57 protein-coding genes, 1 tRNA gene and 1 pseudogene (1 of these 59 cut by a window edge) are annotated in these 57,097 nt (G+C 45.7%); 39 read left to right on the forward strand and 20 right to left on the reverse strand.

The window, feature by feature from the left end; translation table 11 throughout:
* Together ACRN9H_RS15740 and ACRN9H_RS15745 are read left to right on the forward strand one after the other, a co-directional pair.
* The coding region (locus tag ACRN9H_RS15740) for a leucine-rich repeat domain-containing protein (protein ID WP_432314977.1) at positions 1-410 on the forward strand (410 nt) is incomplete at its 5' end.
* Between the two features lie 212 nt (positions 411-622).
* Positions 623-811, forward strand: a complete 189-nt coding sequence (locus ACRN9H_RS15745; protein ID WP_432314979.1) for a hypothetical protein — start codon at positions 623-625, stop codon at positions 809-811.
* 79 nt (positions 812-890) lie between these two features.
* On the opposite strand, the gene ACRN9H_RS15750 is transcribed toward ACRN9H_RS15745, so the two are convergent.
* The 4 genes from ACRN9H_RS15750 to ACRN9H_RS15765 are packed head-to-tail and all read right to left on the reverse strand — an operon-like array spanning position 891 to position 4,735.
* Positions 891-2,252, reverse strand: a complete 1,362-nt coding sequence (locus ACRN9H_RS15750) for a TrkH family potassium uptake protein (RefSeq protein ID WP_432314981.1) — start codon at positions 2,250-2,252, stop codon at positions 891-893.
* 1 nt (position 2,253) lies between these two features.
* Positions 2,254-2,952 carry a potassium channel family protein gene (locus ACRN9H_RS15755; protein WP_432314983.1) on the reverse strand — a complete coding sequence of 233 codons (699 nt, stop codon included), beginning with the start codon at positions 2,950-2,952 and terminating at the stop codon, positions 2,254-2,256.
* 46 nt (positions 2,953-2,998) lie between these two features.
* Complete coding sequence (locus ACRN9H_RS15760; RefSeq protein WP_432314985.1) at positions 2,999-3,688, reverse strand: response regulator transcription factor; 690 nt, start codon at positions 3,686-3,688, stop codon at positions 2,999-3,001.
* On the reverse strand, positions 3,689-4,735 hold the full coding sequence (locus ACRN9H_RS15765) for a sensor histidine kinase (RefSeq protein ID WP_432306274.1): 1,047 nt from the start codon (positions 4,733-4,735) through the stop codon (positions 3,689-3,691).
* A 360-nt stretch (positions 4,736-5,095) separates the two neighbouring features.
* Here ACRN9H_RS15765 and ACRN9H_RS15770 point away from each other — a divergent pair, with 360 nt between their 5' ends.
* The 6 genes from ACRN9H_RS15770 (at position 5,096) to mog (ending at position 11,520) form a co-directional block, all read left to right on the forward strand.
* Positions 5,096-6,307 carry an NnrS family protein gene (locus ACRN9H_RS15770; RefSeq protein WP_432315081.1) on the forward strand — a complete coding sequence of 404 codons (1,212 nt, stop codon included), beginning with the start codon at positions 5,096-5,098 and terminating at the stop codon, positions 6,305-6,307.
* Between the two features lie 93 nt (positions 6,308-6,400).
* A complete protein-coding gene (locus ACRN9H_RS15775) occupies positions 6,401-7,711 on the forward strand; it encodes an ammonia-forming cytochrome c nitrite reductase subunit c552 (protein ID WP_220773791.1) in 1,311 nt (436 codons plus the stop codon).
* 251 nt (positions 7,712-7,962) lie between these two features.
* Positions 7,963-8,700, forward strand: coding sequence for a sulfite exporter TauE/SafE family protein (locus ACRN9H_RS15780; protein WP_432314986.1), 738 nt, complete (start codon positions 7,963-7,965; stop codon positions 8,698-8,700).
* Positions 8,701-8,863: 163 nt separating this feature from the next.
* Positions 8,864-9,328: an NlpC/P60 family protein gene (locus ACRN9H_RS15785; protein WP_220774029.1), complete on the forward strand. Its 465-nt coding sequence runs from the start codon at positions 8,864-8,866 to the stop codon at positions 9,326-9,328.
* A gap of 32 nt (positions 9,329-9,360) precedes the next feature.
* Entirely contained in the window at positions 9,361-10,824 is a 1,464-nt protein-coding gene (locus ACRN9H_RS15790; RefSeq protein ID WP_432314988.1) for an MFS transporter, read from the forward strand.
* Between the two features lie 162 nt (positions 10,825-10,986).
* Complete coding sequence (gene mog / locus ACRN9H_RS15795; RefSeq protein WP_432314990.1) at positions 10,987-11,520, forward strand: molybdopterin adenylyltransferase; 534 nt, start codon at positions 10,987-10,989, stop codon at positions 11,518-11,520.
* An 88-nt stretch (positions 11,521-11,608) separates the two neighbouring features.
* On the opposite strand, the gene ACRN9H_RS15800 is transcribed toward mog, so the two are convergent.
* Genes ACRN9H_RS15800 through ACRN9H_RS15810 form a run of 3 tightly spaced genes read right to left on the reverse strand, consistent with a single transcriptional unit; the run spans position 11,609 to position 15,123 of the window.
* Positions 11,609-12,802, reverse strand: coding sequence for an ABC transporter permease (locus ACRN9H_RS15800; RefSeq protein WP_432314992.1), 1,194 nt, complete (start codon positions 12,800-12,802; stop codon positions 11,609-11,611).
* On the reverse strand, positions 12,799-13,533 hold the full coding sequence (locus ACRN9H_RS15805; RefSeq protein ID WP_263190336.1) for an ABC transporter ATP-binding protein: 735 nt from the start codon (positions 13,531-13,533) through the stop codon (positions 12,799-12,801). The genes ACRN9H_RS15800 and ACRN9H_RS15805 overlap by 4 nt, the downstream gene beginning before the upstream one ends.
* Positions 13,534-13,536: 3 nt before the next feature.
* Positions 13,537-15,123, reverse strand: coding sequence for an alpha/beta hydrolase (locus ACRN9H_RS15810; RefSeq protein ID WP_432314994.1), 1,587 nt, complete (start codon positions 15,121-15,123; stop codon positions 13,537-13,539).
* Positions 15,124-15,560: 437 nt separating this feature from the next.
* Between ACRN9H_RS15810 and ACRN9H_RS15815 the strand changes: the two genes are divergently transcribed.
* The 3 genes from ACRN9H_RS15815 (at position 15,561) to ACRN9H_RS15825 (ending at position 18,720) form a co-directional block, all read left to right on the forward strand.
* Positions 15,561-17,369: an AMP-dependent synthetase/ligase gene (locus ACRN9H_RS15815; protein WP_432314996.1), complete on the forward strand. Its 1,809-nt coding sequence runs from the start codon at positions 15,561-15,563 to the stop codon at positions 17,367-17,369.
* A gap of 265 nt (positions 17,370-17,634) precedes the next feature.
* Complete coding sequence (locus ACRN9H_RS15820) at positions 17,635-18,045, forward strand: acyl-CoA thioesterase (RefSeq protein WP_432314997.1); 411 nt, start codon at positions 17,635-17,637, stop codon at positions 18,043-18,045.
* 126 nt (positions 18,046-18,171) lie between these two features.
* Positions 18,172-18,720, forward strand: a complete 549-nt coding sequence (locus ACRN9H_RS15825) for an HPP family protein (protein WP_432314999.1) — start codon at positions 18,172-18,174, stop codon at positions 18,718-18,720.
* Positions 18,721-18,741: 21 nt separating this feature from the next.
* Here ACRN9H_RS15825 and ACRN9H_RS15830 read toward each other — a convergent pair whose 3' ends face one another.
* Both ACRN9H_RS15830 and ACRN9H_RS15835 read right to left on the reverse strand, forming a co-directional pair.
* Positions 18,742-19,005 carry a GNAT family N-acetyltransferase gene (locus ACRN9H_RS15830; protein ID WP_432315000.1) on the reverse strand — a complete coding sequence of 88 codons (264 nt, stop codon included), beginning with the start codon at positions 19,003-19,005 and terminating at the stop codon, positions 18,742-18,744.
* A gap of 61 nt (positions 19,006-19,066) precedes the next feature.
* Positions 19,067-19,495 (reverse strand): acyl-CoA thioesterase, encoded by a 429-nt coding sequence (locus tag ACRN9H_RS15835; RefSeq protein ID WP_432315083.1) that lies wholly within the window; start codon positions 19,493-19,495, stop codon positions 19,067-19,069.
* Between the two features lie 209 nt (positions 19,496-19,704).
* On the opposite strand from ACRN9H_RS15835, the gene ACRN9H_RS15840 reads away from it, so the two are divergent.
* The 6 genes from ACRN9H_RS15840 to ACRN9H_RS15865 all read left to right on the forward strand — a co-directional run bounded on the left by ACRN9H_RS15840 (position 19,705) and on the right by ACRN9H_RS15865 (position 23,443).
* Positions 19,705-20,064 (forward strand): MerR family transcriptional regulator, encoded by a 360-nt coding sequence (locus ACRN9H_RS15840; RefSeq protein WP_432315002.1) that lies wholly within the window; start codon positions 19,705-19,707, stop codon positions 20,062-20,064.
* A gap of 67 nt (positions 20,065-20,131) precedes the next feature.
* Positions 20,132-20,710, forward strand: a complete 579-nt coding sequence (locus ACRN9H_RS15845; protein ID WP_432315004.1) for an NAD(P)H-dependent oxidoreductase — start codon at positions 20,132-20,134, stop codon at positions 20,708-20,710.
* Positions 20,711-20,735: 25 nt separating this feature from the next.
* The gene (locus ACRN9H_RS15850) at positions 20,736-21,131 is read left to right on the forward strand and encodes a GFA family protein (protein ID WP_432315006.1); all 396 of its coding nucleotides are present in this window, start codon (positions 20,736-20,738) and stop codon (positions 21,129-21,131) included.
* A 3-nt stretch (positions 21,132-21,134) separates the two neighbouring features.
* Positions 21,135-21,491, forward strand: coding sequence for a MerR family transcriptional regulator (locus ACRN9H_RS15855; RefSeq protein WP_432315008.1), 357 nt, complete (start codon positions 21,135-21,137; stop codon positions 21,489-21,491).
* 205 nt (positions 21,492-21,696) lie between these two features.
* Positions 21,697-22,083, forward strand: a complete 387-nt coding sequence (locus tag ACRN9H_RS15860; RefSeq protein ID WP_432315010.1) for a carboxymuconolactone decarboxylase family protein — start codon at positions 21,697-21,699, stop codon at positions 22,081-22,083.
* Between the two features lie 268 nt (positions 22,084-22,351).
* Positions 22,352-23,443 (forward strand): hypothetical protein, encoded by a 1,092-nt coding sequence (locus ACRN9H_RS15865; protein WP_432315011.1) that lies wholly within the window; start codon positions 22,352-22,354, stop codon positions 23,441-23,443.
* 114 nt (positions 23,444-23,557) lie between these two features.
* Here the strand turns inward: ACRN9H_RS15865 and mtnC are convergent, their stop codons facing one another.
* Complete coding sequence (gene mtnC / locus ACRN9H_RS15870; protein ID WP_105253037.1) at positions 23,558-24,238, reverse strand: acireductone synthase; 681 nt, start codon at positions 24,236-24,238, stop codon at positions 23,558-23,560.
* 380 nt (positions 24,239-24,618) lie between these two features.
* Between mtnC and ACRN9H_RS15875 the strand changes: the two genes are divergently transcribed.
* The gene (locus ACRN9H_RS15875) at positions 24,619-25,047 is read left to right on the forward strand and encodes a hypothetical protein (RefSeq protein WP_432315013.1); all 429 of its coding nucleotides are present in this window, start codon (positions 24,619-24,621) and stop codon (positions 25,045-25,047) included.
* Positions 25,048-25,059: 12 nt separating this feature from the next.
* Here ACRN9H_RS15875 and ACRN9H_RS15880 read toward each other — a convergent pair whose 3' ends face one another.
* A complete protein-coding gene (locus ACRN9H_RS15880) occupies positions 25,060-25,212 on the reverse strand; it encodes a hypothetical protein (RefSeq protein WP_432315015.1) in 153 nt (50 codons plus the stop codon).
* A gap of 203 nt (positions 25,213-25,415) precedes the next feature.
* On the opposite strand from ACRN9H_RS15880, the gene ACRN9H_RS15885 reads away from it, so the two are divergent.
* On the forward strand, positions 25,416-25,940 hold the full coding sequence (locus ACRN9H_RS15885) for a protein tyrosine phosphatase family protein (RefSeq protein ID WP_432315017.1): 525 nt from the start codon (positions 25,416-25,418) through the stop codon (positions 25,938-25,940).
* 159 nt (positions 25,941-26,099) lie between these two features.
* Here the strand turns inward: ACRN9H_RS15885 and ACRN9H_RS15890 are convergent, their stop codons facing one another.
* The 3 genes from ACRN9H_RS15890 to ACRN9H_RS15900 form a co-directional block, all read right to left on the reverse strand.
* The gene (locus tag ACRN9H_RS15890) at positions 26,100-26,696 is read right to left on the reverse strand and encodes a Crp/Fnr family transcriptional regulator (RefSeq protein ID WP_432315019.1); all 597 of its coding nucleotides are present in this window, start codon (positions 26,694-26,696) and stop codon (positions 26,100-26,102) included.
* 205 nt (positions 26,697-26,901) lie between these two features.
* Complete coding sequence (deoD, locus tag ACRN9H_RS15895; protein ID WP_432315021.1) at positions 26,902-27,612, reverse strand: purine-nucleoside phosphorylase; 711 nt, start codon at positions 27,610-27,612, stop codon at positions 26,902-26,904.
* Between the two features lie 15 nt (positions 27,613-27,627).
* Positions 27,628-28,848: a NupC/NupG family nucleoside CNT transporter gene (locus ACRN9H_RS15900; RefSeq protein WP_432315023.1), complete on the reverse strand. Its 1,221-nt coding sequence runs from the start codon at positions 28,846-28,848 to the stop codon at positions 27,628-27,630.
* Positions 28,849-29,097: 249 nt separating this feature from the next.
* Here ACRN9H_RS15900 and ACRN9H_RS15905 point away from each other — a divergent pair, with 249 nt between their 5' ends.
* The gene (locus ACRN9H_RS15905) at positions 29,098-29,661 is read left to right on the forward strand and encodes a MarR family winged helix-turn-helix transcriptional regulator (protein WP_432315025.1); all 564 of its coding nucleotides are present in this window, start codon (positions 29,098-29,100) and stop codon (positions 29,659-29,661) included.
* On the forward strand, positions 29,654-30,406 hold the full coding sequence (locus ACRN9H_RS15910; RefSeq protein WP_432315027.1) for a siderophore-interacting protein: 753 nt from the start codon (positions 29,654-29,656) through the stop codon (positions 30,404-30,406). The genes ACRN9H_RS15905 and ACRN9H_RS15910 overlap by 8 nt, the downstream gene beginning before the upstream one ends.
* Positions 30,407-30,523: 117 nt before the next feature.
* On the opposite strand, the gene hutI is transcribed toward ACRN9H_RS15910, so the two are convergent.
* Positions 30,524-31,750 carry an imidazolonepropionase gene (gene hutI / locus ACRN9H_RS15915; RefSeq protein ID WP_432315029.1) on the reverse strand — a complete coding sequence of 409 codons (1,227 nt, stop codon included), beginning with the start codon at positions 31,748-31,750 and terminating at the stop codon, positions 30,524-30,526.
* A gap of 193 nt (positions 31,751-31,943) precedes the next feature.
* On the opposite strand from hutI, the gene hutC reads away from it, so the two are divergent.
* From hutC to selB, 9 genes and pseudogenes are all read left to right on the forward strand, one after another.
* Positions 31,944-32,651 carry a histidine utilization repressor gene (hutC, locus tag ACRN9H_RS15920; protein ID WP_432315030.1) on the forward strand — a complete coding sequence of 236 codons (708 nt, stop codon included), beginning with the start codon at positions 31,944-31,946 and terminating at the stop codon, positions 32,649-32,651.
* A 154-nt stretch (positions 32,652-32,805) separates the two neighbouring features.
* Entirely contained in the window at positions 32,806-34,494 is a 1,689-nt protein-coding gene (gene hutU, locus ACRN9H_RS15925) for a urocanate hydratase (RefSeq protein WP_432315032.1), read from the forward strand.
* Between the two features lie 31 nt (positions 34,495-34,525).
* Positions 34,526-36,067, forward strand: coding sequence for a histidine ammonia-lyase (hutH, locus tag ACRN9H_RS15930; RefSeq protein WP_432315033.1), 1,542 nt, complete (start codon positions 34,526-34,528; stop codon positions 36,065-36,067).
* Between the two features lie 589 nt (positions 36,068-36,656).
* The gene (gene fdnG, locus ACRN9H_RS15935; protein WP_432315035.1) at positions 36,657-39,671 is read left to right on the forward strand and encodes a formate dehydrogenase-N subunit alpha; all 3,015 of its coding nucleotides are present in this window, start codon (positions 36,657-36,659) and stop codon (positions 39,669-39,671) included.
* 2 nt (positions 39,672-39,673) lie between these two features.
* Entirely contained in the window at positions 39,674-40,585 is a 912-nt protein-coding gene (gene fdxH, locus ACRN9H_RS15940) for a formate dehydrogenase subunit beta (RefSeq protein ID WP_076497410.1), read from the forward strand.
* The gene (locus tag ACRN9H_RS15945; protein WP_220772804.1) at positions 40,582-41,226 is read left to right on the forward strand and encodes a formate dehydrogenase subunit gamma; all 645 of its coding nucleotides are present in this window, start codon (positions 40,582-40,584) and stop codon (positions 41,224-41,226) included. Before fdxH ends, ACRN9H_RS15945 begins: the two co-directional genes overlap by 4 nt.
* Positions 41,226-42,131: a formate dehydrogenase accessory protein FdhE gene (gene fdhE, locus ACRN9H_RS15950; RefSeq protein WP_432315037.1), complete on the forward strand. Its 906-nt coding sequence runs from the start codon at positions 41,226-41,228 to the stop codon at positions 42,129-42,131. Before ACRN9H_RS15945 ends, fdhE begins: the two co-directional genes overlap by 1 nt.
* A gap of 71 nt (positions 42,132-42,202) precedes the next feature.
* Positions 42,203-43,624: an L-seryl-tRNA(Sec) selenium transferase gene (gene selA, locus ACRN9H_RS15955; RefSeq protein ID WP_432315039.1), complete on the forward strand. Its 1,422-nt coding sequence runs from the start codon at positions 42,203-42,205 to the stop codon at positions 43,622-43,624.
* A pseudogene (gene selB / locus ACRN9H_RS15960) lies at positions 43,621-45,444 on the forward strand (selenocysteine-specific translation elongation factor); the annotation flags it as partial. The gene selA and the pseudogene selB, both read left to right, overlap by 4 nt.
* Before the next feature lie 93 nt (positions 45,445-45,537).
* Here selB and ACRN9H_RS15965 read toward each other — a convergent pair.
* Positions 45,538-45,632: transfer RNA gene (locus tag ACRN9H_RS15965), tRNA-Sec, on the reverse strand.
* A gap of 141 nt (positions 45,633-45,773) precedes the next feature.
* Between ACRN9H_RS15965 and fdhD the strand changes: the two genes are divergently transcribed.
* The 4 genes from fdhD (at position 45,774) to ACRN9H_RS15985 (ending at position 48,891) form a co-directional block, all read left to right on the forward strand.
* A complete protein-coding gene (gene fdhD / locus ACRN9H_RS15970; RefSeq protein ID WP_432315041.1) occupies positions 45,774-46,610 on the forward strand; it encodes a formate dehydrogenase accessory sulfurtransferase FdhD in 837 nt (278 codons plus the stop codon).
* A 121-nt stretch (positions 46,611-46,731) separates the two neighbouring features.
* Entirely contained in the window at positions 46,732-47,946 is a 1,215-nt protein-coding gene (yedE, locus tag ACRN9H_RS15975; RefSeq protein WP_432315042.1) for a selenium metabolism membrane protein YedE/FdhT, read from the forward strand.
* Positions 47,946-48,179 carry a sulfurtransferase-like selenium metabolism protein YedF gene (gene yedF / locus ACRN9H_RS15980; RefSeq protein ID WP_076497398.1) on the forward strand — a complete coding sequence of 78 codons (234 nt, stop codon included), beginning with the start codon at positions 47,946-47,948 and terminating at the stop codon, positions 48,177-48,179. Before yedE ends, yedF begins: the two co-directional genes overlap by 1 nt.
* Before the next feature lie 280 nt (positions 48,180-48,459).
* The gene (locus ACRN9H_RS15985) at positions 48,460-48,891 is read left to right on the forward strand and encodes a VOC family protein (RefSeq protein WP_432315044.1); all 432 of its coding nucleotides are present in this window, start codon (positions 48,460-48,462) and stop codon (positions 48,889-48,891) included.
* 181 nt (positions 48,892-49,072) lie between these two features.
* Here the strand turns inward: ACRN9H_RS15985 and ACRN9H_RS15990 are convergent, their stop codons facing one another.
* Positions 49,073-49,705, reverse strand: coding sequence for a DUF3157 family protein (locus ACRN9H_RS15990; RefSeq protein WP_432315046.1), 633 nt, complete (start codon positions 49,703-49,705; stop codon positions 49,073-49,075).
* 232 nt (positions 49,706-49,937) lie between these two features.
* Here ACRN9H_RS15990 and ACRN9H_RS15995 point away from each other — a divergent pair, with 232 nt between their 5' ends.
* Together ACRN9H_RS15995 and ACRN9H_RS16000 are read left to right on the forward strand one after the other, a co-directional pair.
* On the forward strand, positions 49,938-50,330 hold the full coding sequence (locus ACRN9H_RS15995) for a DUF1090 domain-containing protein (protein ID WP_432315048.1): 393 nt from the start codon (positions 49,938-49,940) through the stop codon (positions 50,328-50,330).
* 409 nt (positions 50,331-50,739) lie between these two features.
* Positions 50,740-52,005 (forward strand): mechanosensitive ion channel family protein, encoded by a 1,266-nt coding sequence (locus ACRN9H_RS16000; protein ID WP_432315050.1) that lies wholly within the window; start codon positions 50,740-50,742, stop codon positions 52,003-52,005.
* Here the strand turns inward: ACRN9H_RS16000 and ACRN9H_RS16005 are convergent.
* Entirely contained in the window at positions 52,002-52,625 is a 624-nt protein-coding gene (locus ACRN9H_RS16005) for a LysE family translocator (RefSeq protein ID WP_432315052.1), read from the reverse strand. The two genes, ACRN9H_RS16000 and ACRN9H_RS16005, sit on opposite strands and share 4 nt — an antisense overlap.
* A gap of 137 nt (positions 52,626-52,762) precedes the next feature.
* Here ACRN9H_RS16005 and ACRN9H_RS16010 point away from each other — a divergent pair, with 137 nt between their 5' ends.
* A complete protein-coding gene (locus tag ACRN9H_RS16010) occupies positions 52,763-53,233 on the forward strand; it encodes a YybH family protein (RefSeq protein WP_432315053.1) in 471 nt (156 codons plus the stop codon).
* On the opposite strand, the gene ACRN9H_RS16015 is transcribed toward ACRN9H_RS16010, so the two are convergent.
* Together ACRN9H_RS16015 and ACRN9H_RS16020 are read right to left on the reverse strand one after the other, a co-directional pair.
* Positions 53,230-54,030, reverse strand: a complete 801-nt coding sequence (locus ACRN9H_RS16015; RefSeq protein ID WP_432315055.1) for an NRDE family protein — start codon at positions 54,028-54,030, stop codon at positions 53,230-53,232. The genes ACRN9H_RS16010 and ACRN9H_RS16015 overlap by 4 nt on opposite strands.
* Before the next feature lie 61 nt (positions 54,031-54,091).
* Positions 54,092-55,699: a metal transporter gene (locus tag ACRN9H_RS16020; protein ID WP_432315057.1), complete on the reverse strand. Its 1,608-nt coding sequence runs from the start codon at positions 55,697-55,699 to the stop codon at positions 54,092-54,094.
* A gap of 221 nt (positions 55,700-55,920) precedes the next feature.
* Between ACRN9H_RS16020 and ACRN9H_RS16025 the strand changes: the two genes are divergently transcribed.
* Together ACRN9H_RS16025 and ACRN9H_RS16030 are read left to right on the forward strand one after the other, a co-directional pair.
* Complete coding sequence (locus ACRN9H_RS16025) at positions 55,921-56,514, forward strand: YhgN family NAAT transporter (RefSeq protein ID WP_220772811.1); 594 nt, start codon at positions 55,921-55,923, stop codon at positions 56,512-56,514.
* 319 nt (positions 56,515-56,833) lie between these two features.
* Positions 56,834-57,097 carry the beginning of an immune inhibitor A domain-containing protein gene (locus tag ACRN9H_RS16030; RefSeq protein ID WP_432315059.1) on the forward strand. It continues 2,289 nt past the right edge of the window, so only the first 264 of its 2,553 coding nucleotides appear in the window; it begins with the start codon at positions 56,834-56,836; its stop codon lies beyond the right edge, outside the window.

The raw sequence follows: 57,097 nt of genomic DNA on the forward strand, positions 1-57,097 counted from the left end.
CGCAGCTTGATCTATCCCACAATCAGCTCACTAAACTCCCCGCGGAAATTGGACAGCTTACGCAATTGACGCAGCTTGATCTATCCCACAATCAGCTCACTGAACTCCCCGCGGAAATTGGACAGCTAACCCAATTGACTGAACTTAATCTTTCCTGCAATAAGCTCACAGATCTACCTGTAGAAATCGGACAACTAGCACAATTAACAGAGCTTAATGTTAGCGGAAACAAAACCGCCAAGCTACCAGTGGAAATTGCAGAGCTCACGCAATTGAGTAAGTTTATACTTCCAAGTAACACGCTAGAACCACCAGTCGAATCTTTCGACTTAATTGATAACTCATTATTTATGGGAAAAATCTCAATAAGAAAAATCTATAGGCACAAAAATCAACAGAAAACTCGATAATGTCGTGTGTTTTACTTACCTCAATGAGTTCTGTTTAGTCTTGAGTAAGTAATTCATACCTAATGATCCGGCACCGCTAGTTTTGTACATTGAGTTAAGGGAGTTTCCCATACTTGACGTTATTCGTGTTTTACTAATTTAAGTAAGAACTCTAAGTAACTTCTGTCCAAAAACGAGTCACATATCTTCTTTAAAACAAACAGGCTACACCGATGTTAAACAGGAGAGCTATGGCGATTAGTGAGACGACCATCCGCCCCATGGCCGCTTTTTGGCATCCATGCCATCGCTGCATTCGTGAATCCATTCACATCAGACGGGCGGTCGAGCATCCACGGATGGACTTGCTGCGCGTCGTCGAGCAAGTGCCATGGTTCGTCTATAAGTCAGCGCATCCATAGCCAACTAAATTACCTCGCGAGCTCAGCATTACAAATCTCTGATTATCAGTAAATTTATTGTGTCACCATCAATTAATCCTTACCCAATTGCCAACTTGGTTTCTGCGTAGCGCAGTTTTTTTACCCTTGGATTCGCGAGGAAATAGGCGAGCATCAGTGGGCCGAGGCGACCCATGAACATCATAAAGATGATGATGGCTTGGCCTAAAGTGGTTAAGTTACCTGTCAAACCTCGGGATAAACCGACTGTGCCCAGTGCGGATATGGCCTCGAAAACGATATCGATTAACGGTGCTTTCTCGCTTAATACCAGTATGAAGATGGCCAGCCAAGATACGACCAGAGAGATGATGGTCAGCGCTAAGGCTTTGCTGACGGTATCTTTGGGGATTTCCCGTTTAAACACATAGATGGCTTCGTCGCGGCGTAAATAACCATAAGTGGCCAAAATCAGTACCATAAAGGTGACGACTTTAATGCCGCTGGCGGTGCTTAATGAGCCGCCGCCGATAAACATCAGCACGAGTATGAGCAAGGTGCTGGCGTCTTCGAGTTGGTTAATCGCTAGGGTATTAAAGCCTGCGGTGCGCGGTGTAACGGCTTGAAACCATGAGGCTAGCCATTTACCGAGTTCGCTTAAGGGCGCCAAGGTGTTGGGGTTGTTGTACTCAATAAAGTAAAGCGCAATCACAGCGACCGCGTTGATGATAATAGTGCCGGTGATCATCATGCGGCTGTAAACGCTGAGTTTTGACCAACGTTTGTTCCTACGCAGATCTATCCACACCGAAAATCCTAAACCACCGATAATAAGCAAAGCTGTGATCGTTAGATTGATAACGGGATCGGCTACGTAAGGCATCAGGCTGTCGGCACTGAGGGCAAAACCTGCGTTATTAAAGGCACTAATTGTATAGAAAAAACCGTGGAATAAGCTGGTTTTCCAGCCAAGTTCATGGCTCCAATGCGCGGATAAAATCAGCATGCCTATGGCTTCAACCAGCAGCGAAAACACTAATACTGCTTTTGCGGTTGAGACTAATGTTGATGTATCGGTTTGATTAAAAGCCTCTTTTGCGACTGTTTGTTGTAGAAAGCCAATCTTACCGCCAAGGGCGATAAGGGTGACAATGGCAAAGGTCATCAGCCCCAGCCCGCCGCATTGGATTAACAGCGCGATTATCACTTGGCCAAAGGGCGTGAACACACTTCCAGTATCGACGACCACAAGCCCTGTTACTGTCACCGCCGAGGTGACGGTAAACAGGCTTTGCAGCCAAGTAATGGGCGACACAGTGGCGATGGGCAGTTTAAGTAAACATGTGCCGACGAGGATTAACAGAGCAAAGCTTGCACTTAAGATAAAGGGCGGCGCGCCAAAGAGTTTTTTGCCGGTTTTAGGAGTGTGCTCTAGGGTGAGCGAAGGATGCCATTGAACCACCTTACACCAACCTTGGCGCGAGCTGTTTTAACTCGGCACGGCTACCGCAAAGGAATAAGGCATCCTCTGTGTGCAAGGTAAAATCGCTATCAATCTTGCTAAATACACTCTGCTCACGTTTGACCATTAACGGCGCGACTTTGCCCTTAGGGCTGCGTTGAACGTTAATTTGCGCATCAGTGTTTTTCTCTTGCAAGCTCCCCAGCAGTTGGCCAACAGTGGCTTGATGCAAATGGGCTTTAATATGGATTTCAACAATATAGAGCCCATCGCCGATGGCGAGAAAGTTATTCACCATAGGGTAGTTTAGCGACTGGGCGACGCGGACCCCCATATCTTCTTCAGGGTGGATAATCCGAGTAACATCGAGTTTAGACAATATGGTGTGGTGCGCCTTATTGCTGGCTTTAACCCAAATATTTTGCACGCCGAGATTTTTCAGTGCCAGTGTGCACAGCAGGCTCGATTGCATATCAAAACCGATAGCGACAATCACAACTTCACTACTGGCAAGATCGAGTTCCCTTAGTGACGCCTCATCGGCGCAATCGCAAATTACGGCTTCTGTAAGAACTTCTACATATTTTTCAACAGCTTTATGGTCATTATCGACACCTGTAACCGTATGACCTAAGTGGATCAGTTCTCGGCTCACTGCGACGCCAAATCGCCCTAATCCAATAACGGTAAAATGCGCCATACAAACATCCTTTTATGATTTTTTGAAAGTGTTGATGATAAAAACGTTATTTGTGACTCATGTCAGTCAAGCGATATCCGAGTCCCGCCTCTGTCTTGATCAGCTGTTGCTCTGTGCTGTCGTTGAGCTTTTTGCGTAACTGACTGACCAAGATCCGCAGATAATGACTGTCATCGGTATGGGTTTCGCCCCAAATATGCCGCAGTAATTCAGTTTGTTTCACTAACTGACCAGGGTGAGACATTAAGGTCTCCATCAGGGCAAACTCCTTTTTAGTTAAGGCGATTTCTTGCTGGTCGAACCAAAGCTGGTGGGTACTTTTTTGCAGCTTAAGTGCGCCAAACTGCAGTACATCACTCAGGGTGGATTCATCCACTAAGTCGCGAACTAATACCTTGATACGTGCGATTAACTCTCTGACCCCATATGGCTTACTGAGATAATCATTTGCGCCTGCTTCCAATAGGCGGATTTTCTCTTCCTCTTGATCTCGCGCAGTTAAGATAAGTACCGGCACTTTGTTACTCTGACGTAGGGTTTGCAGTAAGGTGATGCCGTCGCCGTCGGGTAAACCAAGGTCTAGCACCAATACGTGTGGCTGCTGCGCTTGATATTGCGTTAAGGCAGAGGCAATCGACGCCGCGCCGAAATATTCAAAGCCTTCCGCTTCTAAAGATATGCGCATAAAAGTGTGGATTTGCGCTTCGTCATCAACAACTAGCACCTTATAAGCCATTTATTGCTCTCTTTTTTTAATCGGTAAAGCGATGCGAATAAGGCTGCCCTTGGAGGCGGGCTCGGCGCTGATCTGGCCGCCATGGGCAGTAATAATGCCTTTAGCGACAGCCAACCCAAGACCCGCGCCGCCATCAGTTGAGGGATGCTGGCGATAAAACAGTTCAAAAATAGCTTGCGCCTCTGCGGGGGCGATGCCTACGCCCTCATCTTGAATATCTAACTGCAACACATCGCCCTGTTGATAAGCTGTTACTGTGACGGGTTTATCTAAGGGCGAATAGCGCAGTGCGTTATCCAGTACATTAAAAATGGCCTGTTCAATCAATGAGCTGCTGATCATCAGTGGCGGCAGTTCAGCCGTGCTGTCGATAATGATTCGCGGCTGGGCGGCGGGAAAGCGGCCAATTGCTTGGTGTAATACATTGATAATCGTGTTTTCACTGAGGCTAAATTTAAGCGCACCGTGTTGTAACTTAGTGGCTTGTAACAGGTTTTCGATATATTGATGCAGACGATGGCTTTCACTGGCGGCACTATCAATTAATTCATCCTTTTGCGACGCACTGAGCTTAGGCATGTATTCCTTCAGTGTTGTCAGCGTGCCGATTATGGTTGCCAGTGGTGTACGTAAATCATGTGAAACTGACAATAAAATGCTGTTGCGTAACTGAGCCTGTTCGAGTGCTGCTTGCTGGCGGCGGTAATGTTCAGCCAATTTGCTGGTAGTGAGGGCGACCAGTAAAAACACCGTTAGATTGAGAATGTCCTCAAGATTGAACATCTGTAGCGAATAGCGCGGCGTGGTAAACAGAAAATTAAAACTAGTTGCCTCAAACACTGCCGCAAAATAGGCAAAGTTGGCATTACACTGCAAGGCTATGGCGACCACAGCCAATTGTAAAACGAGCAACACGGCGATGGTAGAAGCCGAAAAATAGTCGATAAACACACTGCTAAAAATCGCAATCACTAACACAATGAAGGTAAATAAAGTGGGGCGGGCACGCCAGTACTGGGTCAAAGCTGCCTTTGTTAACAATGTCATGGAGTTGATAATAGTGTAATAGAAGTTAGTTTTACTCTAACAAAGCTATTTTAAGATAGCGCGTAAAAAAGTCGTAAAATTTTAGGGTGCTGACTTTATAGGTTTGTATTGCGTATCCGTAAACTCAGCCGTTAATAATACAAAAACTCTACCGTCCATTGTTGCGCGGTAAAAGTGCTTAACGAGAGTTATATCCTTGCACAATGTAGCTATCTTCAAATTGAAAACGTTGAACTTTGGGACATGGGTTCCAAAATCAAAGACCTAGTTTGAATTAAATAAGATTTCAGTACAGTATAAGAATCATATAAAAAACATCTTAAGTGTGCTCGCGATAATTAAGCCACTGAGTTAATTATGATGCTAAATATTGATGACCCTCAAAAAATTGAACGTATTCCCGCGCTGTGGCGATTAGCCTTTAGGCCCTTTTTTTTGGGAGGAGCCATATTAGCCGCACTCTATATTCCGCTGTGGTTATTAACTTGGTTTACTCCGCAATATAGTTTTTTCCCGCCCAATTTCTGGGCCATTATCTTGCCGTTATGGTGGCATCCCCATGAGCTGCTGTTTGGTTTTGCGATGGCGATTGTGTGTGGCTTTTTACTGACGGCCGTTCAAAGCTGGACCAATCAACCGGCATTAAAAGGCTGGCCACTTGCGCTGACGTTTAGTTGCTGGTTATTGGCACGATTGTTACTGTTACTTCCAATGCAAGTGCCACTGATTTTACCGGCATTGTTTGATTCATTATTTCTCGGTATGGCAAGTCTTGCCTTGTGGCGCAGTATTTATAAAGTAAAGCAATGGCGTAATATTGGCTTTCCTATCATGTTGTTAGTCGCGTTAGTGATTAACAATGTTAGTTACTACGCTCTATTTGAGCGAGATTTTATTTTTGCCCATCAGATCTGGCAGGCAATGTTGTGGTGGTTTGCGTTACTGATCACCATAGTGGGTGGACGCGTGATCCCCTTTTTTACCGCAATGCGCATTAAGGCGACAAAAGCTGAACCATTACCTTGGGTTGAATATCCGCTGCTTGCGGTGATGATTTTACTGGTGATCCAAGCACTTTTTGAACCACTTTCGTTGGAAATAGAGCGAAGTTTATTGCTGATCGCAGGGCTATTACAGTTAATCCGATTTGCCCGTTGGTTACCTCATAAAACACTAAAGGAACCTATGTTGTGGTCCTTACATGTTGCCTATTTTATGCTTCCCGTCAGTTTATTAGCTATGAGTTGGTATCTCGATAATGAATATGCTTATCGCAGTTTACTGCACCTATTTGCGATAGGTTGTATGGCTACCTTGTGTCTTTCAATGATTTCTAGGGTGTCACTTGGGCATACGAGCCGAAATATCTATGAGGGCCCCAAAATGATATTGGCCTTTATTTGTTTGCCTTTAGCGGCAGTATTCAGAGCATTAATGCCTATCTGGTTTCCGGCTGACACCCAAGTCTGGTTATGGTTAGCCGCTAGTTGCTGGTTTATCGCATTTGCTATGTTTGTATGGCATTACATACCCATACTCACTCGCCCCCGTATTGATGGGCGACCAGGTTAAAATTGAGATTAGGATAAAGGAGATATAGTGGAAATTCATTTTAAAACAGTCATATCGTCAAAAATAAAGGTTTATTTGATTGGCTCGCTGGCCATGGCGACATTTACCGCTTTGGCCGCTTCTGATGCGAGCAATCAACAACAATTTCCTAATCAATATCAATCTTGGCAGGCAACATCCGAGCAGGTTGAGCGCGAGGATATGCTCGCCAATTATCCTGCCAGCATCATACTGTGGGCGGGTTCTTCTTTTGCAAAAGAGTATCATAGCCCACGTGGACATCAATTTGCTGTTGCCGATGTAGCACACACTTTACGCACAGGTGTGGCACCAGAACCCGGTGAAAAAGGTTTATCTGCCAGTTGCTGGACCTGTAAAACGCCTGACGCGCCTCGATTAATTGAAGAGTTAGGTTTTGAAGGATACTCAGCCAAGAATTTTACCGATCTCGGCAAAGAGATCCAAAGTGTTGTTTATTGCAGTGACTGTCATGAATCTGGCAATAAAAAATTAGCCTTACCGCGTCCCCATGCCCAAGATGCAATGGCTAAAATTCAGCTACCTTTTGACAAACAAGATACCAACATGCAGGGCGCTCAGGTATGTGGTCAGTGCCATGTGACTTATTATTTCCGTCCAGAAAAAAGTAATGTGGTCAATATTCCGTGGATTTTTGGCAGCACCGCCGATGACATTGAAAAATATTACGATACTCGTCGTTTCTTCGAATGGATCCATCCCATATCAAGAACGCCAATACTCAAGGCGCGTCATCCGGACTTTGAACACTGGAGCCGCAGTAAACACGCAGAAGTGGGGGTAACTTGTATTACTTGCCACATGCCAACCCAGAAAGATGCCAAAGGCGTTGAATTTACCAGCCATAAAGTGGATAAAGCCTTACCGCATTTTGATAGCACTTGCAGCAGTTGCCATAGCAGTAAAACAAAAATTGAAGCTAAGCTAGCGGCCAATAAATTAACGATTGAAACCAAAGCCCGTGAAGTAGAAGGCTTGTTAGTTAAGGCTCATTACGAAGCCAAAGCTGCTTGGGATGCTGGTGCCAAATGGGAGCAAATGAATGCGCCTATTATGGGAATACGCCACGGCCAATGGCGATGGGATTTTGCCATGTCTTCACATGGTTTATATGCCCATAATCCCACCGAAGGTAAGCAGCTGTTAGATAAAGCTTTTGAGCAAGCAAGTGATGCGCGCAAGCAACTCGCAGGGATATTAAAACAACTTAACGTTACTCAAGTGAGTTATCCAGATATCAGCACCAAACAAAAAGCCCAGCAAGCGATAGGCATAGTTGAGGCTGACTTAGTTAAAGAAAAACAGAAGTTTATTGAAGAAGAAATCAATAAAAACTGGCATCCCGTGGCTAAGTTTGGTTATTAGATAGTTTAAGGCTGATAGAGATTTGTAATGATGTGTGATTTGAATCATTACTATAACAACCACCTCTCACCTTAGTGTCAGCACCTCAAATGATGTCTAGGCACAGATAGTTAAGCCTTAGCAAAACCCGAAGCCACATAGCTTCGGGTTTTTTATTTCAGGTTAAATATTGACCCAGCCATGTTTGCTCGATAGTTTTTATCACTGCAACAATAACTTGTTAGCCTTAAGGCATTATTCAGGGTGTGGTGATGTTTACGGACGCGCTTTTTTGGTTAATCGCGATACCCGCCGTATTAATTACGGGTATTTCTAAATCGGGTTTTGCGGGTGGAGTCGGCGGGTTAACTGTCCCACTATTGGCGTTAACGATTAGCCCAACTACAGCGGTCGCTATTATGTTGCCGTTACTAATTTATATGGATTTTTTAAGTGTACGTTCATGGTGGGGACAACATAATCCGCATCATTTACGGATATTATTACCTGCGGCAATTGCGGGTATCGTTATCGGTTATTTGCTGTTTGAACGCTTGAATGAAGACTATTTGCGGGCTATTTTGGGTTGCGTGTCACTGGGATTTGGTTTGTATGGTTTGATTCTTGGGGATAAAACTCAAACAACCCCTTCCTCCTTGGTTGGGCGGCTTTGTGGTTTAATCGCAGGATTTACCAGTTTTGTTGCCCATGCGGGCGGCCCACCACTCAATGCGTATTTACTGCCATTACGCTTAGCTAAATCTGAATTTTTAGCCACAGCGGTGGTATTTTTTGCAGTAGTGAATGTGGTTAAACTCATTCCCTACAGCTTACTTGGGCAGATAACCCAAGAGAATATTATCGTCTCATTGCTACTGGTGCCACTCGCGTGGTTAGGCGTAAAACTGGGATTATTTATTCAGCATAAAATTTCTGATAGGTTATTTAAGCGCATCATTTTGATTTTAATGGTGCTGGTGGGTGTGCGTTTATTATGGACGGCATTCTAAATTTAAGCTTTAGGTTATCTAAGTCTGCTAAAGTGCTGTGATATTTGAGTGTAGAGTGCTGCGGTATTGGGTTATTTTAGTGTTTGAGCGACTCTTAAGCTGAATTTTCTGATAGAAACTAAATGACTTTACTGTGAAATCTGCCTGCAATGAGTTAATGCTAATGAAACAATTACTGATAGTTATCTTAGCCTTAGGCCTTGGTGCTTGTGCTAGCGCGCCAGAGCCTAAGCCTGTGGTAAAGCAAGTTGAACCTGTCTCGGTTTGGAACGATAATAACATCTCTGCATTGCATTCGGAGTGGCGCGGTGTACCTTATCGTCTGGGCGGCGGCACTAAAAGGGGCATAGATTGCTCGGCCTTTGTTTCTGTTGCTTATCAAAAAATGTTAGGGCTAACGCTGCCACGTACGGTTGAAGAACAACAAGCTCTCGGTAAGCCGATATCACGAAGCCAGTTACGCAAAGGTGATTTAGTATTTTTCAAGACGGGTTGGAGTTCGCACCATGTCGGTATTTATGTTGGCGATGATAGTTTTCTGCATGTGTCCACTAGCCAAGGGGTGAAAATTTCGAGCCTGCATAACAGCTATTGGGCGTCTAAGTATTGGAACGCACGGCGTATTTAATTCCATCTTAGCCTAACTATTTGTGGAGAAACATGTCCCCAGAGCCGATGTTACCCCGAAGCGAACCTTTACCCACTTCCGTTTTCCTTGCTATTTTTTCGGCTGTATTTTTGCCTATGTTTCTGGCGGCGGTCGATCAAACCTTACTCGCCACAGCCACACCTGCGATTGTTGAAGATCTCGGCGGTCTGCGCCAAGCCTCGTGGATCACTATCGGCTATATGCTGGCGATGGCGGCTTCGGTGCCGATTTACGGTTGGTTAGGGGATAACTTTGGCCGCGCAAAAATCTTGATGATCGCCATCGTGATTTTTGCCTTGGGTTCTATCGTTTCTGCGAGTGCAGGCACGATGGACCATATGATCGCCGGACGTATCTTGCAGGGTATGGGCGGTGGCGGCTTAATGAGTTTGTCCCAGTCATTGATTGGTGAGTTAGTACCTATTCGTCAACGGGCTCGTTTTCAAGGCTATTTTGCCGCTATGTTTACCCTCGCGAGTGTTGGCGGCCCAGTCATTGGCGGCTTAGTGGTACATGCCTACTCGTGGCATTGGCTATTTTGGGCGAATATTCCACTGTCCATACTGGCAGTATGGTGGCTCAATGGTTTGCATAAACGCAGTATGAAACCCATACGCCAAGGCCAGTTTGACTTAGTGGGCGTAGTGTTATTTCCGCTTATTATCACAGCACTATTATATTGGTTATCGGTGGCGGGACTGGAGTTTGCGTGGCTTTCAGTGACCAGTTTAGGCTTTGCCGTATTTGTCGTTTTAAGCTCTTTAGGATTGATAGTGTGGGAGCGGCGACGGGCGAGCCCATTTTTGCCGTTAGATTTACTCGCCAATAAGGCTGTGTATATGCCGCTGCTGACCGCGGCACTGTTTGCAGCCTGTTTATTTGCGATGATCTTCTTTTTACCGATTTATTTGCAGGTGGGGTTAAATATTAATCCCGCCCAAACTGGTTTACTGCTATTGCCGATGACGTTCGGCATTGTAATAGGCTCGACGATGACCGGCCGCTTGTTAAGTAAAGACGTGGCACCTAAATGGTTACCGACTTTTGGTATGGGGTTAGCCTGTATTGGTTTGTTATTGATAAGTATTGTGCCGCAAAATGCCAATGTGATTGGCGGCTTAGGTGTGTTAGTTGGCATTGGTTTGGGCACTGTAATGCCGAGTGTGCAGCTTGTAGTGCAGAGCGTGTCTGGCAAGGCGCGGCTTAGCCAGATAACCGCTATGGTGTCACTGTGTCGCTCTATGGGCGCCGCCATCGGTACTGCGTTGTTTAGTGTGCTGCTGTATGGTTTATTACCGCTAACGGATGCTGAATTTGGTATCGATGCCATAAAAAAGTTGCCAACAGAGACTGTGCATCACGCCTTCCAGTATGGATTTATGGCCGCTGCAGGGGTGGCACTTTGTGCTGCGATCGTCGGTTTTTTATCGCCAGCGACCGCATTAAAAGATCACGATAGCGAAACGGCGCATTAAATGCGAGCAAGCTGAGTTTAAGCGCCAATACGTGACGAATGTCGACTTGCCGCAGCACATTGAACCGCATATTTATGTTATTTTAGCCGCAGAGAATATAGCAGAAGCCGTTGTTATTTATACAATGGGCAAGCCATACATTGACGTTTGGGGAATGGGATTATGAGCAAAGCAAAAATCGGTATTGTGACGGTAAGTGATCGTGCTAGCGCGGGGATTTATGAAGATATCTCAGGCAAGGCGATTATCGACACGCTCAACGACTACCTCACCAGCGAGTGGGAGCCGATTTATCAAGTGATCCCCGATGAACAGCATGTAATTGAAGCGACGCTGATCAAGATGGCCGACGAGCAAGATTGCTGCTTAATTGTCACCACTGGCGGCACTGGCCCCGCTAAACGCGATGTTACCCCTGAAGCCACTGAAGCGGTATGCGATCGTATGATGCCAGGCTTTGGCGAATTGATGCGCGCTGAGTCATTAAAATTTGTGCCGACAGCGATTTTATCGCGCCAAACCGCGGGATTGCGTGGCGATTCTTTAATTGTGAACTTGCCGGGTAAACCTAAGTCGATTCGTGAGTGTTTAGATGCGGTATTCCCCGCAATCCCTTATTGTATCGACTTGATGGAAGGGCCGTATTTAGAGTGTAACGAAGCGGTGATTAAACCCTTTAGACCTAAGACAAAGTAACCTTAGGTCAATAACAAAAAGCCACTGAATATTCAGTGGCTTTTTGTTTTAATTGTTTTTTTTAGTCTCTATCGTTGATATGGCTCCTTTAAAGCCCAAAGATTACCTTTTCACTCTTGAGCGACCTTTCCATGCCAAAGGCGAGTAATACTGCAATGGCTAAGGTGCTGAGGGTCGAAACGAGTAACTGCAACATGGGCAAGTCCTTACCTTTAATAAAGTCCATTAATGCCTGTTGCTGGCCCGATACGGGCAACCACTGCAGCATATCTGGCGCTATGTTGTAACTGGCGGCCATCGATAAAGCTAAGGGCACAAACAACACTATCGTTAGGTAGGATTGGGCCTCCTTAAAAGACTTTGCCATAAAAGACACAAACAGTTGTAAGCAAGCTGCCATCAACGCCACAGGGATACCCACCACTAACATCAGTGCTATAAATTCACTGGTGATGTTGACGCTAAAACCTAATTCTTGCCAAGGTACAAAGGTATAGGCAATTTTGGATACCAGCAAAATCAGCACTAATCCCAAGAGGGCAAACAGACTCACAGCGATGATTTTCGATAACACTAACTGGCGTGTTGTGAGCGGATGGCTTAGTAATAGCGCTAAAGAGTTACGCTCACGCTCACCGGCGCTGGTATCGATAGCGAGGTTCATGCCCGAGATAAATACCGAGTAAATCATAGTGAAAATCGCGATACCTAAGATCATTCCGCCCTTAGAGTCTGTCGTCGCTTGGTCGTGGATATTGATCTTAAGTGGCTGTATTACGCGGGGATCGATACCACGGGCAATCAAGCGTAGGCTGCCCATTTCTGTACTGTAGGCTTGCAGTTGTCTTTCGAGTCTACGAATCGAGTTTTGCAGTTTCTCGTCTGAGTTATCGGCAACAATAGTGATCTCAGCACCTTTGCCTTGGTTCATTTGCGCGGCATAGTCGGTGCTAATAATCATTTCAATGGCTTTAAGGTCTAGCGTATCAGCGACTTTTTCCGTCGACGCTTTAGCCGTGCTGTCTTTAACGTCAGCTTCTTTAATATTGCCTTGAGTAATACCTTTATTTGATAAAAAACGCACTAAATCTGGGGCATTATCGGGATTCGTGATGGTGATTTTTAAGTCATCAGGGCTGGTTAGTTGGCCAATTAACACCATAAATAAGCCACACATAATCAACGGCGTACCGATGGCGTAGTAGAGTCCTGCCATCACAGAGCGCTTATCACGGGCTGCATCAATGAGTTCCTTGCGTACCATTGCGATTATTTTATTCATGCTGCAATTCCTTCATCGGTACCGATAAGTTGGATAAAGGCTTCTTCGAGTGAGTCTTTGCCCGTTTGGATACAAAGCTCGCTTGGGCTACCCATGGCCACCACTCGACCTTGCGCCATCACAATGACTTGGTCACACAGTGCGGCGACTTCTTGCATTACATGGCTGGAAAACAGTACGCAATGTCCTTGATTTTTAAGGTCGATAAGAATATCGCGCAGCAGACGAGTGCTCATCACATCGAGCCCGCGGGTTGGCTCGTCGAGGATAATATTACTTGGGCGGTGGACAATGGCCTGTGCGAGTGCGGTTTTCATCCTTTGCCCTTGGGAGAAACCTTTGCAGCGACGATCGCTAATATCTTCAAGGCGTAATTTAGCAATCACTTGGCTGGTGGCCTCTTTAGCGTCTTTAGATGATAAGCCGCTCAGCTCGGCAAAATAGCGGATATATTCCCGTGGTGTTAAGCGCTCATACAAGCCAAAAGGATCGGGAAATAACCCGAGTTGTTGCTTAGCGCCGATAGGGTCGATGGCGACATCGATACCTTCGATTTCAGCTTTGCCAGTATCAGGTTTCAGTAAACCAAAAATAGTGCGTAAACACGTGGTTTTACCCGCGCCGTTGGGGCCGAGTAAACCAGTAATTTGGCCATTTTGTGCCTCGAAGCTTAAGTCATTGAGCGCCTGCACGTCACCGATGCGCTTGGAAAGATGGGATACTTTAATCATGGCTTATTCCTTAGCTCCAGTGCTGGCGTGATCATCTGTTGTCGTGGTTTTTGTGCTGGTCGCATTAAGCGGTTCCACCGAGCTGGCATTTAAATAAAAGCTGCGGCGCACATCTTTGTTTAAACACTCGCCGTCGAGATCGTTGACTGAGCCCGAGCGAACGAGATCGGCAATCAGGTTATTGGCGCAGGATTGATAGGCCACTCCATGGGTCGCGTAGGGTGCAACAAAGTGCTTGGCATTACTGAGTTTTTCCATCGCTAACTCGCCCCAGCTTGGTGGGGTGGCGGGGTCTATTTCGCCGGATAACAATAAGGTTGGAATGTTGCTGCTGATAGGTTCGCTAAAGCTGTTATCGACCGCAGGGACTTTCCATATTGAACAAGTCGCCTCTAAGCCTTCGAGCATGGTTCTGCCCATAAAGGATTTTTTGGCCTGCTCGCGCATGGCTGGCGTAATACGGTGCATATCTTCACCACAGACGACCGATGCGTGCATGCCCATCGCCATACCGCCATTTTCTAGGGTAAGGGCGTATAGACCGAGAATGGGTTGGAAATTATGTTTCGCGGCTTGGTGAATCGCATGGGGTACTAAGGCGCGCACATTAGCCTGATACAGCGCCATGCGAATCGAGCCATAGAATTTACCGCGCGTCATCGTCAGCATAGTTTTTTCACCGCTGACAGGATCGTAAACATTTTCCATCACTGGTGCCCTAGCGAGTGATGCGGCAACCTGTTCAAATTCAGCTTTAAGCTTAGGAAACTGGGCATGGCAAGCGGTGGTTTCTTGGCAATCCTTAAACAGTAAATCAAAACCACGATCAATTGCCGCGCCGATTTCTAAAACACTTTGCTGCATTGGCACTATGCCGTCTAAGGTCACTGTGGCTAAGTGCTCGGGGTACAAACGCATGTAAAGTTGCGCCATACGTGTGCCGTAGGAAATGCCGTAAACATGCAATTTTTTGTAGCCTAGATGCTGGCGCACGGCTTCGAAGTCTTTAATCGCATTAAGGCTGCCGTATTGGGTCACGTCAGCGTCGAGTTGCTCGAGGCATTTTTGTGCCTCAACTAAGGTATCAACATTGTCATCATTGAATGACAGCGGAGATTGTGCCCCTTCATCACAGGTCAATATATTCGAGCGGCCTGTGCCCCGTTGATCAATCAGCAAAATGTCTCGCTGTTGGCGTACTTTACTGAGCATGGCATCAAAACCCGCGGCGTTGTCTATAGCCGATTGCCCCGGGCCGCCGGCAATGGCTAACAAGGCTTCTTCATGGTTGGCATTTTTCACCGCCGGCAATATCACATAATGTACTTGGATTTGTTTGCCATTGGGTTTGTTAGGATTTTCTGGCACAGTCACAAAGCCGCAATTTAAACGGTCTGATACGCCTTCAACATAACAAGTGTCTGTCTTACTTGCTGTTTGTTTATCTTGACTGATTACATCACTTGCCCAAGTGGCTGTACTGGCGATAGTCAGCAGAAGTACGCTTAATATATAGCGAGGCCTTAACCTCGTCGTCGCAAGGCGTTGAACTGCTCGGTGGGACTTCCTGTGTGTCGTGCCGCGTATCATAAGCGCTTTCCTTTTTGCAGTTCAGGAGGAACTTTTATTTAATTAGAATTATATCAATGCATTAATATAGTGTGTGAAGCTAATGTTAGCGCTTTTAAATGTCAACTTTAGTCGTGGATAATCTACTTACAAACCATCATACGGATAAATCGTACGATTAATGGTGAGTGTCTATCTGTCTTGTTTTTGTGGCGTAATGGTTCACTGAATGGCTGCTTTATATCAGATAGGCTATTGATGTTAATAGGAAAAGACGTGATGATTTGGGGGAGCAAAAAGCATTGGAAGGAGGGCGTGATACAAACTTAACTGAATGTTTATAGCGTGATTTAGGCTGCATTTGCACAAGATTAGAGCAAAAACTCTTAGATTTTATTTAGCCTTCAGGTAGAATGCGAAAAAAGCGGTACACTTGTAAGCTAAAAGGTGAGTCATTTATGTCTCTTGAACAATATCATGTTATTCGACTATTACAGCAGCAGAGTCAGTCTTTAAAAGACGCCATTGCGCTGCAAGGTTTCGAAATGGCCGCGCCTTGGTCTTTGGTGAGCTGGCAAGCATTCGATCACATTAGCAGTAAAATTGCACAAGTGTTGATTCAACTCGGCGTACAAGTGCAAGACCGCTGTATTATTTTGGCGCAAAACTGCCCGCAGTGGACCTGTGCCGATATTGGTACACTCAAAAGTCGTGCCGTTGTGGTACCTATTTATCCCACCAGTACCCTTGAACAGGCGAGCTTTATCGTTAATGATGCTGCCGCTAAAGTCATCTTTGTGGATGATGCTAAGCAATATGCCATGGCCTGTGAGCTACAAAAGCTATGCCCCAGTCTAGAGCATGTCATTGTATTCGATGCCAGCGTGGCTCTTGCTGCTAATAAGGTTGAGCAACACAGGCATTTAGACACTTTGCTAGCTGCTAACGATGAGCTGGAGGCTGAACAAAAAGCCGAACTTAATCAACGTCTACAAGCGGCTAATCTCGACGATTTACTGACCCTAATTTATACCTCTGGCACGACGGGCGACCCGAAGGGCGTGATGCTGGATTACCGCAACATGGCTTCGACTATACGCCAACATGATCAAAAGCTGGCTTTTCAGAGTGGCGATGTGTCTTTGGCATTTTTACCACTAAGCCATGTGTTTGAGCGCAGTTGGAGTTTTTACGTTTTGTGCCGCGGCGGTCATAACGTCTATTTGCAAAATACCCAAAGAGTAAAAGAGGCGATTAGCGCCGTACGTCCACATACTTTATGCGTTGTGCCGCGTTTCCTCGAAAAAGTTTATAGCGCCGTACAAGATAAAGTAGCCAAATCACCCGCTAGCCGTAAAAAGCTGTTTGCTTGGGCAATGCGTGTCGGTCAACGGCAGTTTGAAGTTGCTCAGGGTCGTGCCAAAGGTGGATTGTGGCTATCACTACAAGGGCGTTTGGCGCATAAACTCGTATTTAGCAAGCTGCACGCGGTGCTTGGCGGCCGGCTAAAGTTTATGCCCTGCGGCGGTGCAGCCTTAGATATTAATGTGGGTAACTTCTTCCACGCTATCAATATTCCAGTGCTATGTGGTTATGGCATGACAGAAACCAACGCTACAGTGACCTGCAACACCTTAGACAATCGTGTACCAGGTTCAAATGGTCAACCTTTGCTGGAAACTGAAATCAAACTGGGTAAAGATGACGAGATACTTGTGCGCGGTGCTGCTGTGATGCGTGGCTATTATAATCGCCCAGAAGATACCGCCGCCGCCTTTGAGGATGGTTGGTTAAAAACCGGTGATGCAGGGCGTTTTGATACTAACGGTAACCTATTTATTACCGACCGTATTAAAGAGTTGATGAAAACCTCCAACGGTAAATACATTGCGCCACAAAGGATTGAGGGTGCTGTGGGCTGTTGTCCTTTTATTGAACAAGTGGCCATTATTGCCGATGCTCGTAACTATGTGACTGCCTTGATTGTGCCTGCGTTTGAGTCTCTGGAAGCGTGGGCAAAAGACAAGGGCCTCAAGTATGAGTCAACTCTAGAATTGCTGCGCCACAGCCACGTAGTCGCGCATTTTGAGCAACGTCTGAAACAGTTACAGCATGAGTTAGCAGGTTTTGAGCAAATCAAAAAGTTCACTCTATTGCCTGATGCGTTTTCGATGGAAGCAGGGTTAATCACCCCAACACTCAAGTTACGGCGTAAGATGATTTACCATAAATATGCTCACGAAATTAATGCAATGTACAACAACTGATCATTAAGTTGTTGTTACTAAAGGCCGCTATGCGGCCTTTTTGTTTTTAATTATAGGCGTTGAGTCTAGTCTGTTTTGGGTTTGTTTGGACGTTTGGGTCTGTTAGGCTATGTATAAATATGACTGTGGCCATTTATTAAAGTCGCCAATATTTTTCACGATAGATAACATTGATACCAAACCCCGTTCAGCCATCAGGGGTCACCCGTCAAACTTAAATTACCCTGTAGTTGATTTATAAATAACAATAAAAAAGGAAGTGTGCATGTCAATTACTGAATACAGCCTCGAAATATCCCCAAGATTCACCGAAACCGATGGGCTAGGTCATATCAACAACACCGTGATCCCCGTGTGGTGTGAGGCGGCGCGTAAGCCAATCTTTGAGATTTTTAACCCAGAGTTGGATTTGCAACATTGGAATCTTATTGTCGCAGGGTTTACGGTGGCCTTTATTGCACCGACTTATTACGGTAAAGACGTGACGGTGAAAACCTACGTGAGCCGCATCGGTAACAGCAGCTTTGAGCTGACACAAACCTGTTGGCAGGCTGGACATAAGACGGCAGCGGTCAAAACGACGTTGGTGCATTACGACTATAAAATTGAAAAAAGTTGCCCTATTACAGAGAATATCCGTGCAGTACTAGCGGGCTTACAAGGTGAAATTATTTAATGTTTCGCTAATCTTGGTTAAGCGCAATTGCAATTGCGCTTGTTTAACGTTAATTTTGCGCCCGTAAACTGTGATACAGGTCAATCATCTGTAATGCATTGATAATATTCAGCCCGGATTAACACAATGAGATTCTACTTTACCCGCATGCGCTCTAAAGATATTTGTCCACCTAGACAACCACTTAAAAAAATAGTGTGGTCGTGGGTTGGCGCATTTTGTGGTATCTACCTAGTGGCTAGTCTTGCTTTTTATTTTAGTGAAAACCCAATCGGTACCATGTTTGTGATTGGCTCATTTGGTGCATCGGCAGTACTAGTGTACGGCGCACCGCTGGCAGAGTTTTCTCAGCCGCGTAATTTGATTGGTGGCAGTGTGTTATCGGCCTTAATTGGGGTCGCAGTGTACCAAGTGTGTGGCGATTATGTGGTGCTGTCGAGCGCCTTAGCGGTATCTCTGTCTATCGCATTCATGTACCTGACTCGTACTCTTCATCCTCCGGGCGGCGCAACGGCATTGATTGCCGTGATTGGCGGTGAAAACGTGCATCAACTCGGCTTTCTTTACGCGTTAATGCCAGTGTTCCTCGGCTCAGTATTACTCTTACTGGTCGCGCTGGTGGTCAATAACCTCTCCACCGATCCCAAGCGCCATTACCCTGTGTATTGGATTTAGCGAACTCGTTTTTAAATCTGCCTATTTTAAAAACTTCTGTACATACCAGCAGCTGGCTTGGATAGTAAAGTCTTGGCCTTTAGCCCACTTTAAGCCGTGGCGCACTAAGCGTTCGGCAAGGCCTTTACCGCGCAGTTCGTTGGGGACAAAGGTGCGGCTAAAATCAATATCCTTGTCTGATAATTGGTATTCCAACACGGCTTCATAGCCATCGACAGGGATAATGAAACGCTGTCTATCCTGTTGATGTTCAATGGCTATCTCGATTTTTTCGTTATCTGACATACATGCTTCCCTCAAGGTATGGCCTAAAGTGTGCTGGCAATTCGTTATTGATTTGAATAGCTTAAGCAACTTCGTGTTGTTTGAGAATTGTCAGCAGTTCTGCTGGTAACTCAGCTTTTTTGCCCGTTTTAAAGTTAAACATTACGGCGACTGAAGTACCTAACGTCGTCACTGCCTGCTGCTGTTTACTAAAAGCTTGATAATGCATGGTAAATCTATCGCTGTGAATATCGCTAATGCTGACACTTACCAATAAAGTATCGGGGAAAGTCACTGGGCGTTTATAGCGAGCCTGATTTTCGCTGATTACGGGGCCAATGCCGGATTGATACAGGGTATCTAGCGGGAAGAGGCGATTGAAAAAGTCGATACGTGCCGTTTCAAAATAGCGGAAATACACCACATTATTAACATGTTGTAGGGCATCCATTTCACCCCATGCAACGGGGATTTCTGTGACTATAGGGTGCTGTGCGAGAAACTTATCCATTGCCTGTTCTTGTACACATTCTTGTGGTTGCTCTTGCAGCTGTTCTTGTTTAAATCCCATGATAAAAATCCCAAGTTAAAACGCTCGTTTAAGCGGCCAGACTAGCAGCATAAGATTGCTGCGACAAGTCTTGGCCTAAGCTGATACTGTGGCTGATAATGGCAAGCAATGCAGATATGAGTAATGTCTTTAAAGGGTTAGGTTGAGCTATGTATATTGGACAAGCGGCAAAGCAAACAGGGCTGTCGATAAAAGCGATTCGCTTGTATGAGGAGTGGGGGCTTATCGACACTCCCGCACGTCAGGGGCGTTATCGTATTTATAGTGCGGCGGATATTAGGCTGTTGTTGCTGATCAAAGAGGCCAAAGCCCTCGGCATTAAGCTTGTCCAACTAAAAGATTTACTCGAACAAGGCGATAAGCATGCTCAGTTAGCCACAGTGCAGGTTTTTTTGTTGGGTATTAGAGCGGATTTTTTACGCCAGATAAGTGAATTAGAACATAAAGTCACTCAGTTAGATGCCTGTATTGATGGGCTCTCCTCCTGTGAATCACAGCTGTTACCTTAGGTCTTGACTCTCCCCTTAGGGGCAGAGTTTATGCTATTTGCCACATTGACTGTTATGGCGTTTCATCGTGGCAAAAAAGATTTTAGTGATCTGTGGTAACCCTAAGGCGCAGAGTTTTTGTGAGCATCTGGCTGAAACCTATGCCAAAGCGGCGGCAGATAAACACTCAGTGAGAATCGTCAAACTAGCTGAGCTGAATTTTGACCCGAATCTGACCTATGGTTATCGTCAACCTCAGCCACTCGAAGCCGATTTGCTAGCGTTTCAAGCGAATATCCAGTGGGCGGAGCATGTGGTGATTATCACACCGATTTGGTGGGGCGGTATTCCTGCTAAGTTTAAAGGCTTAATCGATAGGACATTTTTATCTGGATTTGCATTTAAATATGAGAAAGGTAAATTGATACCCGCTAAGTTGCTGCGCCATAAAACCTCGAGAATTATCATGACCATGGACACGCCGCCTTGGTATTACAAGTGGTTTCAAGGCGCTCCCGCGCTCAAACAGCTTGATACCGCCACCTTAGTATTTAGTGGTTTTAAGCGGGCTAAATCCAATATGTTGGGGCCATTGATGAGTGCTAAGGAGCCGCAATTGCAACAATGGCGAGCGTTGGTGCAGCGGCTTGGGAATTTAGGTTTATAGAATCTAGCGAAACAAGGAGTGGGGTGTGATTAAACAAGTAGGCAATACTCTTATTCAGCCAAAACACAGAGCGTCTTGCCATTGCGGTGCCGTGGTATTGGAGTTGTCATTGCCTAATGGCATCGAAAATCCACGCCGTTGCGATTGCTCTATCTGTCGTCGTAAAGGGGCCATTGTTGGCTCTGTGCCGCTGGCGGGGATCACGATCCTCAAGGGTGAAGATGTACTGAAATACTATGAATTCAATACCAAAACTGCCAAGCATTACTTTTGCTCCAACTGCGGTATTTACACCCATCACCAGCGGCGTTCCAATCCTCATGAATATGGTTACAACATTGGTTGCCTCGAAGGCGTTAATCCATTTGAGCTAGAAAATGTGCCCACGAATGATGGCGTTAACCATCCTGCGGATCGTTAGATTATGAACATAGGTCAGTTTGCTGCACTCACTGGATTGTCGGCGCACACGCTCAGATATTACGAGAAAATCGGCTTGCTGCAGTCTGTGGTGCGAAATGTGAGCGGGCATCGCGACTATGCCGCGAAAGAAGCAGAATGGATTGGGTTTATCAATCGTTTAAAAGAAACGGGCATGCCGCTAAAGCAGATTTTAACCTATGCCAAGCTGCGTGCTCAAGGCGATACAACCGCAGGCCAGCGGCAGCAATTACTTGAGCAGCATGCCTCACAATTGGCTGAGCGTATTCGCCAAGAGCAGGAGCATTTGGCTGCCCTTAAGCAAAAAATTCACTATTACCAAACTCATTTTAGTGGCTAAGCTCAGTCGCTAACATTTGTGGTTAAATGTTAAAAAGCTAATATTATTTACTTTTCTATTTGCTTGCGCCTCTAGTCGGCGAGTTAAACAGAGGGTTAGTTTTACGGATCCGTATTGCCTGTGTCATGCATCAATGAACCATTGACTTAGAGTTAACTCTAAGGTTTAGGCTGCTTGCTGTGATTTAATCCAACAGGAGCTAAAAATGAGTAATCAAAGATATGTGCAGGGCCTCGCTAAGCTGACTGAAATCGACGGTGAGGCGGGGGAGAAAGTCATCCGCAGTCTTGCCGATATTTGCCCCGACTTGGGCAAGTACATTATTGAATATCCTTTTGGGGATATTTATCAGCGTGAAGGGCTCGACCTTAAGACGCGGGAGCTAGTGACAGTTGCCGCACTCACGGCGCTAGGGCATTGCCAGCCACAGTTAAACGTACATATTAATGGCGCATTGAATGTCTGTTGTACGCCGCTGGAAATTGTTGAGGTGATATTGCAAATGTCGGTTTATGCTGGCTTTCCTGCTGCACTTAATGGCATGTTTGTCGCTAAAACCGTATTTTCCGAGCGGGAGTTAAGCGTCGTTTAGTTAGTCCTGAGTCAGGTTTATCGATTTGCAAAAGTGACCATAAGGCCGCTTTGATTTCCTCTCTAGTTCATTTTAGTTAGATTTAAACTGGCGATGGGGTGTTGCAGAGCTTTCATTCGACTCTAAACAGAACATTCGACTTTGGCTAGCGAATAGCCAAACTGACCAATGTAACGAGATTGAGTGGCGCAGTTGTCATCACTGTGCTTTGCACATTACAGTGGCAAATGTTGCCCGTCTTACTATTTCAATGGAAAGTAAAACAATAATGAATTTAATCGGTTACATTGGGTCTGCTCGCCAATACTTGCGAAAGCTTAGCTTACCATCACTGAGTGAAATCCGTTTAGGTTTGGGCAAGTTCTGGCGCTGTCTTATCCAAGGGGTGGCTAAGTTATCCTTTGCGCAAAAGCTGTATCTTATTGCTTTGATATTAGCTTTTAGTAGCGAGTTAATGGGGTTGGTCGCTGTGATTGCCGTAATCGCTATGGCCATCGAGTTTTGGCCTGTGTTCGAGCGGGTTTGGCACAGTTTGGCGGGCAAAGCTGTGTTGTTGCTGTTTTATGCGATGATTGCCAACTTTGCTTTGGGCTGGTCTGGCGCGATAGTTAACGAAGTGGTTGGGGTCTCAGCAAGCGATCTCAATTACACCCATAACTTAGCGATTCTACTCTATATGCCCGCTTGGTTTTTGATGGTAAGCGCGATTGTGCTGCTGGCATTACAGTTGATTATTCCTGTCTATTTAGTGTTGATTTTTTTGCTTAAACCTTTAGGTGTCAAATCGTTACGGCTTACCTCGCATACTTCATTCCGTAAAACGACTTTTTTGATCCGTATCGTGCTAGCGACTGTGGTTTTGTATCACTTGAGCCTGTTAATTGATTTAGAGACGCGCATTGAAACCTCATTTGGCAACTTTATTACCTCTCCCCAAGAAGCCGCTAAGCATGTGCCTCGCAAGCCTAAATCGGGACGGTTGCCGGATGCGACCGATGTGTTGACTGTACCGATTGTAGAGCTAACTCAGACTGCTCTTGATTCTGAAAGCGATAAATCGAGCAAGGCTGAGAATAGTAATGATGACGGCGAGCTGGAAGAGGAAGAGCGCAAAAAGGCCTACGCCTCGGTGCGAACTCAATATCAGTACTTAGTGCGGCAATGGCTAGCTACGTTCGCATTTTCACTTGAAGCCAATGGCCGCTCGCGTTGTAAAAAGCCTGCCGAGTCGAATGTGATTGAATTAAATGATTACGAGATTTTGTTGATCACACCCGATAAGAATGCGGATTATGGTTATCGTTTTGAGGTGGAAAAATGTATCTCGGCCGCGTTTCCGCTGGCGCTGAAGGGCAATTGAATCAATTAATAAAAAAGCGACCACAAGGTCGCTTTCGTTTTATAGGCTAAATCAGCTTGAGCTGACTGAGTCGACTATCGTGCTATTCAACTATCACGTTATTCAACAATCGCATTATTCAATCAGCAGCTCATCGAAGCTGCTGATTTTGCGGAATTCGCCAGTGCGCTGCTTGCTGTCGCGAACCATTTGGCAGGTCATCATACCCGCAGCGTCGGCAGCCTTTAACTCTTCAATAACATCAGACACAAACAGCACTTGTTTGGGGCTCAAACTGATGGTGTTGAGGATATTGCAGTAAGCCTGCTTATCTAATTTGTTGCCCGTGCGGGTGTCGAAATGGCCGTTAAACATTTCAGTTAAATCGCCGCCGTCACTGTGGCCGAACAACAGTTTTTGCGCGTCGACAGAGCCGGATGAAAAGCTGTAAATACGCAGATTTTGTGCGCTAAAACGTTTTACCGCTTCAATAAAGTCTGGGAAGATATGGCCCTTAAATTCGCCATGGGCATAGCCTTGCTTCCAAATTAACCCTTGTAAGGTTTTAAGTGGCGTAGCTTTACGGTCTTCGTTGACCCACTGTTGCAGGATCTCAGTTACACGCGCTAAGTCAGCCTCCGGCTCTAGGGCGATATCTTTAGTGTCACAAATACAGTTTTCAACCAATACATTGTGTTGGTTCTGTTCTAAAAAGTCTGGCAAGGCTTTGACAGAATAGGGGAATAGTACATCTTGGATAAAGTTTAGGTCTGTCGTGGTGCCTGCTGTGTCTACGACTATGGCTCTGATACCCATAATGTTTTGATACTCCACAATATGTTGGCTAAAAAAGTGCTACGTCGATCCTAAGCGTTATTGGCAATATTGGCTAGTCTATTTCGCCCAAGTAGATGGGCAAATTGTGGTCGATATCACTAAGCGGTGAAATTGAAATTTGATTAATCTAATAATTTTAAAAGCTTATCTACTGATCATCTGAGAAAGCCTGCGCTTGATACTGCATTTTATCTATTTTTTCGTGCACTATTCTGTGACGAACATAAGACTATAGTCTTAATAGCTAAGGGAAATTTAGGCTGCTATTGTAGTTTACGCCTTGTTTCTACCTTATGTTGCATAGGCAGTCATTTTGGGGTGACGCAGGGGAATTTTATGGCCAATAAGAGAGATGTTAAATGAAATATTTACCCGCTGTTGGTTTTGGTATCTTATTAGCTTTATTGAGTTTTATCAGCTTCTCATTGGTCGCCAGCGCAGGTTATATGTTAGACATGCTGAGCGGCGCGTCGAATATTAACCAGAACAGTGTGGAGTATCTTTTGTTGGCGGCTCATGATGCGAGTTTGCTGATATTGATTGCGGGCCTAGTGCTTTATGCTTACCACAGGATATTTCCTACACTTCCCTTCGATTGGTTTGCCGCTGTGTTTATCCAAATGCCACTTGGTTTAGCAGTGCTGGTACTCGATGGCATTAACTTCAACTTACTGTCATTTAAAGGTTTTGCACTGACGTTGACGACCTTTACTGCCTCTTTTGGGGTGTTAATCATATTTTGGCTATTGCAGCGCAAAGCGAAGCGCTTGCAGGCTATGTCCAGCTAATAGTTGCCGAATTTACAGGACATAACGTAGACGCGGCGCGGTTTGCTCAATAGATAACAGCGCCAGCCATTGTTCCCGTATTTCTACTATCTCTTTTGAATAATCGGTAATCAGTACATCAGCGGCAAGCGCTAACATGCGTAGCATTTGTCGTGGATTATTCACTGTCCATACACGCACTTGCTATGTGCACTATCGATAAATTTACAGCCTAGAGCTGAACCTCAGAGATAAAAAATCTGTCTTGCGTCACAGCGTTAGATATAAGGCGCGGATTGCAGGGTCATGATCTGAACTTTGGCTGAATTGAGTTATCACAGCATTATCCATGTGATTATTAATCTTCAAATCTACCGAGGAAGCGCTTAATGAAACAAGCCGCGTTGATTGCCTTATTGCTGTGTTCACCACTCGTGTATGCCGACATAGATAATATTGAAAAGATAAATGATATTAGTGCATTGCAGCAAAATAATAGCCAATTGCTGAGTTCTGGTTTACCAGGTGAGTCGCAATTTACTCAACTTAAACAAACCGGTGTTGATGTGGTGATTAATCTGATGCCTGATAACAATAAAGGTGCTCATCAAGATGAGGCTAAGTGGGTGACGCAAGCAGGCATGGAGTATGTATATATTCCGGTCGATTGGCAAAATCCACAACTTACCGATGTGGAAACCTTCTTTAAGGCTATGGATGCGCACGCAGGCCAAGATATTTTAGTGCATTGCTTTGCTAACTATCGCGCCTCAGCATTTGTTTATTTATATCAGTTAAAACAAGGTAAGAAGCCCGATATGGTGCAGACTATGGCTCCATGGGGTGACGAGTTAGCCCGTTATCCACAGTGGCAAGTGTTGCTAAATGAAGTTCGCACTAAGTATAATTTTTGATTTATCAATATAGTAGCAGGTATAAAATATCGGTTGATAAATAAATCGATATTTTTATTTGAATATAACGTAGCTCTATTTTCATATTTTTATATGAATTAAGTGAGTGGTTTACTTATATTGTAGTATGTCGGCGCTAATAAATAGTCAACTAGGTTTTTAAAGATCTATTATTTGGTAAAAAGGTTTGGTTTTTATTATTTTCCCTTCTTGAATTAATTCATTAATAATACGTCGATATGAGCGCGTTGTAATGCCGAGTTTTTTAGCGCCTAATGTGGAAGATAGCTTAAACTGTTCTTCATTAGCTAGGTTTCTCGCTTCTAATATTTGGTTGATAATGCTGGCTTTAGTCGGTTGTGTTAGATTACTGATGAGCTCGTGCATATTTCTATTATATCGTTTAGTAATCAAAGAAGTAATATACATAAACATATCTGAGTTTTTTTCTACAATTTTTATAAAATTAGCTTTAGATATCCGATATAATGTGCCTGATTTATTAGATCGCACACTAAATAAAGAGCTATTGTTTTCTTGGAAAAACTCCATCTCACCTAAAAAACCGGTATAGTCATCTTCTACTTTTAGAATAAACTCATTACCACTTGAATTGATATAAGATATTGTTAAGCTGGCATTATTACAAAATAGTAATTCTGACACTTGCTTAGATTGTCTAAGTAAGTAGGTATTCTTACTGTACTTAATCTCTGCAATACCAATAGCCTTAACAATAGTAGTAATGTCTTCCATAAGTATCTGTACTGTAGTCAATAGCATGTAATTTAACATTTGATTATACGCTTGCGCTATTGAATAGCAATCTATACTTATATATGCAACATTGAGGCTGTGGATTGATCTTGTGAGTTTTATTTACTGTCTAGTTATAATAAATAAGTGGCTAAAAGGATTAGCCACTTATTAACGTGTAGTCTTTAGGGTGATATTAAGACCGTTATATTTTAAGTGCGGTTTCTAATGCCACTTTAACCATTTCATGCAGATCGGTTCTGCGTTCATCCGCGGTTAAATATTCATGGCGAGTAATATGGTCTGTGACTGTGCACAGTGCGAGCGCGCGGCATTGATGTTCAGCAGCAAGTGTATAAAGCGCATTCACTTCCATCTCGACACCAAGTACGCCATATTTTGCCATTACAGCGTAATCGTTTTCATTAGGGCGATAAAAGAGATCTGATGAAAATACATTACCGACTTTAAACGTAACTGAGGTTGTTTTTAACACTTCATAGCACGCTTGTAATAGCTCGAAGTTTGCGATGGCGGCAAGATCGTGATCTAAAAATCGAATTCGATTTGTTTTAGAGTCAGTTGAAGCGCCCATAGCCACAATCAAATCTTTTAAGTGGATATTATCTGATATTGCACCGCAACTACCGACTCTAATAAAGTTTTTCACACCAAAGGTTGTCATGAGTTCATGAAAGTAGATAGAGGCTGAAGGTGCCCCCATACCATGGCCCATAACAGAAATGGCTTTAGACTTATATGTGCCTGTAAAGCCTAACATTCCACGAATATTCGTGACTTCTCTAACGTCTTCTAAATAGGTTTCCGCAATGAGCTTTGCTCGCAGTGGATCGCCTGACATGATAATGGTTTCTGCAAAATCACCTGGATTTGCATTGATATGTGGAGTCGACATGTTTCACCTCAAAATTTATATTAAAGACACTAGGCCGCCAGCAATAGTGCCGGACATTAAATTAGCTAAAATGGCTGCCAAAAGAACTTTTGGACCAATTTGAGAGATAATTTCTCTTTTATCTGGACACATAGCAGCGATGCCACCGACGACCATGGCAAGGGAGCCAATATTGGCAAATCCACACAGACTGAACACGACAATTGCCTGTGTTTTATCTGACAGGGTGCTGGAGATTTCTAAAAAATGGATGTAAGCAACAAACTCATTAATGGCAATCTTTTGCCCAATAATTGAACCTGCTTGTATTGCCTCTGACCAAGGTACACCCATTAAAAATGCCAGTGGTGCCAGTAGGTAACCAATGATCATTTCTAGCGTAAGATTATCAATACTGAACAAGTGACCAAAACCACCAATGAGTCCGTTTAATAAAGCGATAAGCGCGACAAACGACACTAATAATGCGGTAACAGTGATGACTTGGTTCATCCCCATTAACGAACCATCGGTAATGGCTTCGAGTAAACCTTTAGGCTGCTCTGCTGCATCAATTTCGATTTCATTTTTGACTAAATGTTGTTCTGTTTGTGGACACAATAACTTGGCAAATAACAGACCCGCTGGCGCGGTCATGAAACAGGCTGTGAGAATATATTTAGGATCAATACCTAGGTTGATGTAGCCCACCATAGTACCACCGGCAACACTGGCTAATCCGCCTGTCATCACGGCAAATAACTCTGAACGAGTCATGTTTTTTACGAGTGGACGCACCATCGAAGGCGCCTCAATCGGGCCGACAAAGATATTGGCTGTAGCAGAGAGTGATTCAGCTTTACTGGTACCTAATACTTTGGCAAGCACGCCACCAATGATATTGATGACAAACTGCATTACTTTTAAATAGTATAGAACTGAGATCAACGCAGAGATGAATATCACGACACATAGGACGTTGATCACGAAAACGAAACCCACTTTATAATTGGCTAAGTCGCCAAAAACAAAGCTTAAACCCGCATTCGAGAACGCGATAACGCTGTTGACGCCACTACTCATGGCTTCAATAATAGTGACACCTACTGGTACAAACATTACAAATGCACCCAGTAGAATTTGCAGAGTTAATGCGCCTCCAACCGTTTTAAATTTTACATGGCGTTTATTCTCAGAGAATAAATAACCAATCAAGATCAGAACAGCAACACCGATACAGCTCATTAGTGTAGACATAGGTTAATCCATCATTTTTTGTAGAAGATCATTTTTGTTGTAGATGAATCATTGAGGATTTTTTCTATAAAAAAACGGACATTTTTCCGATTTAATCATAAAAATGTGCTTATTTGCTGCACATCACAGGGGCGTGCAAGCTTAGCCTTAAATGTTAAGCGGTATGTCATCCTCTTATGACTTGATATAGTTGACTTAGTCAATTAAATTCAATATTGTTGATATAGTCAGCTATTTAGAGAGTTTGTTATGCAGTCATTGTCACTGAGCGAAACCTTGCACACCTTAGTCCATGCCTATAAAAAACAATTACGTAGTGATATTGCTGCACAAGAGATTAATTTACCTGTCACTCATATCCGTGCATTAAAGGGAATTTGTCGTAATCCAGAATCAACGGCTCAGTCTATTGCCCTGCGGATGCAGCGGGATAAAGCGCAAATCACTCGAGTGCTCAATGAACTGCAGCAGAGTGGCTTGATTACTAAAGTGGATAACCCTAAAGATGGTCGTAGCCAGTTACTGCGGCCAACGGCTGAGGGGGAAAAAATTATGAGGCAGGTCAATATCTCTGAGCGCAAAACAGTCGCGCACATGACGCAGGCACTCAGCCCTGATGAAGTCGACACTTTTATTCAACTTGCCAACAGAATAAGTAAGAGTGTCGATGAGGCCGCTAGCGCGAATAGCGTAATGCAAAAAAGATTGTCTACTGAGCGTCAAAGCTCTGTGGAAAAAATAAGTATTACACCACAGCTAATAGCAGAACACGCAGGTGTAGAGCCTTTAATTGAGGAGAGTCACAATGAATAAGCCGCCGCCACGTGAGCTACAAGTTATCCGCAGCACTTATATCACCCCGCATATGTTACGCATCACCTTAGGCGGTGCGGGATTGGCTGGATTTCCTGCCGATCAAGAGAGTGCCTATATCAAGTTGTTATTCCCACAAGCGGGTGAGCGTCCATTAATGCGAACTTACACTATCCGTCAGCAACGCGATGATGAAATCGATGTGGATTTTGTGCTGCACGATACCGACGGCCCCGCGTCGAGTTGGGCGAAAACGGCGCAGGTGGGCGAACTCATTCAAATTGGCGGACCCGGACTTAAAAAACTGATCAACTTTGAGGCAGATTGGTTTTTACTCGCAGGTGATATGACCGCCTTGCCCGCAATTAGCGTGAATCTGGCACAATTACCAAACAATGCAGTGGGTTACGCTGTGATTGAAGTATTGAGCGAAGCCGACATTCAGCCTCTTGTGCATCCCGAAAATATTGAGCTGCATTGGGTGATCAATCCTGAGGCCGATCCCGAAGGTCGCCCTTTGGTTGAGCGGATTGCCCAATTACCTTGGCTTACTGGCGAGCCCGCCGTGTGGATTGCTTGTGAATTTAACAGCATGCGCGCGCTAAGACGACACTTCAAGCAAGCGCATTCACTGCCCAAGAGCCATTTTTATACCTCGAGCTATTGGAAAATTGGCTGTAATGAGGGCGAGCATAAGCTGGTAAAACAAGAAGATGAGCAGTTAGAAAATGGTGCCAGTGCTTAAGCTTAAATCCTGTTGTTAAACAAACCGAGCTATTAAACAAGATAAGGTCGCCAAGTTTGATTTTGCGACCTTATTTTATTTTCTACTTATGCCACATTTGCGGCGAGTACGCGCATTCTATTGGTGTACTAACTTGCCATTCTTCACCACATATTTGCAGGGGTTGACGCCATAGCTGTAGGCCAACTGCGCAGGCGTGGCGATATCCCACAGGCAAAAATCGGCCTGTTTACCAACGACTAAACTGCCGACATTATCTTCAATCCCGAGTGCCTTGGCGGCATTTAAGGTGAGGCCTTTTAAGGCTTCTTCTGGCGTTAAGCGGAACAAGGTACAGCCCATATTCAGCATCAACAGGGTTGAGCAAATGGGTGATGAACCTGGGTTGAAATCGCTCGCCAGAACCATAGGTACGCCGTATTGACGCAGTAAATCGATAGGTGGTTTTTGGGTTTCCCGCAAAAAGTAAAACGCGCCTGGCAGTAGTACGGCGCAGGTGCCGCTTTCACTTAAGGCTTTTACACCTGCCTCATCTAAATATTCGATATGATCCACAGACTTAGCGCCAAGACGTGCGGCCAGTGCGCTGCCACCCATATTAGTTAACTGCTCGGCATGGAGCTTAATCTCTAATCCCGCTGCTTTGGCTGCGCTGAGTACGCGTTCTGTTTGCTCAAGGTTAAAGGCGATATTCTCGCAGAACACATCCACTGCATCGGCAAGATTTTCGGCGATCACTGCGGGTAGCATCTTATTGATAATTAAGTCGACATAGCCATCGCTATTGTCTTTATATTCTGGCGGAATCGCATGGGCGCCGAGGAATGTGGTCTTCACATCTACATGGTGATGCTTGCCGAGCTCGCGGGCGACACGCAGGATTTTCAATTCAGTTTCAGTATCTAAGCCGTAACCCGATTTGATCTCAACCGTAGTCACTCCTTCTTTGGCGAGCGCGTTTAAGCGTTGGCGGCCGAGTTCAAATAATTCTGCTTCATCTGCTTCGCGGCAGGCCTTAACGGTTGAAATAATGCCGCCACCCGAGCGGGCTATTGCTTCGTAACTCGCGCCCTGTAGGCGTAACTCAAATTCATTGGCGCGATTACCGGCAAAGATTAAGTGTGTGTGGGCATCAATCAATCCTGGAGTGATCCAGCCGCCTTTGCCCCTGTAAACGGGAATGGACAACACATCGAAGGCGGGCAGTTCGCTGCGGGGGCCAAACCAAGCAATTTTGCCATCTTTTACTGCGATAGCCGCGTTGGTAATCGCGCCATAAGGTGTTGATATGGAAGGGTCCATAGTGGCTAAGTTAACGTCTATCCAAACCTGATCCCAAGACATGTATTCCCCTCGCTGTGCTGGCATTTTGCCCCTGCGCAGTCGTTATCATTGAAAATTATGTGAGCTAGCTTGTATTTTCTTGTATATACAAGCTAGGATTGTAGCCGCTATTTTAATCGTTTGAAAGCGTCGTTACATTCGCTAGCGTGAGCTTATTCGCTCGCATTTATTATCTCAGTTTAAAGGAAATGTCTTGGCTATTCCTAAGTTTGCCGAAATTAAGCAATACATTATCGCGTGTATCGAGTCGGGCGAGTGGGAAGAAAATGCCCGTGTACCGTCTGAGAATCAACTCGCTGAATTGTTTACCTGTAGCCGGATGACGGCGCGGCGTGCGTTAACCGAGCTGACGGATAGCGGCGTACTCGAACGCTCCCAAGGGCTTGGCACCTTTGTCGCTGGGCGTAAATCCCAGTCATCTATGTTGGCGATCCGCAATATTGCCGATGAGATAAAAGACCGCGGCCACGGCTATAGCGTGCAGCAATGGGTGTTAGAACAAGTCGTGGCGAGTACGAGTATCGCAATTTCCCTTGGGCTTGAGCATGGTGCGGCAGTCTTCCATTCGATCTTAGTGCATTGCGAGCAGGGCTTACCGCTGCAAGTCGAGGAGCGTTATGTGAATCCCGAGTTGGTGCCCGATTATTTATTGCAGGATTTTACCCAGCAGACACCCCACGAATATTTGTCGCAGATAGCGCCGCTCACCGAAGCACACCATACGATTGAGGCGATTATCGCCAGCGCCGAATTACAGCAAAGGCTCGAAATCCCCGCCACTGAGCCCTGTTTACAGATTTTACGCCGTACTTGGTCGCGCCAAGGTGTCGTGAGTTTTGCAAGGCTAGTTCATCCCGGTAGCCGCTTTAAACTCGGCGGCCACTTAACCTTTAGTAAGTAACGCCAGTGGCGTTATTAACAATGTAAATCAGTAACTTTGATAGCTGTACCCTTATAAGTTAAAAGATAAAAATACAATAAAAACAATAGTGCTAACCCGTATTAGCGACTTAGCGAATACGAGTTAGCACCACAGGTTGAAAGAGGAAAATTCAATGGATAAGCGCCACGACCCAAGCCGCCGCATTATTGCACCGCATGGAACAACATTAAGCTGCAAAAGCTGGTTGACCGAAGCGCCAATGCGCATGTTAATGAACAACTTACACCCCGATGTTGCCGAGCGCCCAGAAGACTTAGTCGTCTATGGTGGTATTGGCCGCGCCGCCCGCGATTGGGATTGCTACGACAAAATCATCGAAGTCTTACAACGCCTCGAAGATGACGAAACCTTATTAGTGCAATCGGGCAAACCTGTGGGTGTATTTCGCACCCACGCCGATGCGCCGCGCGTATTAATCGCTAACTCAAACCTAGTACCACATTGGGCGAACTGGGAGCATTTCAACGAGTTAGATAAGCTAGGTTTGGCCATGTACGGCCAGATGACGGCGGGTTCGTGGATCTACATTGGTACTCAAGGCATAGTTCAAGGCACCTACGAGACTTTCGTTTCTGTAGCGAAACAGCACTTTGAGGGTGTCTCCAAAGGCAAATGGATCCTCACTGGCGGGCTAGGTGGCATGGGCGGCGCACAAACGCTGGCGGGCACTATGGCTGGCTTCTCGGTGTTAGCCTGTGAAGTCGACGAGACTCGCATCGATTTCCGTTTGCGCACTCGTTATGTCGACAAAAAAGCCACTTCGCTCGATGAAGCATTGGCGATGATTGAAGAGGCAAACCAAGCTGGCAAGCCAGTATCAGTGGGCTTATTAGCGAACGCCGCCGATGTGTTTGCTGAACTGGTTAAGCGCGGCGTTACACCTGATGTCGTAACCGACCAAACCTCGGCCCACGATCCATTAAACGGTTATCTACCGCAGGGTTGGACTATGGCTGAGGCCGCCGTCATGCGTAAAACCGACGAAGCTGCTGTAGTTAAGGCGGCAAAAGCCTCGATGGCGGTGCAAGTACAAGCCATGCTCGATTTGCAAACTGCCGGTGCAGCTACCTTAGATTACGGTAACAACATTCGCCAAATGGCGTTTGAGATGGGCGTTGAAAACGCCTTTGATTTCCCAGGCTTTGTACCTGCTTATATTCGCCCGCTGTTCTGTGAAGGTATTGGTCCATTCCGCTGGGTGGCGTTATCTGGCGATCCAGAAGATATCTATAAAACCGACGCTAAAGTCAAAGAACTGATCCCCGATAATCCACACCTACACAATTGGTTAGACATGGCGCGCGAGCGTATTGCCTTCCAAGGTCTGCCAGCGCGTATCTGCTGGGTTGGCTTAAAAGATCGCGCTCGCTTGGCGTTAGCCTTTAACGAAATGGTTAAAAATGGTGAGTTGTCGGCGCCCGTGGTAATTGGTCGCGACCACTTAGATTCTGGCTCTGTTGCCAGCCCGAACCGTGAAACCGAATCTATGCTGGACGGCTCAGATGCGGTATCCGACTGGCCATTATTGAATGCACTACTCAACACCGCCAGCGGCGCAACTTGGGTGTCGCTGCACCACGGCGGCGGCGTCGGCATGGGCTTTAGCCAACATTCGGGTGTGGTCATTGTGTGTGATGGCACAGATGCGGCGGCAAAACGGGTTGGCCGCGTGTTGTGGAACGACCCCGCGACAGGCGTGATGCGTCATGCCGATGCGGGCTACGAGATTGCGAAAAACTGCGCCAAGGAGCAGGGCCTCGATTTACCTATGCAAGACAAGCCGATGCTAACGACTCAATAACAATAATAACTAAAAGCTTGGAGCTAAAAATATGAAATCTGTGAATCACTTAGTGTTAACGCCGGGCAGCTTGAGCCTAGCGCAATTGCGCGAAATCAGCCGCCATAAGCTGACACTGGAACTCGCACCAGAGGCCATTACCGATATCAACACCAGTGCGCAAATCGTGCAAAAAGTGTTGGATGAAGGCCGTACCGTTTACGGCATCAACACGGGCTTTGGCTTGTTGGCCAATACCAAGATAGCGCCCGAAGATCTGCAATTGCTGCAACGTTCTATCGTGTTGTCACATGCCGCTGGCACGGGGCAATACATGCAAGATGCCACAGTGCGCTTGATGATGGTGTTAAAAATCAACTCATTAAGCCGTGGTTTTTCAGGCATTCGTTTAGAAGTGATTAACTTCTTAATCAGTTTAGTGAACGCCGAAGTGTATCCCTGCGTGCCAGAAAAAGGCTCTGTTGGCGCCTCGGGTGACTTAGCGCCACTGGCGCACATGTGTTTGCCTATGCTGGGCGAAGGCGAAATGAGCTATCGAGGTGAGTTAATTTCCGCCGCCGAAGGTTTAGAAATCGCCGGCCTTAAGCCAATCGATTTAGCGGCCAAAGAAGGGCTAGCTTTGCTTAATGGTACACAAGCCTCGACTGCGCTGGCGTTAGAAGGGTTATTCCACGCCGAAGACTTGTTTGCAGCAAGTTCAGTGATCGGCGCCATGAGTGTTGAAGCGGCGATGGGCAGTCGTAGCCCGTTCGATCCTCGCATCCATGCAGCCCGTGGTCAGAAGGGTCAAATCGATTCGGCCATGATTTTCCGTCATCTATTGGGCGAAGAGTCTGAGATAAGCCTTAGCCATGCAAACTGTGAAAAGGTGCAAGATCCTTACTCACTGCGCTGTCAGCCACAGGTGCTGGGTGCTTGTTTGACCCAAATTCGCCACGCGGCCGATGTGTTAGGCACTGAGGCCAATGGTGTCACCGATAATCCATTAGTGTTCCAAGACACGGGCGATATCATTTCAGGCGGTAACTTCCATGCTGAACCCGTTGCTATGGCGGCGGATAACTTAGCGATTGCGATTGCTGAACTAGGCTCCATTGCTGAGCGTCGTATCGCGCTATTGATCGATTCTAGCCTGTCGAAACTGCCCCCTTTCCTTGTGAAAAACGGTGGGGTGAACTCAGGTTTTATGATTGCTCAAGTCACGGCTGCGGCATTGGCGTCAGAGAATAAAACCTACGCCCATCCCGCATCGGTAGACAGCTTACCGACCTCGGCCAATCAAGAAGATCACGTCTCTATGGCGACCTTCGCGGCGCGCCGTTTACGTGATATGAGCGAAAACACCCGCGGCGTATTAGCGATTGAATGGTTAGCGGCAGCGCAGGGATTGGATTTTCGTGCGCCGTTAGTGCCAAGTTCAGCCGTGGCTAAGGCCAAAGCCGAACTACGTGAAGTGGTCGCCTATTACGATAAAGACAGATATTTTGCCCCCGATATTGAGGCGGCTATTGATCTACTTTATTGCGCCAGCTTTAACCTGTATTTGCCAGCAGGAACGCTGCCCAGTGTTTAAATGGTTCGATGCGGGAAAGCATTAACAGGTGGAAGCGCATAAAAATGCTGAAAGTGTGGGCTCAAGCAATTAGCTTGAGCCTTTTTTTATACTTTTTGTCCATTTTTAAGGATTTTTAACTTTGTACTTTGAGGGCGTTTAACACCGCGGACAGGCAATTTTTTTCACCTTTCTTTACATTGTCAATTTCTAATTTTACTTCTGTACAAAAAACAACCTTTTCAAGTGTTCGCATATTCAGTATTTGATTGTTTTGCATGTTCTTAATAACTAAATGTCGCACTAGTGGGACTATTTGTACTTGCCTTGCGCGACAATATGTCCGTGTGGTTATTTTGGCTTTTAATATCGTATTTATTTATTTTTTTGGTTTTAAGTTCTTTTTATTGGTTTTTTTTGCCTAATTTTTGGTTTTTAGTTCTTTGGTTGGTTATTTGCGATCTAGATCTCATGTCATTATTTGTCATCCAATTTCTATTTTAGGATAATCTCAAATTAAGTGTGGTCTTTAACGAGGCTCACTCAGTCGGTTGCAAAATTTACCATTGCAATCACCAGACTCATAACGACAAGAGTGTGAGAGGACGCTATGAACAGACGCCAGTTTTTTAAACTGTGTGCTGCCGGAGCTGCCACTTCAGCAATTTCAGCGTTGGGATTGATGTCCGAAAAGGCCTATGCGGCCGTTCGCGAGTTCAAACTCATTAGCGCGAAAGAAACCCGCAATAACTGCTGTTATTGCTCAGTGGGTTGTGGATTGTTGATGTATAGCAAGGGTAGTAATGGCAAGAATGCCGAGCAAACTATTTTCCATATCGAAGGGGATGCAGATCATCCAGTGAACCGTGGGGCCTTGTGTCCTAAGGGTGCTGGCTTGGTGGATTATGTTAATAGTCCGAACCGTCTTAAATACCCAGAATATCGTGCGCCAGGCAGTAATGAATGGACGCGTATTAGTTGGGATGATGCGTTTCAACGCATCGCTCGCCTGCTAAAAAATGATCGTGATGCGAATTTAATTGAAAAGAACTCCGCTGGGACGACGGTTAACCGTTGGCTAAGCACTGGGATGATGACCTCGTCGGCGATGCCGAACGAAGGTGGCTATATTACCCAAAAATTTGCACGGGCACTGGGCCTAGTTGCAATCGATACTATTGCGCGCAACTGACACTCTCCAACGGTAGCAAGTCTTGCTCCGACATTTGGACGTGGTGCCATGACCAACCACTGGATCGATATTAAAAACTCTAACGTTATTATTATTATGGGCGGTAACGCTGCAGAAGCTCACCCTGTCGGATTCGGCTGGGTAACGGAAGCAATGCAACATAACAACGCCAAATTAGTGGTGGTTGATCCACGCTTTACCCGTAGCGCTGCGGTTGCGGATTACTACGCACCTTTACGCTCAGGTACCGATATTGCCTTCTTATTAGGGGTGATCCGTTATCTAATTGAAACTAAACAGGTTAACTACGATTACGTAAAAGCGTATACCAACGCAGGTTACATAGTCCGTGAAGATTTCTCCTTCAATGAAGGTCTGTTCAGTGGTTTTAATGAAGAAACCGATAGCTACGATAAAGAGTCTTGGTACTACGAATTAGACGAACAAGGTCACGCAAAAATCGATCCTAGCTTTGAAAATCCACGCTGTGTGTGGAACTTAATGAAGCAGCATGTGGATCGTTATGATTTTGAAACAGTAAGTAATATTACCGGTACGCCGATTGCGGATTATGAAGTGGTTTGCCAACAAATTGGTAGCACGCATACCCACGACCGAGCGGCGACGTTTATGTATGCCTTAGGTTGGACACACCACACTAAAGGCGCACAAAACATTCGCTCTATGGCGATGGTGCAATTACTGCTGGGTAACATTGGTGTGCTGGGTGGTGGTGTTAACGCACTACGTGGTCACTCTAACGTGCAAGGCGCGACAGACATGGGATTACTGTGTCAAAGCTTACCTGGCTACCTTAAGTTACCGAGTGATAAAGACACCGATCTTAAGACTTATCTTAAGCATAATACGCCGATTGCATTGCGTCCCGATCAGACCAACTACTGGCAAAATTATCCTAAATTCTTTATTTCACAAATGAAGAGTTACTGGGGTGATAACGCGACAGCAGCCAATGATTTTGGTTATGACTGGGTACCTAAATGGGATAAACAGTACGACTTTACTAAACACTTAGATATGGCCTATCACGGTGAAGTAAATGGTTACATTATCCAAGGTGTTAACGCCATTAACTCTATGCCAAACCGTAATAAGGTACTCAAAGCATTGAGTAATCTTAAATATATGGTGGTACTTGACGCACTGGCAACGGAAACCGCAACCTTCTGGCAAAACGCCGATGGTTTCAACGAGGTTAATCCTGCTGAAATCATGACTGAAGTGTTCCGTCTACCGACAACCTGTTTTGCCGAGGAAGAGGGTTCGATTGTGAACTCTGGTCGCTGGATGCAGTGGCATTGGAAAGGGGCTAACCCACCGGGTGAAGCTAAACCAGATGCGGAAATTCTCTCTGGTGTGTTGATGGAAATGCGTAAGTTGTACAAGCAAGAGGGCGGTAAATTGCCTGAACCATTAAATGCTATTAGCTGGGATTACCATAACCCATTGTCACCACATGCTGAAGAAGTGGCCCGGGAGCTTAACGGTAAAGATCTGCTGACTAATCGTCAAATTAGTAGTTTTGCAGAACTTAAAGATGATGGCAGTACGGCAAGTGCTTGTTGGATTTATGCGGGTTCTTGGACCGAAGAAGGCAACTTAATGGCCCGACGCGATAACCATGATCCGTCAGGTAAAGGGGTGACACCGGGTTGGGCATTTGCTTGGCCAGCAAACCGTCGTGTGCTGTATAACCGCGCTTCTTGCGATATCAACGGTAAACCTTGGGATCCTAAACGCACAATCGTTGAATGGGTTGATGGCAAGTGGCACGGCATTGATGTGGGCGACTTCAATATGAAGTTAACGCCACAGCAATCGGCAGGTCCCTTCATCATGCAACCTGAAGGTGTGGGTCGTTTCTTTGCCCTCAAACTGTTGGCAGAAGGTCCGTTCCCTGAGCACTACGAGCCGATGGAGTCACCTATTGGGGTGAACCCACTGCACAAAGTGACCAGTAACCCAGCGGTGCGTATGTTACCGGGCGTAAAAGAAACCTTAGGTTCACATAAAGACTTCCCCTATGTGGCGACGACTTATTGTGTCACTGAGCACTTTAACTTCTGGTCAACCCATGCTCGTTTAGCGGCTATTTCTATGCCTGAAACCTTTGTCGAAATGGACGAAGTGTTAGCGGCCGAGAAAGGGATTGCTAACGGTGATTGGGTTACTGTCAGCTCTAAGCGCGGCAGTATACAAACCAAAGCGTTAGTGACTAAACGTCTGCAACCGTTAAAGGTGAATGGCCAGTTAGTCCATACAGTCGGGTTACCCCGTCACGGCAGCCATAATGCGTTAACTCGTAAAAGTTACTCCTGTAACGTGCTTACCACAGAAGTCGGTGATGCAAACACACAGGTACCTGAGTTCAAAGCGTTTTTGGTTAACATCGCTAAAGCTGAGGGGATCTGATTATGGCATCACAAGACATTATCCGCCGCTCTGGAACTTCAGGGATGACGCCAGCAGCGAAAGGCCGTAACTCGTCGGAGCAGGTCGCCAAGCTGTTTGACGCCACTAAGTGTAATGGCTGTAAAGCCTGCCAAGTGTCGTGTTCAGAGTGGAATGACCTACGGGAAGAAGTGGGTACGTTCCAGGGTAGTTACCAAAACCCCATGTCGCTATCGGGCCAGTGTTGGACCCTGATGGAGTTTCATGAGGTGATGGAAAGTAACAAGCTACGTTGGCAATTTACCCACTCAGCTTGTATGCACTGTGCCGATCCGGCTTGTTTAAAAGCCTGTTCGACTTCAGGAGCGATTATTCAACATGCCAATGGCGTGGTGGACTTTGATTCAGACAAATGTATTGGTTGCGGTTATTGCGCCAGTGCGTGTCCCTTCGATGTGCCAAAAATCGACCCTAAGGACAACAAAGCTTACAAGTGCACTATGTGTTCTGACCGTTTAGCGGTCGGATTAGAACCTTCCTGTGTGAAGTCATGCACCACCGGAGCCCTGCGTTTTGGCTCCCGTGAGGACATGTTGTTCTATTCCGAAAAGCGCGTGGCTGAACTGAAAGAAAAAGGCTTTCCAAAAGCCGGACTCTACAACCCAGAAGGCGTTGGCGGCACAGCGATGATGATGATATTACACGATATCACTCAGCCTGATAGCTATAACATGCCTGTTGATCCACAGATCCCATTGTCTGTCACCTTGTGGCAAGACTGGGTGAAACCGCTCGGTGCAGCGGGCCTAATTGCAACGGCTGCCGTGGCTTGTTTACACAAGATTACTGTGGGTCGAAACATAGTGGAAGAGGATCAGCCGGGTTATCAGCCTCCAGAGGAAGAGGTAAAGGACAAAGAGGAGGATGACCAATGAGCAAGCATGATAAGCAAGAAATGATAGTGCGTCATAAGCTGTTTGATCGCATTTGTCATTGGTTCATTGTTGCCGTGGGCTTAGTGACCTTTCTCACTGGCTTCTCTATCTTTTTTCCTTCCTTTCAATGGATGGGAGCGATAGCAGGAACACCCCAGTTGGCGCGCTTCATTCACCCCATTGCCGGTTTGATGATGTGTTTACCCTTAATGTTGCTGTTGGTGCGTTATTACCACCACAACAAATGGGAAAAGAACGATCTCAAATGGATGTTGGCGATTAAGGATGTGATGTTCGAGAACGAGGAGGGTATCCCGCCTATCGGCCATTACAACCCGGGTCAAAAGGTATTATTTCGTACCTTTGTGGTGACCTCAATCGTCTTAACCGTAACTGGGATCATGATGTGGCAGCCTTACTTTGCACCGTATTTTTCGGGCGTAGTAGTGGGCTGGGCCATTCTGTTACATGCGATTTGTGCCTTGATCATGATGATATTCGTGATAGTGCACTTTTGGATGGCAACGTGGGTGGAAGGTTCGGTCGCGGGCATGCTTTACGGCAAAGTTTCTAAAGCTTGGTGTCGTAAGCATCACCCTTTGATGTTAGATGAACATTCAGACGTGGAGAAAAAACACTAATGAGTCAAACAGCCGAGATACCTATGGTCCCCGGCAGCGAATCGCCGCTGGAACTGAAACATATTAAAGCGGTGGATCCCCATGCTGTATATCACAGAAGGGCCCAACGTTTGCTGACGCTGGCCAAGGACTCGCCGCTGGCTGACTACTTTGAGCTATGCCGCCGTGTGGTGTCTATACAAGCCAGACTGGCAGAGGAGGCTGATTTTGGTCAGCTACTCTCTTGGGGGAAAGAAGGGGCCATTCCGCTTTCTCATTTGGGCTCAGAGGTGGATAGCTACTGGCAAGGACTACTACAGCAACTGTTAAGCGATCTGCTACCGCAGGTGGATGAATCCGTTGCACGGGTAGTGCGTTTGCTGATGCAGCAATCTCCTGAGCAGTTAAGTACGTGGGGACGCGCATTACGCGAAGGGCGCATGAGTGATGCTCCCGCGCGTTTTAGCCTGTTTCTATGGGCGGCGATGGGGCTTTATTGGTCCCATTGGGCACCCATGGTGATCAAGCGTATGGATCAACGCAAGCTGAAACAACAAAGCTTGTGTCCCATTTGCGGCAGTCATCCGGTGGCGAGCGTTATTGTCGATGAGCCTCGAGCAGGCTTACGTTATCTGCATTGCAGTTTGTGTGAGAGCGAATGGCATTACATTCGCGCCCATTGCACGAGTTGTGGCCAAGATAAAGAAATGACAATTTGGTCGCTCGACGATGCACAAGCGCAAGTGCGGATTGAAAGCTGCGATGAATGTCATGGCTATACCAAAATGATGTTTATCGAAAAGTCACCCTTAATGGATGTGGCGGCTGACGATCTGGCAACCTTGATACTGGATAAAGAGCTTAATGCCAAAGGTTTTGGGGCGACAACCGTCAATCCACTCCTACTGGCCCATGAAACCGAGTAGTTCAAGTGAATGTGGGAGGGGCTTGTGATAATGCAAGTCCTTCCTTTTTTAGCACACTAAAGATGACACAGATGATGACCCAAGCACCCGACACGCCACAAGCCCTGTATCGCGCTTTACCCTCAATGGACAGCCTATTGGCAAAGCCGAGCTTTGCACAATTGCAGCAGACCTACGGTAAGGCGGCGGTAAAGGCGGCGTTGGATGGGCATTTACATGCTGCGCGCACGTTAATTAGTCAGGAACACCGCTTACCAAATTGGTGTTCTGACCCCGCGCAATTACACGGATGCTTGGTTGATCAACTGTCAAGAGACTATTGCCACAGCCTAAAACCGGTGTGGAACCTTACGGGTACGATTTTGCATACTAATCTTGGCCGTGCCCAGCAGTCGGAGGCCGCCATTAAAGCGGTCAGCTCGGTAATGCGTTACCCAACACCGCTAGAATTTGAATTAGCCGCAGGAGAACGTGGCCATCGCGATAATGCCATTAGTGGTTTGATCCATCGCCTTACTGGAGCAGAGGCCTGCTGTGTGGTTAACAATAATGCTGCCGCTGTATTGTTGATGTTATCTGCGGTAACGGCGGGAAAAGAAGTCATCGTTTCTCGCGGTGAGCTGGTGGAGATTGGCGGAGCATTTCGTATCCCCGACATTATGCGTCAAGCAGGTTGTACCTTAGTGGAAGTAGGCAGTACCAACCGCACTCATCTTAAAGATTACGAGCAAGCCATTACTGAAAATACCGCCGCCATCATGAAGGTTCATACCAGTAACTATCACATCAGTGGTTTTACCGCGGCGGTAGAAGAGGCCAAGCTGGGTGAGTTATGTCGCGAGCGCGGTATTGCATTAATCTCAGATCTGGGCAGTGGCTCACTCACCGATTTACGCCGTTTTGGTCTTAAACAAGAACCTACCCCGCAGGCCATGCTACTGGACGGGGTTGATTTAGTGAGTTTTTCGGGTGACAAATTATTAGGTGGGCCTCAGTCAGGGTTAATTGTCGGCAAACAGTCGTTGATTAATCAATTGCAAAGTCATCCTCTTAAACGCGCATTACGCTGTGACAAGCTGATATTAGCGGCGTTAGAAGCCACCTTAATCCATTACCTCACGCCAGAAACCTTAGATACTGAATTGCCGATTATGGCGAAATTTGCCCGTAGCCAAGATACGCTCAGGCAAATAGGCCAGCGATTACAGCAGGCACTGGTACCACTGTTTCAGCCTGCTTATGGCATTGAATTACAAGACTGCCAAACCCAGGTGGGTAGTGGCTCGCAACCCGATACCTTTTTGCCATCCGTCGCCTTGTGTTTTACCGCCTTAAAGGGCGGTAGTTTAAGCTTGTTAGAACAGCATTTTAAGCAAGCCGAACGACCCGTGATTGGCCGCATGAGTAACGATCAACTCAGATTAGATTTACGTGGAATCGACAATGAGGCAGAGCTGCTTGCTGAACTAAGTACCCTAGGGATGCAGTTATGATTATTGTCACGGCAGGCCATGTTGATCACGGTAAAAGTACACTCATTCAAGCATTAACTGGCATGGGCACCGACCGCTTACCAGAAGAAAAACGCCGCGGTATGACTATTGATTTAGGTTATGCCTTTATGCCATTGAATGACGGTTCACGCCTCGCTTTTATTGATGTCCCCGGCCATGAAAAATTTATCAACAATATGCTGGTGGGCGTCAGTCATGCTCGCCATGCATTATTGGTATTAGCCTGTGATGATGGTGTGATGCCGCAAACCCGCGAACATTTACAAATTCTGGCCCTTTTACCTCTAGTTAGCTTGACCTTAGTGTTAACCAAGCGAGATTTAGTCGATAGCGAAAGAGCCGCGCAAGTTGCCACGCAAGGTCAGGCTCTGTTGGCAGACTATGCAATGAATGCCAGTCGCATTTTTGAGGTCGCGGCCAGTCAATTTGATGAGCAGCATACTAACGGTATCGCAGCACTGCGCGCTCATATCCTTGATATTGCAGCACAAGAGTCATTACGCAGCGAAGATGTAAGCAGTTTTAGAATGACACTCGATCGCGCCTTTAATGTTAAAGGTGCTGGCTGCGTGGTGACTGGCACCGTCATTAGCGGCAGAGTGTGCATCGGCGATAGTCTCTACAGCTCAGCACAAAAAGGCAAACTCAGGGTGCGTGGCATTCATTGCCAAGGACAAGAAGCGCAAAGCGCTGTAACGGGTACGCGCGTCGCGCTTAATTTAGCCGGAGTCGATAGCCATCGCGCTCCAGAACGCGGTGATTGGCTGAGCAGTTTACCCCAAGCTGAGCCCTGTGCTCGTCCCGTGGTGCATATCCGCACGTTTGATTATTCAGGTATCTATGGTCTAGTACATTGGCAAAATGTCAGTTGTCATCACGGCGGCGATCATACCTTAGGCCGCGTCTCGCTACTCAATGATGTGGATGAACAAGGGTTTTGTCTGGCGGAGCTCGTGCTTGAAAAGCCGTTATTGCTCTGTCAAGACGACCGTATTGTGCTGCGTCACATTGGTGGTAAACAAACCTTAGGTGCAGGGCGGGTGCTGGCACTCAAGGTGCCTAATCGTAAAAAACGCACGCCTGAACGAGTCAATGCCCTGCAGCAATTAGCCAACATGAATCAGGCTGTCTCGGCTTTGGCATTATTAGGCCAAAGCCAAGCATTGCCTGAAGCTGAACTCGCTTGGCGTTGGCAACTGACCGATGAAGGCCTTGCCACGTTACTGGCTCAAGCAGGCTTAGTGCGCCTTGGCGGTTATGCTATTGCCGTAAGTTTACTCGAACAAGAAAAACAGCAATTTCTGCATTTACTGGGCGAATACCATCAACAACATCCTGATCAACTTGGGTTAGGCCGTAGTCGTCTACAGCGGATGATCCACAGCGTTTTACCACCCGAATTAGCCAATAAAGTGCTCGACACGCTATGCCAAGAAGGCCGCATGGTACTGCGCGGCGCTTTGTTGCAGCTTGCTGAACACAAAATAGTATTAGATGCCGATGCGCAGCAATGTTGGCAAAGGTTAGCGCCTTGGTTAGCGCAACAAACTACGCCGATTTGGGTGACTGAAATGGGCGAATACCTTGAGCTGGACCCTGCTAAGTTGCGCTTATTGTGTTTTCAATTAGTGCAGCAGGGTTTTATTACTGCCGTTGTGAAAGACCGATATTTGCTCAGTGAGCAGCTTTGTCAGTATGCCAATTTAGTGCGTCAGCATGTAGCTGCAGAGGGCAAAATTGAAACGAGTGAATTTAAGGACATGATTGGGCTTGGGCGTAAGGCGAGCATTCAATTACTGGAGTTTTTTGACCGCAGTGGCTTTACCCGCAGAAAGTATCGCAGTAATAGCCGAGAAATTAGGGATGCTGAGCTGTTTTTTTCTCACGAGGATTGGCGGAAGAACATAGGAGTCGAACCTACCCAGGACTGCTGGCAGCCCTACCCGGATTTGAAATCCGGACGCCTCACCGGAGACGACGTTCTTCCAATGAAGACCTAGGGATAATAGAAAATGCTTTGGGATGATTCAACTCGATTTTTATTTAGTTAATCACTTTGTGATGTAAGTCTTAAATAGTCATCAAACTAATTGTTTTTACTTGTTTTTAATACGTTAAGAGGGGCGCTATGGAATATCATTCACATGCTGTGGTTACTGAAAGGAAAGTGACCCTTTTAGAGCACGGACAAGCGTCAGAATTAACTGACTATTTAGCGAATGAAGTACGGGTTGCACTGGTTTATAACGGCATTTCACACACGGTTATGTTGGCCAGCCCCGAAAATTTAGAAGAATTTGCCGTCGGTTTTACGCTATCAGAGCGCATCGTTTCGCATATTAATGAGATTAAGGGCGTTGAATTAGAGTTCACGCCTGAAGGCATACTCATTCAAGTTGAGATTACGCAGCGCTGTTTCATGGAGCTAAAGCAACAAAGACGCAATATGGCGGGTCGTACCGGCTGCGGTTTATGTGGCGTAGCGCAACTTGAAGAAGCGGTAAAACCTGTTATGCGCGTCGACTCCGATATTCGGTTTGATATTCAACATCTGCAGAACGCACTCGAACACATTAAAAGTAATCAACATCACTTCAAGCTCACCGGAGCAACTCATGCTGCGATGGGACTAAACCTTGAAGGACAAGTTACTGCGGCCTATGAAGATATTGGCCGCCATATCGCACTTGATAAATTGATTGGTGCTTTTTCGCTGCGCCAAGCTGAACGGCCTGTCGCCGTACTGCTGACGAGCCGAGCCAGTTTTGAAATGGTTCAAAAAGCGGCAAGCGCCAATATCCAAATTCTGTTTGCTATGTCCGCCGTGACCTCACTGGCGTTGGAATTAGCAGAGAAAAGCAACATCACGCTCATCGGTTTTTGTCGCAATGGCAGGGCAACGCTTTATACCCACGGTTATCGACTGCTGGGACAAAATACTGTCCGTTTAGCCAAAGCCATTTAAGCGTGAAGCGACTGTCACACTGAAATATCAATCGTGTATTGGATTTGAGTGCAGCAGTGGCATAACGGTTATAAGCGCATTGCGCTTATTTTTTTACAGTCTCGTTCATTAGGATAATGACATGACATGGCAACAATTTAAGCAAGCCTATTTAATTCGATTTTGGGCGCCAATGCCTGCGGTGATCGCGGCGGGTATCCTTTCTACTTACTATTTTGGTTTAACAGGGACTTTCTGGGCGGTAACGGGAGAATTTACTCGTTGGGGTGGACATTTGCTGCAGTTTTTAGGCGCAAACCCTGAATCTTGGGGGTATTTTAAAGTGATCGGTTTAGAGGGTTCTCCCTTAGATCGCGTCGATGGCATGATGATTATTGGTATGTTTGGTGGCTGTATTGCCGCTGCGCTTTGGGCCAATAACGTCAAACTGCGTATGCCGCAGAGCCGTATTCGGATTGCACAGGCGCTGATTGGCGGCATTATTGCCGGCTTTGGTGCTCGCTTGGCGATGGGATGTAACTTAGCTGCCTTTTTTACCGGTATTCCGCAGTTCTCTTTGCATGCTTGGTTTTTTGCCTTAGCAACGGCAGCGGGTTCCTATTTCGGTGCAAGGTTTACTTTACTGCCGATGTTCCGCATTCCGGTCACATTAAAAAAAGTCAGTAAAGCCACCTCAATCAAGCAGGACGAAAATCAGGCTAGACGGCGTTTTCGTATCGGAATGTTGGTGTTTGTCGGTATTGTCGGTTGGGGTTTATTGACTATGTTCGATGCGCCAAAACTGGGTATGGCGATGTTATTTGGTGTCGGTTTTGGGCTACTTATCGAGCGAGCTCAAATCTGTTTTACCTCGGCTTTTCGCGATATGTGGATCACGGGTCGAACCCACATGGCGAAGGCGATTATTTTAGGTATGGCCGTCAGTGCTATTGGTATTTACAGCTATGTGCAATTAGGTGTGTCGCCAAAAATTATGTGGGCGGGCCCTAATGCGGTGATCGGTGGCTTACTATTTGGTTTTGGTATTGTACTGGCGGGCGGCTGTGAAACGGGTTGGATGTACCGCGCGGTTGAGGGGCAAGTGCATTTCTGGTGGGTCGGTTTAGGTAACGTATTAGGTTCGACTTTGCTGGCTTATTACTGGGATGATATCGCTCAACCATTAGCGACTAACTGGGATAAAGTGAATCTACTCACTAGCCTAGGTAATGAGGGCGGTTTATTAGTGACTTATGCGCTGCTCGCGCTGTCTTTTGGTTCAATGTTACTGTGGGAAAAACGTTTCTTTGCCCGTAAAGCGAAGCGCGATGAACAACTGCTTACGGAGGCTGTGTAATGACACAATATATTCCAGATTATCAACTTGATATGGTCGGCGAACCTTGTCCTTATCCGGCAGTGGCGACCCTAGAGGCAATGCCAAAATTAAAAAAAGGCGAAATTTTAGAGGTTATTAGTGATTGTCCACAATCGATTAATAATATTCCCCTCGATGCTAAAAATCATGGCTACACAGTGCTAGAGATTGAGCAAAATGGCCCAACGATTCGCTATTTAATTCAGCGTTGAGGCTAACGAGTATTGAATCAAAAAAGCACAAACCGTTGAGTTTGTGCTTTTTTATTTAAGCGATTGCAGAGGGATTATTTGACGAGCACTTTGCGCTGTGGACTCCACATTAATCTTGTAACGGCAATATTGCTGCTTGATACCAGCTGAGATGGTTATCACCTAATACAATTCTGATAATTAAGTGTAATCCGTATTATACAAAACAAGTTGATGGGGCTACTAAGCACCAGAAATGGGCGGTAAACTGCTGTCCAATCGTTGTTGATCTGGGGTTAGAATGAAACAAGCACTGGTGCATATCGCGTTAGTCGTAAAAGATTACGACGAGGCAATTGATTTTTATGTGAATAAATTAAAATTCGAATTAGTGGAGAACACCTATCAAGCCGAGCAAGATAAGCGCTGGGTCGTGGTTGCTCCGCCAGGTTCTAAGGGCGCTGCTATTTTGTTAGCGCGGGCTTCTAAGCCTGAGCAGTTCGATTTTATTGGTAATCAGGCGGGTGGTCGGGTGTTCTTATTTTTAAATACCGATGATTTTTGGCGTGATTACCGCCGTATGGTCGCCGATGGCATTCACTTTATTCGTGAACCACAAGAGCAAGACTATGGCACAGTTGCCGTGTTTGAAGACTTATACGGTAATTTGTGGGATTTGCTGCAATTGAATGATAAGCACCCTATGGCGCACAGGTTAGCTTATCGGGATTGAGTTATAGCCAATAGTAGTAGATTGGTACGCGGCAATAAGACTTTAATCAGAGAATGAGCGGCGAAAATATCTCACTGCTAACGCCCAAGAGTTTAGCTGCAAGATACCCTTCTGGAGCGAATGTCAGATAAGACATCTTGCTGCTTAATAGAAAACTTAACCGCCCTTTATATCGGCTAAGTTAGCGAGAGTTGATCTCAGTGATCTTGAGGTTCATTAATTGCTTTTGCCATTGGGCTTTATCTATACCTTCGACCCAAATCACGCTGCTTTTACGCTGTTCGCCTTTGCGTAGATAGGTTTCTGGCATGCGGAATATCGCTTCCCACACTGCCAATTTTTCAGTCTTGAGTAACGTGCCATCATCGGCAAAAAAGCTGGCTTCAACTTCCACTAAAGTGACATGTTTATGACTCGTACTCGCCAGCTCAAAGCTAAGTCCAAGTTTATTATCTTTCCATTGCGCTTCAGCAAAGCTGACTTTAATACCGTCTCTAGCGGTTGAGCCTAATAATTCGGGCTGGGCAATGGCGGTGGCGGTTAGTGTGGTGACGGGCGTCGCGACGGCCTGACTCGCTACGGCAGCAGCACTCGGAGGGCTGGCTACACTACTGGAGCTGTCAATCACGGCGTCAGTGGCTAAGGCGTTAGGTGCTGCCTGGGTCTGCGTGAGCACATATTCCCAAGTAAAGTCGTCTTTTAATCTGACTTGAGCGCCATTATCGAGGGTGATATTCGCTACGTCGGCCGCCATAACCGATGATGATAGCCACAATAACGAGCTAAGTGCACTAAGGCGTAATGAGGTTTGCATTTATTTTTGGGCTCCAGTATCTGTCTAAGTCAACATTCTGCCTTAACCTAAACTATTTAGCGCATGTTAATCACTGCCTAAGTGCTGTTTAAATGAATAAAGTGAATTTAAAGAGAAGATTCTAACGTGAATACAGATTGAACTAACAGACTGTGTCACTATATTGATAGCGTGGTGTCATTACACAACCACGTAGCGTTATTGTCAGTAAAGAGCGTGAGAGGAGATTTATATGCAGATGAAACACGGTATGTATGGCTTGGTCCTTGGATTAGTCTTTAGCGCGACCACTTGGGCTGAAGAAGCGCCTAAAGTTGGTTGTGCGGCAAAGTTAGATGCCATTAGTGAACAACTTACGCAGGCGAAAGCTGCAGGCAATAAGTACAAGGTTGCGGGGCTTGAAAAGGCCTACAACGAAGTATCAACCCACTGTAACGACGACAGTTTATACGCCGAGCGATTAGCTAAAGTTGAGGCATTAGAAGAAAAGCTGACTGAGCGCCAAAATGAACTGGCTGAAGCCATAGAAGAAGGTAAATCTATGGATAAGATTAGTAAAAAACGTGCAAAGGTTGCAGAAGCTGAGGCGGAGCTTGCTGAAGCACGAGCAGAATTAACCCATTAATACTGGTTACTCGCTTAGCTTGCGCTAGGTCATCCATTCAAAATAACCGTTACATGGCTGGCGTGACAACTCGCGCTTAGTCTTAACGGCTTTGTGATTTAATAAGCCCAATAGTAGCCGTAACTGATTGCATTTTGTGGCCATATTTAATGCTTTCAGCGGTGAGAATTGATCGAGTGGTAAAGCTAGGCGAGTTAATGCATCACTTAGAGGGTAAGTGGTTTCTTGGTATCCGTTTAAAGATGTTCATTTGCCTTGTTGTTCGGTATATTCAAAATACCAATAGCTATTTAAATGTAAGCTATTGTAATTAATATGCATTATGTATGGTGATATGTAACCGAGGTTCACTCGACTGTTACCTTTGTATGAAATGGTTGCGCTAGCGGCTAAAAGTTGGAGTGGAATTGTGGAACAGGAAATAAAGCTCAAAATTTCGGCATGGTTAACGAGCTTTGGGATTGATAGCCAACCGTCGGACGGCATATCGACCAGCATTATGATTATTGCTTTTATATTGTTAGCGGGCATAGCCTATTTTATTGTTTTACGTGTGGTTGTCCGCGCGGTAAATATGGTGATCTTACGTTCTAAAGCAACGTGGGACGATGTGTTTATGCGTTACAAGGTACTCGAAAAGCTGGCTATGCTAGTCCCTGCCATCGTGCTTAATTTATTAGTTCCCATCGCACTCACTGAGTATCCAATCATAAATAATTTAGTCGACCGCTTACTGAGCATTTGGCTAGTGGTACTGATGATTGGGGCTATTTATGCCAGTTTAGATGCGGTCGATGAAATTTCAGATGTTAACTTGGTCAGTCGGCGTTTACCGGTTAAAAGTTTTGTACAGTTAACCAAATTATTTTTATTTTTTGTTGGGATTATCGTTTCTATCTCAATCTTGGCTGATCAATCGCCGGTATATTTCCTCAGCGGCTTAGGTGTGGCGACCGGTTTTGTGATGTTAGTGTTCCGCGACACTATTTTAGGTTTTGTCGCGGGTATTCAGTTAGCGGCGAACCGTATGGTGAGTAAAGGCGACTGGATCCAGATGGATAAATACGGTGCCGATGGCGCGGTAGAAGAGGTGTCGCTGACTACGGTGAAAGTGCGTAACTGGGATAAAACCATCACCATGATCCCAGCCTATGCTCTTGTATCGGATGCTTTTCGTAATTGGCGCGGTATGTCTGAATCGGGAGGCCGTAGGATCAAGCGCGCCATCAATATTGATATCAACAGTATTAAATTTTTAACAGAGGAAGATCGTGAGCGCCTGAGTAAAGTTAACTGTTTAAAAGAATATTTTCCTGCAAAAATTAATGAAATTCGAGAGTCTAATGCGAAGGTGTCTGATCTTGATATAAAAGTGAATGGTCGTCATTTGACGAATGTCGGTACCTTCCGTGCTTACCTGCAAGAATACTTACAGCGTCACGATAAAATCCATAAAGAAATGACCTTAATGGTACGGCAATTAGCGCCGACCACAGAGGGATTACCCATTGAGATTTATGTTTTCACCAATGATACTCGCTGGGCTTTTTATGAAGCAATACAAGCGGATATCTTCGATCATGTTTTTGCGATATTACCTGAGTTTGGTTTAGTGTCATTTCAAGCACCCACAGGCAATGATATTCGTAGCTTAAAGTCGGTTAAGGCTGATTAATCTCTCGACACTAGAATCGCGGCTAACGTCAAAAAGACACCGCCGCTGACTCTATCAAACCAATGTAACTTGTTACTGGTTTTTAGACTGGGTGCAAGTACATTGGCCATGCAAGCGTAGAACATGACAAAGCCAAAATCGACTACCACCCAAGTGAGCGCCAAAATGGTGAGTTGTGGTAATTGCGGGGCAGATAAGTCGATAAATTGCGGAAATAAAGCCGCAAAAAACAGTAAATCCTTCGGATTACTTATTCCCACCAAAAAAGCCTGCTTAGCAAGTTGTTGAGGCGTACCTTTACCTTGTAAGTGGCCCATTTCAATTGTTTGCCCGTGGTTTTTTGTCAGTAATAGCTTAATACCTAAAAAAACTAAATACGCGGCGCCACCCCATTTAAGTAAAGTAAAACCATACTCAGAGGCACTAATCAGTGCCCCAAGACCCGCAGCAGAAGCCATCATTAATATTAAGGCTGCACTGACACTGCCTAATGCCGTGGCTAAGCTGCGCATTTTGCCAAAATGTATACCGTGGGACATGGATAAAATGGCGATGGGCCCAGGAGATATTCCAATTAACATAATGGCAATAAGATAAAGTAACCAAGTATCAGTTTGCATGGGTGAGGCTCTACATTGGTTTAATAAAAATGAATTATATCATCTACTTTTTTATATTTTGTGCTGACTTTAACGAGCGAGTCTGTGTTGAGTTCGCTATAGTGTAGTTTAGCCTGATTGTGAGGGAGAACAACACAGTGTTGAAGAATGGATGGTTGAATAAAGGTGTATGGCAGAAAGTATTGACAGCATTATTACTGTGGGTCACTTGTCATGTGAGTGCAGTACCAACGGATGAAATAACCCAAATGCTTAAGGGGCAACAGGACGCGTGGAATCGCGGCGATCTTGATGCTTACATGCAAGGTTATTGGAAGAGTGATCGATTACGTTTTGCTTCTAATGGTAAGTTTCATTTCGGATGGGATGAAGCTCTTGCTACCTATAAAAAGAATTACCCTAATAAAGAAGCCTTCGGTGAGCTAAAACTCACTATCAAAGAAATCAAAATGCTGAGTAATTATGCGGCTATGGTGGTTGGCCGCTGGGAATTACGGCGCCAAAAAGATGCACCAACAGGCGTGTTTACCCTGTTAGTTGAGAAAATTGATGATAGTTGGGTGATCACTATGGATCACAGTTCGGACTCATCACGCGACAAAAATTAAGACAGAATTAAACATTCTGGCGTTGCTGGTGGCTCGGATGGCAGGGTTATATGGAAATCCTGTTGCCCGAGTTGTCGGCCTTTGCCATCGTATCTCACCTCGGTGAAATGCATTCTACCTTGCGCGTCTTCAAGCAAAATACTGGTGGAGCGTGTGCCGTAGTCGGGATGGTTAATATAAATTGCCGCTAAGCGACGTTCCCATTCAATTCCCACGCCCGTATTGGGCAACTCATGATCTTGTGGCTGAGAGTCATCTTTCATTAGTTGGATCAGTGCTTGCACATCAATATGACTAGATTGATTAATTAGGGCTTCTAACGCTTGTTGTCCTTTGGCCATTTTTGGCCAAACATCATCAAGATCGCCATTACTTATCGCATGGAATCCATTAGCTAGTTTTACGGTATTTTTATTAATACTGTTAAAACAATATAAGTCAGTACCTTGACCAAAAATAAGATTGAATGGCTGATAGTTATCACTATGTTCAACAAGCCAATTTGGACACACCAGTGAGCCAGAACTCAGCGTATTCGTTACGAGTTCACCGCGGCTACGCATTGCGCCAGAACTCTTTGGGGCCATTCGCAAATTAGTGACGGCTGCTATTTGTCCTTGTTTATTCACACCAAACCAAGTGCCGCCCGCTTGCAGATCTTTTCCCGCGAGTATGTTTTCTTCAGGTAGCCAAAAGTGTGCCGGCGCGGTAGGTCTATGATGAAACTCATCGCGGTTGGCACAGATGATTAATGGGTACTTAGGATGGGCATTAATAGCGATAAAGAGTATGCACATAACTGGCCAAATTAATCCAAAGATAGATTAATTTAGCCTGTCTGCACATAAATGAACAGTGTTAGTGATGTGAATGTTTATCTGTCTTTGTATGCTCGTGTGCATGTTTGTCAGAATGTGGACTGACTGGCTTGGGCATTTCGGCATGGCTGTGAGCGTGATTATGTGTATGACCCGCAGGCTTGCTGAGCATCAAACGACGTAAAAATTTACGTGGGCCTAAGCGCAGTAGGCTGGCAGCAAATAATCCTGATAGCGCTAATAGTGCGATTAAGTTCAGTGTTTCTGGTAACGAAATTAGCGAGAACCACAGGGGTAAAACTAATGTAGCCATTAAGCCTAATGCAATAATACTCAGTAATATGCCCCTTTGTAGCCAGGTCATTAATCTCAGTTGCGCTAGGTTGAGTACCGGTGCAGCAATTAGCGGCATCATCACAGCAACAGAACTCCAACCGCTGTAAGCCAGTGCTAGCGCAAGTACTGCAGCCCCTAAGTTACAGAAACGCATAGGTAAAAAGACCAATAACAACACTATCACTTGTAATAATGGATTGCTTAATGGCACTGAAGGATGACCAATCAAATTCACGAGTACTAAGCTAAGCAAAATCCAAGGTGCACTGCGATCGACTAAATGCGCAAAGCCAAAACGCAAAGAGCTAGTGGGCAATGTTGTGTGTGGATCGGTAATGTTGACTTTGGCATAGCTTAAATAAGCACTCAAGATAAACACGACAAATAGTTGAAATAACGCCAACCACGGCCCCAGTAGCAAAGCGGTGATGACTAAGGCTTCTGGCCCCACTAAGCGTTGGAACCAACGACGAGCTAAACTGCTATCCTGCGGTGTCAGGCCACATTTAAATCGCAGCGCTGCCGCCCCGTAACTCAATAACAATACGGGCGCGAGTGTCAGTAACCAAGTGACTAATTGTTCGGTACTGTGATCGTGGTGAGCATGCTCGTGGCCACCAGAATCAATCATCAGTAGCATCACCAGTAGACCTATACCCAATAAACTACCGATTCCAGCTTGGTATTCGTATTTACCCTGTACCTTAGTGTCGTGTTGTCCATGGGGTTGATGTAGTACAACATGTAAAATGGAGCCCGTAACAAACGCTTGTAAATAAACGGTATTATCTAAGCTTAGTTGAGATAATAACTGCTCACCTGCGAAGTAACCGACAGCGGTAAGCACCATCATAGCGACCAGCACTAGACTGGCCCAGCGCGTGCCGACTTGTGGTTTAAGTAGCCACCAAATAGCGAGTCCGACAGGGAGTCTATGCATAATGACCCCGAGCGCAAGTAAGATTGAACTGCCTTCTTGTTGTGCTAATACCATAGCTCCACCATCTGTGATGGTATGCAATAGTAAGCCGCCGATACCTAAAGATAGGGTGAGATTATGGGTTATTTCTGAATAGCGATGAAATAGCCGTTCACTAGCGGTTGGCCCCCAGATACCGAGCAATACAAACACTATCGCCAATACTCCACCGTGTTCGAGTAGTTCTGGCAAAATATGGATCAGCACTAATCCGCCGAGTGAGACGAATATAAAACCGTCGAGTGCTTTTTGTAATCCGCTTCCCGATGAGAAATAACGGTAAAAAAGTGGCCCGATTAATAGCGCGATACAACTAGCAAGAAGATAGAGCATGAATTCCACGGACAATTGGCTGAAAAAACGCTGTAGTATATCAGCTACAAGGCAAAGTGAGCATAGACTTGCTGGCAATTTACTTAACTGTTGACATTTTTCAGCGTATTTTTAGGTAGATGCTTTTATTCACTTTGGGTATTTTTATATAAATTTTCAGATCTAAGCTGCGAAAAGTTATACAATAGCGATCTATGTTGGCTTGGATGTTGATAAGTTAAATGGATATATTTTCTGCTGCAGTAATGTTGTTTCTTATTATGGATCCCCTAGGTAATTTGCCGATTTTTGCATCGATTCTTCGGCATATCGATCCTAAAAAACGTCGCAAGGTATTGATCCGCGAGTTGCTCTTTGCGTTAGTGATTATGCTGTCTTTTCTTTATGCGGGTGAAGCTATCTTAAGTTTCTTAAATCTCCGTTCTGAATCGGTCAGTATTGCGGGCGGGATTATTCTGTTTTTGATCGCGATTAAAATGATTTTCCCTCAGCCTGGCGGTGTGGTTGGTTTAGCCGCGGGAGAAGAGCCCTTTATCGTGCCGATGGCGATTCCTTTGATGGCTGGCCCGTCGATTCTTGCGGCCTTAATTTTACTGGCGCATACCGATAGTTCGCGGATGGGAGATTGGACGATTGCGCTTGTTTCTGCTTGGGCCGCCAGTGCGGTAATTTTGATGTTCTATAAGCTCTTTACTCGAATATTAGGGGAGAAAGGGTTGACCGCCGTTGAGCGCTTAATGGGCATGGTATTGGTGATGATTTCGGTACAAATGTTCCTCGATGGTATTTCAAATTATATGAAAACGGCTATGTAAGCTGACCAAAGCCCCTGCAGAAAAAACCGTATTCGCGCCGTGAATACGGTTTTTTTATGCTTCAGATACCGTCTAGAGTAAGGTTTACGCTGGGGTTTGCTGAATTAATGCTGACAAAATGGTAAATCCTTCTGCTTAACTAATGTATCAAGTTGTTACCGCGCTGTAGTGCTGCTAACGTCCACAACCTGTCTCTCAATTTGAGAGATAGACCCCTGAATAAATTGCCCCACGGGCAGGGTTATTTTAATACGAAGAGACATTCGCCTTATAAAAACACTCTTTAAGGCGGTGTTAGCAGTTACCTAAAGGATTAAAAATGCGAAGTACAAAAAGCGTCATAGCGTTTGGACTCTTGTTGGCATTGATTAGTGGCGCGAGTATGGCTGCTCCAAATCATACCCCTGCAGATGCGGGCGTGATTAACAAAGATCGAATTTTATATTGGCTTATTAAACGGGGCGAAGTGGCAACGGATGCCAGTGATAGCGTAAAGCAGGCTGCGATTGAGGCCTATATTCACCGTGCGACACTAGCTCAACCTAAAACGCCGCGCATTGAAGTTGAAGCCGAGCATGCGCGC

Source organism: Shewanella sp. MF08487 (genome assembly GCF_050848685.1).
Lineage (GTDB): Bacteria > Pseudomonadota > Gammaproteobacteria > Enterobacterales > Shewanellaceae > Shewanella > Shewanella glacialipiscicola.

What these genes read in the sequence shown, in the direction of transcription:
- hutU (WP_432315032.1), top strand. Translation starts at nt 32,806, where the DNA reads ATGGATAAGCGCCACGACCCAAGCCGCCGCATTATTGCACCGCATGGA.
- ACRN9H_RS15825 (WP_432314999.1), top strand. Translation starts at nt 18,172, where the DNA reads ATGAGATTCTACTTTACCCGCATGCGCTCTAAAGATATTTGTCCACCT.
- ACRN9H_RS15780 (WP_432314986.1), top strand. Translation starts at nt 7,963, where the DNA reads ATGTTTACGGACGCGCTTTTTTGGTTAATCGCGATACCCGCCGTATTA.
- fdhD (WP_432315041.1), top strand. Translation starts at nt 45,774, where the DNA reads ATGGAATATCATTCACATGCTGTGGTTACTGAAAGGAAAGTGACCCTT.
- mtnC (WP_105253037.1), bottom strand. Translation starts at nt 24,238, where the DNA reads ATGGGTATCAGAGCCATAGTCGTAGACACAGCAGGCACCACGACAGAC.
- ACRN9H_RS15985 (WP_432315044.1), top strand. Translation starts at nt 48,460, where the DNA reads ATGAAACAAGCACTGGTGCATATCGCGTTAGTCGTAAAAGATTACGAC.
- hutI (WP_432315029.1), bottom strand. Translation starts at nt 31,750, where the DNA reads ATGTCTTGGGATCAGGTTTGGATAGACGTTAACTTAGCCACTATGGAC.
- ACRN9H_RS15805 (WP_263190336.1), bottom strand. Translation starts at nt 13,533, where the DNA reads ATGATTAAAGTATCCCATCTTTCCAAGCGCATCGGTGACGTGCAGGCG.
- ACRN9H_RS16005 (WP_432315052.1), bottom strand. Translation starts at nt 52,625, where the DNA reads ATGCAAACTGATACTTGGTTACTTTATCTTATTGCCATTATGTTAATT.
- ACRN9H_RS16015 (WP_432315055.1), bottom strand. Translation starts at nt 54,030, where the DNA reads ATGTGCATACTCTTTATCGCTATTAATGCCCATCCTAAGTACCCATTA.
- ACRN9H_RS15885 (WP_432315017.1), top strand. Translation starts at nt 25,416, where the DNA reads ATGAAACAAGCCGCGTTGATTGCCTTATTGCTGTGTTCACCACTCGTG.
- fdxH (WP_076497410.1), top strand. Translation starts at nt 39,674, where the DNA reads ATGGCATCACAAGACATTATCCGCCGCTCTGGAACTTCAGGGATGACG.
- ACRN9H_RS15835 (WP_432315083.1), bottom strand. Translation starts at nt 19,495, where the DNA reads ATGGATAAGTTTCTCGCACAGCACCCTATAGTCACAGAAATCCCCGTT.
- ACRN9H_RS15745 (WP_432314979.1), top strand. Translation starts at nt 623, where the DNA reads ATGTTAAACAGGAGAGCTATGGCGATTAGTGAGACGACCATCCGCCCC.
- selA (WP_432315039.1), top strand. Translation starts at nt 42,203, where the DNA reads ATGATGACCCAAGCACCCGACACGCCACAAGCCCTGTATCGCGCTTTA.
- ACRN9H_RS15785 (WP_220774029.1), top strand. Translation starts at nt 8,864, where the DNA reads ATGAAACAATTACTGATAGTTATCTTAGCCTTAGGCCTTGGTGCTTGT.
- ACRN9H_RS15830 (WP_432315000.1), bottom strand. Translation starts at nt 19,005, where the DNA reads ATGTCAGATAACGAAAAAATCGAGATAGCCATTGAACATCAACAGGAT.
- ACRN9H_RS15890 (WP_432315019.1), bottom strand. Translation starts at nt 26,696, where the DNA reads ATGGAAGACATTACTACTATTGTTAAGGCTATTGGTATTGCAGAGATT.
- fdhE (WP_432315037.1), top strand. Translation starts at nt 41,226, where the DNA reads ATGAGTCAAACAGCCGAGATACCTATGGTCCCCGGCAGCGAATCGCCG.
- ACRN9H_RS15875 (WP_432315013.1), top strand. Translation starts at nt 24,619, where the DNA reads ATGAAATATTTACCCGCTGTTGGTTTTGGTATCTTATTAGCTTTATTG.
- yedF (WP_076497398.1), top strand. Translation starts at nt 47,946, where the DNA reads ATGACACAATATATTCCAGATTATCAACTTGATATGGTCGGCGAACCT.
- ACRN9H_RS15945 (WP_220772804.1), top strand. Translation starts at nt 40,582, where the DNA reads ATGAGCAAGCATGATAAGCAAGAAATGATAGTGCGTCATAAGCTGTTT.
- deoD (WP_432315021.1), bottom strand. Translation starts at nt 27,612, where the DNA reads ATGTCGACTCCACATATCAATGCAAATCCAGGTGATTTTGCAGAAACC.
- ACRN9H_RS15910 (WP_432315027.1), top strand. Translation starts at nt 29,654, where the DNA reads ATGAATAAGCCGCCGCCACGTGAGCTACAAGTTATCCGCAGCACTTAT.
- ACRN9H_RS15775 (WP_220773791.1), top strand. Translation starts at nt 6,401, where the DNA reads ATGGCGACATTTACCGCTTTGGCCGCTTCTGATGCGAGCAATCAACAA.
- ACRN9H_RS15760 (WP_432314985.1), bottom strand. Translation starts at nt 3,688, where the DNA reads ATGGCTTATAAGGTGCTAGTTGTTGATGACGAAGCGCAAATCCACACT.
- ACRN9H_RS15990 (WP_432315046.1), bottom strand. Translation starts at nt 49,705, where the DNA reads ATGCAAACCTCATTACGCCTTAGTGCACTTAGCTCGTTATTGTGGCTA.
- yedE (WP_432315042.1), top strand. Translation starts at nt 46,732, where the DNA reads ATGACATGGCAACAATTTAAGCAAGCCTATTTAATTCGATTTTGGGCG.
- ACRN9H_RS15820 (WP_432314997.1), top strand. Translation starts at nt 17,635, where the DNA reads ATGTCAATTACTGAATACAGCCTCGAAATATCCCCAAGATTCACCGAA.
- ACRN9H_RS15865 (WP_432315011.1), top strand. Translation starts at nt 22,352, where the DNA reads ATGAATTTAATCGGTTACATTGGGTCTGCTCGCCAATACTTGCGAAAG.
- ACRN9H_RS15765 (WP_432306274.1), bottom strand. Translation starts at nt 4,735, where the DNA reads ATGACATTGTTAACAAAGGCAGCTTTGACCCAGTACTGGCGTGCCCGC.
- ACRN9H_RS15755 (WP_432314983.1), bottom strand. Translation starts at nt 2,952, where the DNA reads ATGGCGCATTTTACCGTTATTGGATTAGGGCGATTTGGCGTCGCAGTG.
- ACRN9H_RS15815 (WP_432314996.1), top strand. Translation starts at nt 15,561, where the DNA reads ATGTCTCTTGAACAATATCATGTTATTCGACTATTACAGCAGCAGAGT.
- ACRN9H_RS16025 (WP_220772811.1), top strand. Translation starts at nt 55,921, where the DNA reads ATGGATATATTTTCTGCTGCAGTAATGTTGTTTCTTATTATGGATCCC.
- mog (WP_432314990.1), top strand. Translation starts at nt 10,987, where the DNA reads ATGAGCAAAGCAAAAATCGGTATTGTGACGGTAAGTGATCGTGCTAGC.
- ACRN9H_RS15860 (WP_432315010.1), top strand. Translation starts at nt 21,697, where the DNA reads ATGAGTAATCAAAGATATGTGCAGGGCCTCGCTAAGCTGACTGAAATC.
- ACRN9H_RS16020 (WP_432315057.1), bottom strand. Translation starts at nt 55,699, where the DNA reads ATGCTCTATCTTCTTGCTAGTTGTATCGCGCTATTAATCGGGCCACTT.
- ACRN9H_RS15810 (WP_432314994.1), bottom strand. Translation starts at nt 15,123, where the DNA reads ATGATACGCGGCACGACACACAGGAAGTCCCACCGAGCAGTTCAACGC.
- ACRN9H_RS15790 (WP_432314988.1), top strand. Translation starts at nt 9,361, where the DNA reads ATGTCCCCAGAGCCGATGTTACCCCGAAGCGAACCTTTACCCACTTCC.
- hutH (WP_432315033.1), top strand. Translation starts at nt 34,526, where the DNA reads ATGAAATCTGTGAATCACTTAGTGTTAACGCCGGGCAGCTTGAGCCTA.
- ACRN9H_RS15840 (WP_432315002.1), top strand. Translation starts at nt 19,705, where the DNA reads ATGTATATTGGACAAGCGGCAAAGCAAACAGGGCTGTCGATAAAAGCG.
- ACRN9H_RS15800 (WP_432314992.1), bottom strand. Translation starts at nt 12,802, where the DNA reads ATGAATAAAATAATCGCAATGGTACGCAAGGAACTCATTGATGCAGCC.
- ACRN9H_RS15855 (WP_432315008.1), top strand. Translation starts at nt 21,135, where the DNA reads ATGAACATAGGTCAGTTTGCTGCACTCACTGGATTGTCGGCGCACACG.
- ACRN9H_RS15905 (WP_432315025.1), top strand. Translation starts at nt 29,098, where the DNA reads ATGCAGTCATTGTCACTGAGCGAAACCTTGCACACCTTAGTCCATGCC.
- ACRN9H_RS15900 (WP_432315023.1), bottom strand. Translation starts at nt 28,848, where the DNA reads ATGTCTACACTAATGAGCTGTATCGGTGTTGCTGTTCTGATCTTGATT.
- ACRN9H_RS15995 (WP_432315048.1), top strand. Translation starts at nt 49,938, where the DNA reads ATGCAGATGAAACACGGTATGTATGGCTTGGTCCTTGGATTAGTCTTT.
- ACRN9H_RS15770 (WP_432315081.1), top strand. Translation starts at nt 5,096, where the DNA reads ATGCTAAATATTGATGACCCTCAAAAAATTGAACGTATTCCCGCGCTG.